Annotated in this window: 48 protein-coding genes (2 of these 48 only partly in view); 11 read left to right on the plus strand and 37 right to left on the minus strand. The window is 40.1% G+C overall.

The window, feature by feature from the left end:
- The 4 genes from ABFX33_RS01035 to ABFX33_RS01050 all read right to left on the minus strand — a co-directional run.
- Positions 1–866 carry the 5' portion of a RagB/SusD family nutrient uptake outer membrane protein gene (locus ABFX33_RS01035; protein WP_346083701.1) on the minus strand. 598 nt of this gene lie to the left of the window's left edge, so only the first 866 of its 1,464 coding nucleotides appear in the window; it begins with the start codon at positions 864–866; its stop codon lies off the left edge, out of view.
- A gap of 12 nt (positions 867–878) precedes the next feature.
- Complete coding sequence (locus ABFX33_RS01040; RefSeq protein WP_346083703.1) at positions 879–4,460, minus strand: SusC/RagA family TonB-linked outer membrane protein; 3,582 nt, start codon at positions 4,458–4,460, stop codon at positions 879–881.
- 181 nt (positions 4,461–4,641) lie between these two features.
- A complete protein-coding gene (locus tag ABFX33_RS01045; protein WP_346083705.1) occupies positions 4,642–5,778 on the minus strand; it encodes a FecR family protein in 1,137 nt (378 codons plus the stop codon).
- Between the two features lie 68 nt (positions 5,779–5,846).
- The gene (locus ABFX33_RS01050; protein ID WP_346083706.1) at positions 5,847–6,410 is read right to left on the minus strand and encodes an RNA polymerase sigma factor; all 564 of its coding nucleotides are present in this window, start codon (positions 6,408–6,410) and stop codon (positions 5,847–5,849) included.
- Positions 6,411–6,589: 179 nt separating this feature from the next.
- Here ABFX33_RS01050 and ABFX33_RS01055 point away from each other — a divergent pair, with 179 nt between their 5' ends.
- Entirely contained in the window at positions 6,590–6,940 is a 351-nt protein-coding gene (locus ABFX33_RS01055; protein ID WP_346083708.1) for a DUF3024 domain-containing protein, read from the plus strand.
- Between the two features lie 83 nt (positions 6,941–7,023).
- Here ABFX33_RS01055 and ABFX33_RS01060 read toward each other — a convergent pair whose 3' ends face one another.
- The gene (locus ABFX33_RS01060) at positions 7,024–7,977 is read right to left on the minus strand and encodes a LytTR family transcriptional regulator DNA-binding domain-containing protein (protein WP_346083709.1); all 954 of its coding nucleotides are present in this window, start codon (positions 7,975–7,977) and stop codon (positions 7,024–7,026) included.
- Positions 7,978–8,352: 375 nt separating this feature from the next.
- On the opposite strand from ABFX33_RS01060, the gene ABFX33_RS01065 reads away from it, so the two are divergent.
- The 4 genes from ABFX33_RS01065 to ABFX33_RS01080 all read left to right on the plus strand — a co-directional run bounded on the left by ABFX33_RS01065 (position 8,353) and on the right by ABFX33_RS01080 (position 12,061).
- Complete coding sequence (locus ABFX33_RS01065; protein ID WP_346083710.1) at positions 8,353–9,486, plus strand: hypothetical protein; 1,134 nt, start codon at positions 8,353–8,355, stop codon at positions 9,484–9,486.
- Between the two features lie 2 nt (positions 9,487–9,488).
- Positions 9,489–10,643: a hypothetical protein gene (locus tag ABFX33_RS01070; RefSeq protein WP_346083712.1), complete on the plus strand. Its 1,155-nt coding sequence runs from the start codon at positions 9,489–9,491 to the stop codon at positions 10,641–10,643.
- A 308-nt stretch (positions 10,644–10,951) separates the two neighbouring features.
- Positions 10,952–11,494, plus strand: a complete 543-nt coding sequence (locus tag ABFX33_RS01075; protein ID WP_346083714.1) for a MauE/DoxX family redox-associated membrane protein — start codon at positions 10,952–10,954, stop codon at positions 11,492–11,494.
- Between the two features lie 177 nt (positions 11,495–11,671).
- Complete coding sequence (locus tag ABFX33_RS01080) at positions 11,672–12,061, plus strand: hypothetical protein (RefSeq protein ID WP_346083716.1); 390 nt, start codon at positions 11,672–11,674, stop codon at positions 12,059–12,061.
- Positions 12,062–12,174: 113 nt separating this feature from the next.
- Here ABFX33_RS01080 and ABFX33_RS01085 read toward each other — a convergent pair whose 3' ends face one another.
- From ABFX33_RS01085 to ABFX33_RS01095, 3 genes are read right to left on the minus strand one after another with little or no spacing between them, the layout of a single operon-like run.
- On the minus strand, positions 12,175–13,521 hold the full coding sequence (locus ABFX33_RS01085) for a RagB/SusD family nutrient uptake outer membrane protein (RefSeq protein WP_346083718.1): 1,347 nt from the start codon (positions 13,519–13,521) through the stop codon (positions 12,175–12,177).
- Positions 13,522–13,530: 9 nt separating this feature from the next.
- Positions 13,531–16,713, minus strand: coding sequence for a TonB-dependent receptor plug domain-containing protein (locus ABFX33_RS01090; protein WP_346083720.1), 3,183 nt, complete (start codon positions 16,711–16,713; stop codon positions 13,531–13,533).
- Between the two features lie 8 nt (positions 16,714–16,721).
- Positions 16,722–19,049 carry a TlpA family protein disulfide reductase gene (locus tag ABFX33_RS01095; RefSeq protein WP_346083722.1) on the minus strand — a complete coding sequence of 776 codons (2,328 nt, stop codon included), beginning with the start codon at positions 19,047–19,049 and terminating at the stop codon, positions 16,722–16,724.
- A 967-nt stretch (positions 19,050–20,016) separates the two neighbouring features.
- Between ABFX33_RS01095 and ABFX33_RS01100 the strand changes: the two genes are divergently transcribed.
- From ABFX33_RS01100 to ABFX33_RS01110, 3 genes are all read left to right on the plus strand, one after another.
- Positions 20,017–20,472, plus strand: coding sequence for a helix-turn-helix domain-containing protein (locus ABFX33_RS01100; protein WP_346083724.1), 456 nt, complete (start codon positions 20,017–20,019; stop codon positions 20,470–20,472).
- A 224-nt stretch (positions 20,473–20,696) separates the two neighbouring features.
- Positions 20,697–22,829 (plus strand): hypothetical protein, encoded by a 2,133-nt coding sequence (locus ABFX33_RS01105; protein ID WP_346083725.1) that lies wholly within the window; start codon positions 20,697–20,699, stop codon positions 22,827–22,829.
- A gap of 97 nt (positions 22,830–22,926) precedes the next feature.
- Positions 22,927–23,910 (plus strand): nucleotide kinase domain-containing protein, encoded by a 984-nt coding sequence (locus ABFX33_RS01110; protein WP_346083726.1) that lies wholly within the window; start codon positions 22,927–22,929, stop codon positions 23,908–23,910.
- Between the two features lie 31 nt (positions 23,911–23,941).
- On the opposite strand, the gene ABFX33_RS01115 is transcribed toward ABFX33_RS01110, so the two are convergent.
- The 6 genes from ABFX33_RS01115 to ABFX33_RS01140 form a co-directional block, all read right to left on the minus strand.
- Entirely contained in the window at positions 23,942–24,583 is a 642-nt protein-coding gene (locus ABFX33_RS01115; protein WP_346083727.1) for an Nmad2 family putative nucleotide modification protein, read from the minus strand.
- Positions 24,561–24,986 carry a hypothetical protein gene (locus ABFX33_RS01120; RefSeq protein ID WP_346083729.1) on the minus strand — a complete coding sequence of 142 codons (426 nt, stop codon included), beginning with the start codon at positions 24,984–24,986 and terminating at the stop codon, positions 24,561–24,563. The genes ABFX33_RS01115 and ABFX33_RS01120 overlap by 23 nt, the downstream gene beginning before the upstream one ends.
- 1 nt (position 24,987) lies before the next feature.
- Positions 24,988–25,989 carry a thymidylate synthase gene (locus ABFX33_RS01125; RefSeq protein WP_346083731.1) on the minus strand — a complete coding sequence of 334 codons (1,002 nt, stop codon included), beginning with the start codon at positions 25,987–25,989 and terminating at the stop codon, positions 24,988–24,990.
- A 5-nt stretch (positions 25,990–25,994) separates the two neighbouring features.
- Positions 25,995–26,273: a SinR family protein gene (locus ABFX33_RS01130; protein WP_346083732.1), complete on the minus strand. Its 279-nt coding sequence runs from the start codon at positions 26,271–26,273 to the stop codon at positions 25,995–25,997.
- Positions 26,274–26,876: 603 nt separating this feature from the next.
- Positions 26,877–29,417 carry a winged-helix domain-containing protein gene (locus ABFX33_RS01135; protein ID WP_346083734.1) on the minus strand — a complete coding sequence of 847 codons (2,541 nt, stop codon included), beginning with the start codon at positions 29,415–29,417 and terminating at the stop codon, positions 26,877–26,879.
- An 18-nt stretch (positions 29,418–29,435) separates the two neighbouring features.
- Complete coding sequence (locus tag ABFX33_RS01140; RefSeq protein WP_346083735.1) at positions 29,436–30,602, minus strand: AAA family ATPase; 1,167 nt, start codon at positions 30,600–30,602, stop codon at positions 29,436–29,438.
- A gap of 369 nt (positions 30,603–30,971) precedes the next feature.
- Here ABFX33_RS01140 and ABFX33_RS01145 point away from each other — a divergent pair, with 369 nt between their 5' ends.
- Positions 30,972–31,667 carry a hypothetical protein gene (locus ABFX33_RS01145; RefSeq protein WP_346083736.1) on the plus strand — a complete coding sequence of 232 codons (696 nt, stop codon included), beginning with the start codon at positions 30,972–30,974 and terminating at the stop codon, positions 31,665–31,667.
- Positions 31,668–31,877: 210 nt separating this feature from the next.
- Here the strand turns inward: ABFX33_RS01145 and ABFX33_RS01150 are convergent, their stop codons facing one another.
- The 15 genes from ABFX33_RS01150 to ABFX33_RS01220 all read right to left on the minus strand — a co-directional run bounded on the left by ABFX33_RS01150 (position 31,878) and on the right by ABFX33_RS01220 (position 45,881).
- Positions 31,878–32,099 (minus strand): DUF7336 domain-containing protein, encoded by a 222-nt coding sequence (locus tag ABFX33_RS01150; protein ID WP_346083738.1) that lies wholly within the window; start codon positions 32,097–32,099, stop codon positions 31,878–31,880.
- A gap of 294 nt (positions 32,100–32,393) precedes the next feature.
- A complete protein-coding gene (locus ABFX33_RS01155; RefSeq protein WP_346083739.1) occupies positions 32,394–32,996 on the minus strand; it encodes a DUF6088 family protein in 603 nt (200 codons plus the stop codon).
- 95 nt (positions 32,997–33,091) lie between these two features.
- Positions 33,092–35,266, minus strand: coding sequence for a DNA/RNA helicase domain-containing protein (locus ABFX33_RS01160; protein WP_346083740.1), 2,175 nt, complete (start codon positions 35,264–35,266; stop codon positions 33,092–33,094).
- Complete coding sequence (locus ABFX33_RS01165; RefSeq protein ID WP_120259781.1) at positions 35,266–35,595, minus strand: nucleotide pyrophosphohydrolase; 330 nt, start codon at positions 35,593–35,595, stop codon at positions 35,266–35,268. Before ABFX33_RS01165 ends, ABFX33_RS01160 begins: the two co-directional genes overlap by 1 nt.
- 524 nt (positions 35,596–36,119) lie before the next feature.
- Positions 36,120–36,476, minus strand: a complete 357-nt coding sequence (locus tag ABFX33_RS01170) for a metal-sulfur cluster assembly factor (RefSeq protein ID WP_346083741.1) — start codon at positions 36,474–36,476, stop codon at positions 36,120–36,122.
- Positions 36,477–36,486: 10 nt separating this feature from the next.
- Positions 36,487–37,749 (minus strand): hypothetical protein, encoded by a 1,263-nt coding sequence (locus ABFX33_RS01175; protein ID WP_346083742.1) that lies wholly within the window; start codon positions 37,747–37,749, stop codon positions 36,487–36,489.
- 1 nt (position 37,750) lies between these two features.
- Entirely contained in the window at positions 37,751–38,578 is an 828-nt protein-coding gene (locus tag ABFX33_RS01180; protein ID WP_346083743.1) for a DUF2249 domain-containing protein, read from the minus strand.
- 14 nt (positions 38,579–38,592) lie between these two features.
- Positions 38,593–39,519, minus strand: coding sequence for an iron-sulfur cluster repair di-iron protein (gene ric, locus ABFX33_RS01185; RefSeq protein ID WP_346083745.1), 927 nt, complete (start codon positions 39,517–39,519; stop codon positions 38,593–38,595).
- Between the two features lie 29 nt (positions 39,520–39,548).
- Positions 39,549–40,316: an ABC transporter permease subunit gene (locus ABFX33_RS01190; RefSeq protein WP_346083747.1), complete on the minus strand. Its 768-nt coding sequence runs from the start codon at positions 40,314–40,316 to the stop codon at positions 39,549–39,551.
- A gap of 7 nt (positions 40,317–40,323) precedes the next feature.
- Positions 40,324–41,037: an ABC transporter ATP-binding protein gene (locus tag ABFX33_RS01195; RefSeq protein WP_346083749.1), complete on the minus strand. Its 714-nt coding sequence runs from the start codon at positions 41,035–41,037 to the stop codon at positions 40,324–40,326.
- Complete coding sequence (locus ABFX33_RS01200; RefSeq protein ID WP_346083751.1) at positions 41,034–42,284, minus strand: nitrous oxide reductase family maturation protein NosD; 1,251 nt, start codon at positions 42,282–42,284, stop codon at positions 41,034–41,036. The genes ABFX33_RS01195 and ABFX33_RS01200 overlap by 4 nt, the downstream gene beginning before the upstream one ends.
- Positions 42,285–42,294: 10 nt before the next feature.
- Complete coding sequence (locus ABFX33_RS01205) at positions 42,295–42,744, minus strand: nitrous oxide reductase accessory protein NosL (protein ID WP_346083752.1); 450 nt, start codon at positions 42,742–42,744, stop codon at positions 42,295–42,297.
- Complete coding sequence (locus tag ABFX33_RS01210; protein WP_346083753.1) at positions 42,731–43,345, minus strand: hypothetical protein; 615 nt, start codon at positions 43,343–43,345, stop codon at positions 42,731–42,733. The genes ABFX33_RS01205 and ABFX33_RS01210 overlap by 14 nt, the downstream gene beginning before the upstream one ends.
- 12 nt (positions 43,346–43,357) lie before the next feature.
- Positions 43,358–45,346 (minus strand): Sec-dependent nitrous-oxide reductase, encoded by a 1,989-nt coding sequence (nosZ, locus tag ABFX33_RS01215; RefSeq protein WP_346083754.1) that lies wholly within the window; start codon positions 45,344–45,346, stop codon positions 43,358–43,360.
- 58 nt (positions 45,347–45,404) lie between these two features.
- Entirely contained in the window at positions 45,405–45,881 is a 477-nt protein-coding gene (locus ABFX33_RS01220; RefSeq protein ID WP_346083755.1) for a c-type cytochrome, read from the minus strand.
- 261 nt (positions 45,882–46,142) lie between these two features.
- On the opposite strand from ABFX33_RS01220, the gene ABFX33_RS01225 reads away from it, so the two are divergent.
- The gene (locus ABFX33_RS01225) at positions 46,143–46,754 is read left to right on the plus strand and encodes a Crp/Fnr family transcriptional regulator (RefSeq protein ID WP_346083757.1); all 612 of its coding nucleotides are present in this window, start codon (positions 46,143–46,145) and stop codon (positions 46,752–46,754) included.
- Positions 46,755–46,797: 43 nt separating this feature from the next.
- Positions 46,798–48,030 (plus strand): hypothetical protein, encoded by a 1,233-nt coding sequence (locus tag ABFX33_RS01230; protein WP_346083758.1) that lies wholly within the window; start codon positions 46,798–46,800, stop codon positions 48,028–48,030.
- Positions 48,031–48,696: 666 nt separating this feature from the next.
- Here the strand turns inward: ABFX33_RS01230 and ABFX33_RS01235 are convergent.
- The 8 genes from ABFX33_RS01235 to ABFX33_RS01270 all read right to left on the minus strand — a co-directional run.
- On the minus strand, positions 48,697–49,722 hold the full coding sequence (locus ABFX33_RS01235) for a hypothetical protein (RefSeq protein WP_346083760.1): 1,026 nt from the start codon (positions 49,720–49,722) through the stop codon (positions 48,697–48,699).
- Between the two features lie 164 nt (positions 49,723–49,886).
- Complete coding sequence (locus ABFX33_RS01240) at positions 49,887–50,261, minus strand: hypothetical protein (protein WP_346083761.1); 375 nt, start codon at positions 50,259–50,261, stop codon at positions 49,887–49,889.
- Between the two features lie 107 nt (positions 50,262–50,368).
- Entirely contained in the window at positions 50,369–51,343 is a 975-nt protein-coding gene (locus tag ABFX33_RS01245) for a glycosyltransferase family 2 protein (RefSeq protein ID WP_346083762.1), read from the minus strand.
- Positions 51,344–51,346: 3 nt separating this feature from the next.
- Positions 51,347–52,819 carry an MATE family efflux transporter gene (locus ABFX33_RS01250; protein ID WP_346083764.1) on the minus strand — a complete coding sequence of 491 codons (1,473 nt, stop codon included), beginning with the start codon at positions 52,817–52,819 and terminating at the stop codon, positions 51,347–51,349.
- A gap of 132 nt (positions 52,820–52,951) precedes the next feature.
- On the minus strand, positions 52,952–54,151 hold the full coding sequence (locus ABFX33_RS01255; protein WP_346083766.1) for an OmpA family protein: 1,200 nt from the start codon (positions 54,149–54,151) through the stop codon (positions 52,952–52,954).
- Between the two features lie 47 nt (positions 54,152–54,198).
- Positions 54,199–54,648, minus strand: a complete 450-nt coding sequence (locus ABFX33_RS01260) for an adenylyltransferase/cytidyltransferase family protein (RefSeq protein ID WP_346083767.1) — start codon at positions 54,646–54,648, stop codon at positions 54,199–54,201.
- A gap of 18 nt (positions 54,649–54,666) precedes the next feature.
- Positions 54,667–57,066: a GumC family protein gene (locus ABFX33_RS01265; RefSeq protein ID WP_346083769.1), complete on the minus strand. Its 2,400-nt coding sequence runs from the start codon at positions 57,064–57,066 to the stop codon at positions 54,667–54,669.
- A gap of 5 nt (positions 57,067–57,071) precedes the next feature.
- Positions 57,072–57,671 carry the 3' portion of a polysaccharide biosynthesis/export family protein gene (locus tag ABFX33_RS01270; RefSeq protein WP_346083771.1) on the minus strand. 195 nt of this gene lie beyond the right edge of the window, so 600 of the gene's 795 nt are visible here — the last part of the coding sequence; its start codon lies off the right edge, out of view — the gene reads right to left on this strand; it ends in the stop codon at positions 57,072–57,074.

Consider the following 57,671-nt stretch of genomic DNA (forward strand, 5'->3'; position numbering starts at 1 on the left):
AGCTCGCCCCAATAGAGGTATTTTGCGGCATTCCAGTCGTTTAACTCACTGTACTTGAGCGTTGCAGCCGGATTGCTGTAGGATACGCTTCGGCCTGGTAGTAAGGTATTATAGTCTACTAATTTTACGGTGCCGGACTCCAGTGCCTTGTTTGATTCGGCCAAACTCTTATCATAGTCGCCAGTGAATAGATAATAGCGGCTCATGAAAGCGGAAATGGCTTTTTGGCTCACACGCCAGGTCTTTCTAGGATCGACATCGGCCTCGCTTACTTTTTTTGCCTCTTCGATATCGGCCAGGATAAAATCGTAGGTTTCTTTCAAGCTGGCACGTTTTAAGGATTCCTCGTAATCCACGGTACGCTTTAAAGGCAGTCCTAAGCTATTCATATTGGCCGGAGCGTATGGCGCACAGTAGTTGTTGACAAGGATCCAGTAAGACATCGCCCGGATAAAATGGGCATCTGCTTTTACCCGTCTGCGGCTGGCCTCATCACCGCTTACCAAGTCTATGTTTTTTAAAATGACATTTGCGGTGAAGATCTTTTTATATTCTCCGCTCCACAGCTCGTCTGTAGCAAGGTTTTCAATACCCTCCGGAGAGGATACATAGCGTTGGAGATTATTGACGGTGAAAGCCGTCACATTGTTTTTGTACAGCTCCTTGCTGATCTCGGTATCATCGGTAGCGTAGGTGGCAGCGTAATTCTCCTCTCTGGAAAATGCAGTCGCATTCTCTACCAAGGCCTCTAACTGATCTACGGTTTTGATACTGGCCTGTTTTTTGGGTTCTTCGGATAAGTATTTTTTGCAGCTTGCGGTCATTAGTAGCGCAGCGGCAAGTCCTATATATGTGAACACTCTCATGTCTGTCTGTTATTAAAATTGAAAATTGATACCGAATGTATAACTCTGTGCAGGGCGCATTGTGCCCGGTAACCAATCCGGATTGTAACCTTTGGAATTGGCACGCCAGATCAAGCCAAGGTCACGTGCCTGGACGAATAGGTTGACATTGTTCAAGCGGATGGCTTCTGTCCAGCGGTTGGACAGTTTGTATCCTAAGCTAAGCTCTTTAAACTCGATATAAGATGATTTTTCGACCTGGCTGCTTAAAGCCTCGCTGTAGCGGTCCCAGAGGTATAGATTGGTCTCATCAGGCAGCGCAAATCCTGGAATATTCGGATTTCCGGCGAGCACATCATTGACATACTTGTTGACAAAAGTCTTGTCAGACCCTACAAGTGCAGCGTAGTTGAAGGTTGGATTGCGGTATACTCCACCCATCTTGCCCAATAGGATAAACATGATGTTGAAGTTGCCTACTTGTACCGTATTGGTCCAGCCCAACGTATGTGGCGGTACGTCGGTACCCATATAGTGGAGAAAAGGAAGTCCTAAACCTCTATTGTAAATAGAGACATCATTAAATGTCTGCGGACTGTTATTTGGTCCGGCGACATGCGGTACACCGTCGATCATGCCAATATAATCGAATGCGTAAACCGAACCCACGGGGCGGCCTTCGACGAAAGCCCCAGTGATCAACTGATAGGTGTAGAGCGACGGATTGTACAGCGCATCAATATTGTTGGCATTGTACGCGTAGTTGAAATTCGTGCTGTACTGAATATTTTTGGATACAGCTAAGTTGGTACCCAACGCGAGCTCAAATCCTTTGTTGGTGATCTCGGCATTGTTAAATTTCTGCGATCTGGTTCCAGTTGCTGCCGGCAGGGCAATCTGTCCAATAATACCCGAACCTTTTTTGTGGTATAGATCTACTGAACCAAAAAACTTGCTCTTGAAAAAGGAGAAGTCGATTCCGAAGTTGGTCGAAGCAGTTTTTTCCCAGCGCAGTCTTGGGTTTCCATTGTCAGCAATGGTGGCTGTAATGGTTCCTGTGGAGGGATTTAAGCTCCCACCTACATTGAGCAAGGTCGCTGTCGAAGTCGAATTTTCCATATTGCCGTTTTTACCATAGGTCAGGCGCATCTCCAGGCGGTCTACATAGTCCTGCGCAGCCATAAAGTTTTCTTTGGCGAGATTCCACTTGGCACCTACAGACCACAGCGGTGACCAGCGCAGCTTGGGGTCGTCGGTAATGAAATTGGATGCATCGCTCCGTATGCTGCCCGACAGGGTGTAACGGCTGAGATAGGTATAGGCCGCATTTCCATAAAGGGAGATGAACTTGTTTTTCTGCCATCTGAAGGTTGTATTGCCCCCCGGAATGGTGGTTGGAGAACCTTCAAAATCGGTAAACTGGTCAACCGAGCTGCCATAACCGTAAGGCGGTGTCGTTGCCTGAAGCTTATCACCATAGTAGCCGTATACCGCAGGGTTGATCGTACCCTTGGTCAGGTACTGGGACACTTCCATCCCGCCGATAGCCGAGATATGATGATCAGCACCGAAAACCCTGTCAAAATTCAATTGATTTCTAAAGACAAAACTCTGGATGTCCTCCTGCCCTAGTTCCTCCGCATTGAAGCCATCTTCGTATTGGATCATGCCACGTCTCAGGATGCCGCCTTTAGGGATATACGCCTTACCTACGGTCTTGGTGCCATCGTCGTATTGTGTCTTGCTATTGATCAGACTGCGTACGTAGAAGGTACTCTCATCATAGATACGCTCGCGATCGATCTTGTTGCGCTCATATTGAAACTTGGTATCGAAAGTAAGCCCCGGAATAATCTTTAGATTAAGTCCGGTCTGTACACGGGCATTGATGCGCTCGTCGGTAAAATCGCGACCACGTACTTCACGTAGCAGGTTGTATGACCAATCCGAATAGGTAAATTTTCCGGTAGGGATCAGGCCCAGCTGCTCGCGGTTATAGTCTTTTAGGTTGACGCCGTAACTACCATCTTGGTTCAATAGCAGCTCATAAGGCGATAGTTGCTCTATTTCTGCAATGGTCGCACCGCCGTATTGTTGTTTTTTGTACTGCAGGTTGGCGCCCAGGTTGAACTTTAAGAACGAAGTAATGTTGAAATCGTTGTTGAAATTCAGGTTGAAACGGTCATAACCGTTTTTCTGAAAAGAACCTTTACTGTTTTCATAAAGAACGGAAGTGTAGTTGCGTATACGCTCGTTGCCGGCCTGCAAATTGACATTGTATTGGTTGAGTACGGCTCTTTGTGTCAGCAAGTCCCGGAGCTGGCCCCGATTATCAATTTTGCTCAATCTGTCTAGCTCGGCATTCATGTCGGCTGTAGACATAGTGCCATATTGATTGGCATAGAGCGCTTCTTGCGCTAGCGTCAACGAGTTGGTAATATCTCCAAACGAATTCGCATAGGGGTAAAAAGTCCAGTTGTTTTCATAAGCCTTACGTTCGTAGGCAACCTGATCGGCCGAATTGGCCTGGGTAAGGATGTAGTTGAGATCCGGTCTTCGCGATATTCTGGAAAATGCACTCCCCTGGATCGTGAGTCTGTTGTCGGTTTTTGCTTTTTTGGTGACAATAACAATCACACCATTGGCGGCACGCGCACCCCAGATGGATGCTGCAGCGGCATCTTTAAGTACGGTGACGGATTCGACATCATTGGGGTTGATATCCGAAAAGTTGCTACTGGATATCGGGAAGCCATCGACCACGATCAGCGGTTTACTATCGGCATACAGGGTGCTATTGCCCCGGATCAGAAAGTTTACACTACCGTCTTCATTTTCCTTGGCCTGCATACCGGCTACAGTACCCTGTAAGGCACTGGAAAGGTTGGATGTAGGACGTTTGCCCAATACCGATTGTCCGACCTGGCTGAATGATCCTGTCGCCCGTTCTTTCGAAATCGTCTGATAACCTGTACTGACCGTGACATCGACACCTTCCAGCGTCGATAAACTCGGGGTCAGCTGGATCAGCCCCATGGATTCTTTGACTTTGAGGGTGAGGGGCTCATAACCCACGTAGGATACCAAAATCATCGCATCCCGATCGGATACCCGTAGACTGAACGTGCCGTCTTTGCCTGTTGTGGTCGTCATATCGCTCTGAATCACGCGTATGGAAGCACCCGATAGGTTTTCCAAATGTTCATTAACGACTCGCCCCCGGATGACCAACTGCTGCATAGCGGCAGCAGCCTCCGTCTTTGGTTTTAATGCTATAATATCCGTATCTATACGATAAGTGATATTGGTATTTTTAAAGATCTGGTTTAGGACGTCAACTAGCGGAGCATCTTTTACGGTTAGGTTGAGCCCATTGACTTTTTTGATTAGTTGTGCATCGCCAATAAAATCGTAACCGCTTTGTTTACGAATTTTATTGATAATAAGCTCTAAAGAAGCATTTTTTTCGCTTAGCGTTATTTTTTGAGCAAAGCCACTGGCATATACCTGGCAAAGGCCGAATGTCAGAAGCACAATGATTAGTTTCATCACGATGAGCGTTTTGCGGAGGATATAGACAGGCGTCTCCCTCCATTTTTCAAGGTAAAAATTCATACATTTGAGTAATTTGGGTTAGATGCTATTGTTAGTTTGTTGGAATTAATGATTGGGGCCCAAAAATCTACCGGATGTGTTCGCTGCACATTCGGTTTTTTTACGACCCAATTTTAGTTTTTGTTAGGGTGGCTGTTTCATGATTTCTGCTTTAATAAAGGTTAGTATTTATTTTATCTGGTTAGGATATGACGGCAATCTTTCGTCCCGTACGTTTAAATTTAACATCAGCCGCCGCCTCCAGCGCACGTAGCACAGCAGATAGGTTGCGGGATCGGGATACAGCCCCGATATAGGTCTTTTGAGAAGGCGTCTTTTCATACGTGAATTCGACATCGTACCAGCGCTCTATCTTACTCAGGATGCTGGCCAAGGTTTCGTTATCGAAATTAAAGTAGCCGTTCTTCCAGGCTACAGCATGCTCGGTATTGATATGGGCTAGCTGTATCTGTTTTGTATCCTCCTTAATTGTACTTTGTTGACCGGGTTTGAGTAAGACCGAACTGTTATTGGCAATCCTATTGACTTTGACAGCGCCTTCTAATAGGGTGGTTACGGTGGATTCGGATTCGTAAGCGGATATGTTGAAATGTGTACCCAGTACCTCTATGATTTGCTCCCGGCTGCGTACTTTAAAAGGTTGTTTTTTATTGGGAGCCACTTCAAAGTAAGCTTCACCAAGTAATTCTACCACACGTTCTTTGCTGTCAAATCTGGATGGAAATTTTAAGGAGGAATAGGCATTAAGCCATACCTTGGTTCCGTCTGCAAGGACGATATTGTATGCTCCGGTCCTGGGGGTTTGGAGTGTATGAAATATAGGGGCTTCGGATATCGAGGTGGTACCTAAATTCGGCCGCAAGTCCGGACCATCAGCATAACTGATGTTTGCGCCCACGAGGATGGTATTACTATGCTCGCTTAACTGGATGGTACTTCCGTCACTGCTCAGTAAAACAGCTTTGTTGCCCCCTGGCTGGATATCAGCCTGTTGCAAAACACCCTGGTTTATAGCTGGCCTATCGGATTGTCTACTAAAGAAGTAACTGCCCCCCAGTAATAAGACCAAGGATGCTGCCACTGCACTTATTTTGAGGATCTGATTCTTCCTTCTTATCCGCTTGATAGTATAGTGGATATCGGCGTCTATTTTGGTTTTTACCTCTTCCTGAATACGCGTTATATCCTCCGGATCTGCTGTAAATCGGCTTTCTTTGAGTTGTTGAAGATGCCAGGTTTCTACCCAAGATTTCTCCTCTTCGGAACAGGTGCCTTGGCGGTAACGTTCAAGAATTTCTTTTGCGTTTTTGGTCTCCATGATAACAAAGGTTTAATACGTTTCTTTGCTATATGTAGGTTCAAGTGGAAAAAAGTAGTAGATGGAAATTAAAAAAAAGTAAAAAAAAGCGATGTAAATTTAGAACGCATGATTTTCAAGGCGTTACTGACCTGTTTACGTACCGTGTTTAGGGAAACATTGCTCTGTCTTGCAATTTCTTCATAGCTTTTTTCTTCCTGACGGCTCAGGATAAAAATCTCGCGCATCTTGGGCGGCAGATTCATGATTTCTTTTTCGATCTGTTGTTGCAGTTCTTTTTCGAGGAGGAAGTTGTCGGTCGAGTATACGCCCTGATCTAAAAAATGCTGTAGCGAATCTGCATAGCCCTGCCTGACTTTTTGCTTGTCGATGTAGTCGAATAACTGGAAACGCACGGCGGCATAGATGTAAGAAGAGAAACTCGTATTTATTTCTAGCCCCGTTTTCGACCAAAGGGAAACAAATACATCCTGAAGTATATCCTTGACCACCTCTTCATCGGAGATAATTTTACTCGCATAGATAAATAAAAGTGGGAAATATCGTTCATATAGGAGGCCAAACGCTTGTTCATCTTTTTTTAAAACAAGTGCTATCAATTCTTTATCCGATAAATCTGTGTAGCAATACATTCGTTAGTCAGGACCTGAAATCAAACTTACATTAAAATTGACAAATTACAAATTCTCTGGTTATGATTTATGAAGACCGCGCTAAGTCTACAGACCAGAAAATATTTGCGTATTTTTATCTGCCCAAGGTGGCAAGATTATCTTTCAGGTTCAAAGTGCATTAGACGATTAAATAAAAAATGAGAGAAAATAACGACATTATCTCGATGGCAGAAGTAAGGATCAGAAGCTTTATCGAATCCAGAAGACCAAAGGATGATGAGGTGCGAAAGAAACTGGATTTTGGCTACAGCTGGAACGGGCAGACTGCCCTATTGTTTGAGATACGCCCGCAATGGAATAATCCAGCCAACATACTACATATCGAATTTGCGAAAATAAAGTATATCAAATCAAGCAAACAATGGAAGCTTTATTGGCGACGAGCTTCCGGTAAATGGGAGGCTTACGAGCCAATACCTTCAAGCGACAACCTGCAGGAGCTAATAACTGAGATCAGCCATGATGGTTATGGTTGTTTTTTCGGATAAAAAACATAACAAAAAAGCCGCCTATATCGACGATATGGGCCACTTTTTTACAAGAATTGTAAATAAAAGGCGTTTGAAGCACCTTATTTCATTTCAAACCAGCGCCTAAAGTCAACGGCATCCTGACGACTGACAAATATCTCCTCTTGTTGCTCAAAATTCGGTTTCAGTTCGATCGTCAACACACCATTCTCTAAAGCATGATATCCTTTAATGATACTCCGATTGACGATATAACGCCTGTACATCAAGTAGTATTGATTATGGTCGAGTACTTTCATCAACGTGTCGAGGCTATAGTTGTGTGTATACTCCTTGTTACTCGTTAAGGTCAGGAGCTTTTTGTCGTCGGCTGAGCTTTTGATAAATGCAATGCCGTTAAGTGGGACATAGTTATCTTCATAGCCATATTTTACCCTAAGACAAGGTGCAAGCATGACCGTATCGGAAACATCTTCCATCCGCTCGTCTTCCAATTTCAGCTGCAGCTCTTCATATTCAATGAGCAACTCCTTGAGTTCAGTCTTCTCTATTTCTGCCTCTACATATTGATCTTTCACGAACTTGGCAAACCGGATGACGTATACCAGCAAGAATAGCAGGTTCAATATGAATATAAACAAAAATACAAACCTGAATTCGTTGCGAATATATCGACCTATAGCATCCATTCCCTTTGAGGTTAACGGTAAAAATACCAACAGCACAAAGATCGTTGTGAGCAGGGCAGGCAACAGTAAGCCGTAGATAATCTGCCCGATCAGACGTTGCTTAAAATCTGTCAGCCAGGATAGCTTCTTGTCCATGAATCTATTAAATACATGCTCTGCATATAACACGCACAAAGTAATAAGTGAGGAAAGAAACCAATAGAGATAAAATCTTGGTTCTGAATAGCGCTCATCAAAGACCAGAAATTTGCTGGACGAGCAAAAGAAGTTACCGATCAGAATAGCCAAAAATAATTGAAGTCTGATCGAAAAGTAGTTAACTTGAATTTCCGAATGGAATCTCTCAATTAGTTTCTTTGTTTGCATGAAGTTGTCAAAATGGTTAAGGCAGGTAAAATTAACTAATTTCTTAAATAAAAAATTGACAGATCTTCAAAAGAGTGCTGCAGGATTCCGTAAAAATTTACGGAATCCTGCTTTTTTTTAATCCCTCTACCCAATACCGATAACCGTTCATCCCATAATTTCGTTTTCGTCCGTCAGCGCAAAACACCCCCTAAAAGGCCAATAAGCTATATTTACGCCCCATTTCTGCTACCGTTCATCCGCTTACAAACAGTTTACCTTGCCTTCTAAGTAATACCTTGTTAATTTTATAGTAGGGGTAGTTTTTACGATAATCAAAAATAATAAGGCAGTTAGCGCAAGCCATATGACTATTTAACAATAAATAATATAATTATGAGAAGATTAAGAATAACACATGGACCATCGTTCTACAGCTCCCCGGTGGACCAATGTTTTTATTGCGAACGCCATCTTAGTGGCTATAATAGCTGGACTAACCTCCAACGATGCAACGACCTCTTCCGCCCATCGACCAAACTGTGCGGAAATAAGATCCGGGTCATAGTGTGCCACACCTGTCAAAGAGCAAAGTCTCGCCTTGAGCCTGAAGAATTCATGGAAATACTGCAAGAGAGCTTTGAGAAGCAGCAGGAGTTTAAATATATTGATGTATCACGGATTCAGACTGTGGCCAAAAACGTATCCTATATCCTGAATCATCTGGAGCCGAATCTCAATCAACGAAATCTTACGATCGTCAAGAAAACAGACTCCGAAAAGCCACAATTAAAATATCAGGATATTCCGAAAGAACAGTCCAATGTAGCAGTAACGCAAGTTAATACAACCCTGACCTGCTACTATTGCGACAGAGCCTTGGATACTTCGCGGAAAGATCCAAATTGCCAGATCACACGAGACCATGTACGCCCTATTTCCAAACATCCTGATTCGAGACTGATCGTATTCAGCTGTTACCTCTGCAACAACACTAAGGCGAATGATGAACCCGAAGTTTTCCTGGCCAAATTAACAATTGCACATTATCACGAACAGAACTATAAAAAAATACCTTACCACCAGATCAGCACCATGATTATCAATTTACGATATTTAATCAATAAGTCGTTACAGCCTTTTGCCTCATATCCTGTCCTAGAGACTCTTCAGCTCTACGATCTTCCGATCCTGCGGCAACAGCTTCACGACAAGAGTAGACAGCCCTGGCTCGATCAGCTTGATGATTACGCATTGCTGGAACTGCTCTTAGTATGTCTGAGTGCGCAGACCAAGCGGTCAAGGGATGGCTTAGCCCATGATGCTGCTTTTTTTAATATCTTGCTTTGGCAAGAGCGGTTGGAACTCGCTTTAAAGATCGGTTGGGTCTCGGCCTTCTACCGTATCGACACCATTGATTTTCACTCGCTCACGGATGAGAAGGAGTTTGATCAATTTTATATTTTAAACGATCGGGGCCGTGCTGTTTTACAGCTGGAGATGAACTGCAGTGTACAACAAAATAGGTAATCATGATCAGATCGTTAAACCAATTGGAAGACGCAATCAATGCGTACGGCATACTGCAAGGTAGTTTTCAAGGCAGCGCTATCCCGAGCGACAAGTCTATTATAGTGGCCTGCGATGCCCTGATCCGCGATTCAGAACAACTTTATATCAGTCACTCCAAATCAGGCATGGCCAAGGAATCTTTTAGACGCTACTATACCAAATTCAGGCTGCTTTTTGATAGATTATATACTTATAAAGCCTACCAGTCGGATAGTACCATTGTCAAGCTGCACGAAAGTATCTGGCAGAGCATACAGCATTTTAAAGAGCATATGAATCCCTTGGATGAGCTCCCCATATACGACCAACAGCTTCTCAAGGAGTCCAGCCTCACAAAACTTGCTAAATTATTCGCCCGCTTACGCGCTAAACAATTAGACGAAGAATATCTCTTAGAAATCCAATATGGTATGGACAGTCTGTTTGACGGGCACAAGTCGCCCAGGCTGCTCTTTTATCATTGTGAATGGCTAGACAGCTTTCTCATGGCATTGCAAAGCATCGCCTACGATACCCGTGACAAGTCCTATCCTAAGCGGTTTATGGAATTTCTGATCCGGTACAATTTCAACTACCTCGGTCTCCGCAACCGATGGAAAGAAAATATTGAAAGACAGTTGAACACGCTATCCCGGGCTGACCTGCTGTCCCGCCTCTTGCTCCTGGAAAAGGAAATCACCCATTACCACCCTTTTCCTAATAGCCACTACGATATCGAGCAGCCCCATCTCAAAATGATGATGAATGAATATATTTGCGCTGAACTGGATTATCTGGAAAAAATCACGAACCTAGAGGCGGAAGCCCAAGATACGCTGGATCAGATCCCTAGCCCTTCCAGCGGAATCCATATGACGCTCACAGGAGAAGGAATCACCTGCCTGTTCCATTATTCCAGCAAAGTCGGCCTTTTTAAGAATAAGCATAAAAGTGACGCTGCCGTAGGAGTAGCCCAGCATATTGTCACCAATCGAGGCAACCGCATCAGCGCCAATCAGCTGTCCAAATTCAATAAATTTGAGCATATATTCAGTCTATATCTCGTTGAAGATAAGCTCAAGGAAATGCTCCATTTCATAAAAAAAGATATTGAAGAAGTCGAGCTGCGAAAATAATTGAGATTTAAATACCTCTTTAAAATAGATTAAAACGGTTTTCTAAAAAAACTAGGGGGATTCTACTTTATCCCCCTAGCGAACTTGGTCACCAGATCCAGATACCCTTTGCTCAAACTGAGTTCTAAGCCTCCCTTTCAGTCCGATATCCCCACCAGCATTTGTCCTAAAAATGTATCCCCATCTCCCCTTTTTTAAAATTCACAGTTGTTTAAGGTACTTTAAAGGCTCCTCAACTGACTAAATGCTTCTACATAGGATTGAGAGACATTGTCCTTCCTTTGCTTTCAGACTTACACAGTATGACAATGAAAGCAAAAAAGATTATATACCAGATCATCCTCATCACACTGATGGCTCTTTGGATCCCGATCAGTCTGGACAAGCTTATCAACTTTGAGCTGTTCAGATCCGCAATGATCCAGCAGCCTTTTAGCGACCAGTTGGGTATGTACTTAGCCTATACCTTGCCTCCTCTCGAGCTTGCCGTTGGCCTACTTTTTATAATGCCAAAGACAAGGATATGGGCATTCAGCTTGTCGTCTTTGATGATGCTCGCTTTTGTGGCTTACGTAGGTCTAGCGGTCATGAAAGTATGGGGAAAATTCCCTTGCGGCTGCGGATTGGTATTCCAGCAATTGGGCTGGACGGCCCACCTCTGGCTCAATATGGGCTTTCTAGTCGTCAGCCTCTTAGGCTTATGGCTTGAGCTCTCCTTTTTAAAACATCATTCTCCGATCAATCGAATCATAGAAAATAATGCCAGTGATGATATTACAAGTTTACAGGTGAATTCAGGTTCACCAACTGCCTCAGAATTGAAAACCAGCCATAGGCTACAGAAAGAATAGTGTACCACATCAACAGCGGAACTTGGATTAAAGGCTAATCTGGGTGAAGGGCGCGTCTGCCAAAAGACACTTATGGTATTCCCGCGCTGCTGTCGATGGCTACGTACATAAAACCGACACACCGTGGGGATGAAAAAGACATGAAAATTGAAGTAAAAAAAATTAAAAATTAAAAAGATGAAAAATTTAAATAGTTATGCAATGGCCATCATAGCTTTGGTGATTGCAGCTGGAAGTACAACATTAATGTCATTCAATAAAATTGCAAATAAGCAATCAGACGTCACTCTTTTCTTCGATGGTGACGCTACCCAAGCAAGTCAGGTAAGTGATCCGGGTAATTGGGCCGAAGACAATCCTGGCTCGACTTGTCCGGGCAGCAAAAAGGCTTGTTCGATGGAAGTCAGTCCAGCAGATCTACAAGGTGCATCGGGAAGTAGAACACTAAATCCGACAAAAATTATTTTAGGGGCTTCAAATACTGGTACTATATCAAATCCGACCTATGTACCAACCAAAGCTGGGGGATCAAGCTCTAATAATATTACACCACACAATCAAGATTAAAATAATAGCTCTCAAAACAATTAATATCTGCTAATCCAATCCCCAAAGTATATCTCAATTTTGATTTTATACTTTGGGGATATTTTTATCAATATGGTCTTATCAAAATCCCATTATTGTGGATTTTGTGGTATTCCGGTCCTGTCAACAACATCAGTCGGGATTGGCAATGCATAACGGTTGCTATTTGGAACCAATTCTAATACTCCCTCCGGTATCTGTCTTTTTAAAACAATATTTCGCCCTTCCAAATTTAACCGTTTCACATCCATCCAGCGCAGTCCACGAAACAGCAACTCTTTGCGCCGTTCACATAAGACTCTTTCCAACGCATCTTCTTGACTGAGTCCCCCCAGCTCCTTATATTTCCCTGTCGCGTAACGATGGCGCATCAGATGGTTTAAATCTGAAAGCCCCCTTTCTATCCGACCGTTACGAATATAAGATTCGGCCCGCATCAGTAAGATCTCAGCGGATGTGATTCCAGTAAAGAAATCCGAGGCACCAGCATAGCTACCTTTAAACTGATAGTAACCATCTGATCCTTGAGCAAAAAATAATTTCAGACGCAGATCATCCTTATTGTACGATTTGTATAGAGTGGTATCTACTAAGGCATTATAATAATTCATTGCTGGCAGGGTCGTACTCATCTGACTAAAAAAAGTAGTTTCTATATTATACCGTTCAAAGGGGAATTGTGTATTAGCATCCAGCATATTATAATCTATCAGTTTAGCTGAGATCATCCATGCTGAATCTGCATAAATTTCAGATTTAATATAGTGTCCCATGGACAGATATGTTCGGGCCAATAGTCCATAAGCGGCCGCCTTAGATGGTCGCAAGACATGCTCCGATTGCCGCGGCAGAAGGGGTATCGATCGTTCCAGATCGTGGATAACGGTATTATAACACGCTGCTATCGAGGAACGTTCAGACGGTTTATATGGATCTGCATCCACTCGAAGCACGATACCGGGATAAATATCCTTTTCACTCTCCTCATATCCCTTTGCATAAGTCCATAACAGCGACAGATAAGCATAAGATCTATAAAAATATGCGGCACCCGCTAACTGGCTCCATGTTCCTTTATTTGCATCATTAATTTGAATACTCTTTAAATTATCAAGCACAATATTACTATGATATACGGTGAGGTAACTCGTTGCCCAATCGTTGGGGAAATTATTATCGATGATACGCCAAGTATATGCCTCTTGAGATCGCATCCCTAAGGAATTATAAGATTGAAGGGTTAAAAAATAATTATCTGATGACGCTTCCCCAAGTGGATTTGTACTGATGTTCATCACTTCCATATTGTCCAATATTCGTTGCATCGCCTCGAAATTGTCTGGCGTTGCCAATCCACTATTCGACTTAATGTCCAGATAATCTTTACAGGACATTAAAATAGAAAAAAGCAGGATATAGATTAGTCTTGATCTTAACATGATAAAAAATTAAAATTTTACAGATGTACCAAACGTAAATGTTAGGGGCGGCTTAACTTTGTCCTGATACAATGGGTCTATTTTTTCTTTATTGGATACCCACAACAATCCCAGATTGGAAACATTAGCAAAGCATTCCAATTTTGCTCTATTTTTAATAGCGCTTGCATATGACAAACGAACATATTCTAGGCGAATATGATCAGCCCGAAGTATATTGGATTCAGATAACCGATAAAAACTATCCCGCAATTGATCAGCTGGATAGATCAGCGCTGGTACTACAGTGTGTGATTCATCCCCTTGTTTTTGCCATCGCTTTTCAAAATCCGCATAGGCCTTCCCATTAGAAAACAGCTGGGTGTAGCTGGTCGTATTTTTCATGAAATAATAATCACCATAAAAAGAAGCGTACACCGCCAACGCCCAATTTTTGAAAGAAAACTTATTTATTATGGATCCAAATACCTGCGGTTTGGACGATCCTTTAAAAATAATATTTCCGTTTTCTCCTAGATTGAGAGGCTGTCTTCTAATAGCGGTATAATCAGTACTGGGAACACCATTTAGAAAACCCTGAGGATTTCCCTTTGCATCCAGCCCTGCAGACCTATACCCCGCAATGCCATATAATGGATAATCCGGAACAGGGGTAATCGACGATCCTATGTCCAAAAAGCTGCTCACATTCATTCCATTGGCGGCATAATATGTTCTAGTTTTGCTTTTGTTCCAGGCTAAATTGTAGATCGTTGACCATGAAAATTTCCCCCGGATATTATCAGTCTCAATCACAAGATCAGTTCCCCGGCCATCCATGCTGGCGACATTTTTAGTGATAAAAGACTGATAGCCCCATGTTGTATAATCGTAGCCTGTCAAACCGTACAAGTCTGTACCACGCTTTTGATAATGATCAATTGATCCACGGATGCGGCCATCCAAAAAAGATAGATCTAAGCCAACATTGAACGTTTTGATCTTTTCCCAACGCAGATAAGGATCGTTTAGCTGAGCGATGATCAATCCAGAGTAAGGCGAATAGTTGAATGTCGTCGATTCAGCCACAGGCAATGCCGTCTTTCGAAGATCTACATTGCCACTCACACCATAGGATGCCCTTACCTTTAGCCGATCTGCTTTTGCCTCCTTGATCCACTGATCTGGCACATGCAGGTAGGCTCCCACTGACCAAAAAGGAGACCATTTATCATTTGCTGCCACCCCGAATATATTCGCAGCATCACGCCTTACACTTGCGGTAGCCCCTAGTCTTTTATTATATTCCACATTCCAATTGGAATAAGTAGACACAAATCTATTTATACTGCTATTCAGTACGGGTCTGCCAGGAATTATGCTGGTACTATAGCTAATCCCTATAGGAAAATCAGATACGAAGTCTATTGCGGCATTGTTAAGAGGGTCAGAGGTATATCCGTAAAGTGTGCTCGATTCCCCATCAGTTTTACTTTCCCTTACTTCAGCTCCCACTATACCGGATAGCTCGAACTTGTCCCAAACCTTATTGACATTGATCTGTCCCCGCCAATTGTAGGACCTGATATTTACATTGTTTTTTAATACAATATCCCCCATGGGAACGGGATACTCCATACGGTCTGTAGCTTCGTTATAGCTCGCATAGGAGTTGATCATGACCCTTGTGTAGTAACTATCCAATCCATTCCTTACATTGTCGGATGCCATCTGATTCTGGATCTGATAAGCCAGGACCAAATCGATAAATGGCAATATTTTATAAGACAACTGTGCCTGCCCTAGATATTCATTGCGTATAGACCTATTGTCAACATATCTGTAATCTTCAAAGGGGACATAGTCCCATGACAGAAGTTTACCGGGCAAGTAATTGTCTGTATATATTTTATCATATGTGGTTTCAAGTACTAGACCATTTCCATCGGCGTCTACCAGATCCATATACGGCGCACGTATATTGCGGTACCTGAATGTTTCGAATGCAGGTTTACCAGCATGGCTTTTAGCATTGGTGTACTTAAAACCAATATCCAGATGGAGCTTGGGCAGGAGCATCATCCGGTCATTAAAATCAATATTTATTTTTTTATTTTTCGCACCGTATTGATTTTTATCAAAGGTATAACCTACCGCCAGGTGAAATTTGTTTTTTTCTGTCCCATTTGATAATGAAAGTGCATACTGATCTAGTAGTGGGTACTCCATGAAATAGTCCATATAATCACTTCTGCTATCTATATTTTTAAGAGCTGTCAAACGTTGATCAAGCAGTCCACCGTCTATTTTACCAGTCTTATGCTGTTGGAGCAGGCTAACCACAGGTGTGAGTGCACTAAACGGGCTACGGCGTATATTACGATCATAATACCCATTTTTAAAGAGCATTTTTTCTATTTCTATAAACTCCTCTGCAGGCATTTGATATACATCGTACAGATCAGGTTTTTGTGCGAATTGAATGGACTTGTTCAGGGTCACATTTGTACGGCCGTCTGTGGCCTTAGCATTTTTACTTTTAATGACCAGTACACCATTACCTGCACGTGCTCCCCAGATGGCACTTGCGGCGGCATCTTTAAGAATCGTAATGCTTTCAATATTATTAGGATCTATATTCTGTATGGCGCCCTCATAGATAAAGCCATCCAACACAATCAAGGGATCCCTAACGCCATTGATTGTACTGAGACCACGTATCGAGAAATTCAACTTTTGATTGTCCGAGGCCTGTAACTGGTTATCAAAGAATACCGCATTGGCGACGTGGTTGAGTCTGTCCAAGATATTGCTACCTACATTTTGATTGAGCTGCGACTCATTGAGCACCTGAGCCGATCCGGACAGCTGGTCAGCTCTAAGCGATTGATAGCCTGTCTGGACCTGGACCTCTTCAATTTCTATTGACTTAGCTGTCAGACCAACTGCTATATTCGTATCAAACCCCTTCACAAAAAGCACCCTATCTGTATACCCCATGTGATGAAAATGCAAAGAATCACTGGTGATATTGCCGATTTCAATTTCTCCACCCGGTCCTGCCTTAAACTTCTTTTGTGTAGACTTCGAGGTAATTGTCACCCCTGCGATCCCTTTGCCGGTCGCCTTGTCGTATACCCTCCCTTTTAGTACCTGACCATAGCACAGTACCGTAAGAAGATTTAATATCAATAAAATAATGCTATTTTTCATTGTACTGATCATGCTTTTTTAAATGTAATGGTGGGAATATCCTTTTCGACTTTTATCAACCGGATACCTATTGTGACTAGAAAATCCTGAAGGGATTTTATATCAGTCCAATCAAGATTTTTTGGGATCTCTACTTCAAAAAGGCTTGATTTTACTGTTATCAGGTCATTTACCGGCAGTTTAAGACTTGTATAAATCATGGATCTTAACTCCCTGAAAGTGATATATTCCTTGTTACCTTTTTTATCAATAAAGCGAACAGACGCTTTCAGTTTATCGGGATCTGCCATCTCCATTTGCCAAAAAGGAGTCTTTTCTATTGTCCTTACCGGGCCTACTTTGAAGTTGGATAACAGACAATCACGCAGCCTTTTCAAGATATCATCTTCCGTTAGCGTATCCGACGATTGCACTTCAAAACAAAAAACATCCTTACGCAACTCAACATTATTCAATGCCTTTTGCACTGGTTCGGCTACTGTTGAATCAATATGGATTGCCCAACTTGGCACCTCAAAAAAAAGAGTTCGGAAAGCATTAGCGTATAGGATATTAAGCTTTAGATTTACCATTCGGTAGACGTAGGTACCATCTTTCTTATAAAATTGACCAAAATTAGGGCTTAGACCATCTATATATCCTGTAAACAGCTCCTCTACTACTGGATAGGTCGACAACCGTAGATCGACCTGCTCCCGGATGGAAGTGTTCGTCTGAAAATCCAACCTATCATTTTTTAGATGAGCATGAAGCGGAGAGTTGTTAAGCACCCGATCAATTGCATCCGTCGTAAGGCCTTCGGCATAGGTACTGCCTATGTATTTGCCATCATAGATCCACACCATATGAGGGATAGAGGCATGAGCAAAATATTTGTCCAGATACTTGTCCGGATATATATATTCCATTGTTGAGAGATCAACATTAGACATCGCCTTGAGTTTGGCAAAAGCTTTTACGATCCGTTCGGGAGAGTCTTTTGTGCTTTCGCTATTCACTTTCAAAAAGGCTACCTTATCGCTGTATGAGGACTCCAACTGTCTTATATGCAACATACTTTGCATACAACTGCCACACCATGTCGCCCAGAAATCCAATATGATCAGCTTTTTATTACGGTAATCGCTCAGTTTTACGGTTTTCTTTCCTGTGGGATTGTTGACGACGGCAAGCGGTATATCCCACAGTGACTGTGGAATGGTATCACCGACATGTAGCGCCTTCATCGAAATTAGCCCATCGGCCCCGCTGTCCTTGCGGGGCGTCTGAGCCGATAAACTAAACATAGAAACTATCAGAGCTAATACCATAAGAGCTCTGATGCTCTTCAATGCCTTAAAAGAAAAATTAGATGATTGAAAAACTAGAACTAAAAACAGGCATGTCAACGAAATGCGAAAACACCTTTTATAACTACTTAGATAAATAACACATTTTAAAACCTTCTGAACGCCTATTTTCTTTTGAACAACTAAATACTCATTCTCATACACTCGAGTATCACAGATCGCTTGTAAACCTCCTGATTTCAAACTATATCCATCTGCTCCAATTACCAAATCGGTATTCTGCATTTTTGCTGGTATTTCCATTGCAGGTCCAAGCTTATACCTGCGGTTCACCAGAAAGCCACCGAAAGCCTGTCCCTGTTTGGTAACTATTTGGTAACTCTTTAGTAGCTCTTTAGTACCTTTCCAGTACCTTTTTGGTACACTCTCAGCACACTGCCGGTAGCTTAACCGTGAATCAATAGTGCCTTTAGTGGCGGGGAATAGACCACCTAAGTACCTACCAACTCCTGAGCAACTTCGTCCGCTCTTCGAGTGCTGTTCGGGTGATACGTTGGTTTTCCTCGGGTCGCTCCCGAACAAAGCCAAAGGAAAAGTAATGCAAAACCAATGGCTAGGCAGAATAAAGTAAGGTGTTGGGAGGGTATTGGTCAGAAGAAAGTCCAAAGGTGGTACGGCTTCTTTTTTCGGCAACCGACCAGCACCCTTACAGCTCAATCTGTTAGCGTGCCCGGCCAGTGCCTGGCAGATGTAGGTAAAATATATACGTAATCGAATCAGTATCGCTACACCTTCGCTCCTTCGGGTGGTCTTCGGCAACGCTTCGGGCCTTCTTCGGGACTCGTTCGAGACATGTTCGGCTACGCTTCGACTCGGCTTCGGCTCCGCTTCGAGTGGGCTTCGACTCGCACCCGAAGGGCAGTCGAACAGCAGCCGAAGCAACCCCGAAGAAGTGGCGACGTAGGCTCGAAGCAGGTTCGAAGAAATGTCGAACAGCCGCCGCAGGCCAGTCGAATAAAGCTTTGGTTTTGTAAGCTTTTGCGACAACTTTTTACTTGTTAGCTTGCTTCCAATAATTAAGTATGTATATAGCAGCAGAAAAGCACTTTGATAGCACGTTTTTCCTTTGTAAATATGCTTACGCAACAGTTGCGTAAATAGTACTATATCTGTGCTTAAGGAGTGCTTTGTCCGTACTGGAGATATGCTGGTAAAATATAGCCTAAAAAGCACTACTAATTTAAAGGCCAGAGGCCATAATTTTTTGGATTTAATTTGGTTTGAGTAGGAGGAACCTTTTCCAGTAGGCAGTTCACTCCCACCCTTATAAAAACTGTTCATTTTTAAAGGTGTTGAGGGCTGTGACCTGCTGACTCGGTTCTTTTTATTGATACTTACAAACGTATCCTCTTGCTCCTAAGCCTAGCTTAGGTCACAAATAAAAAAATTGTTGTAAATGCGGGAAGCGCAAGACGTTAAAATGACAGTTTCGAGTATTTCATAATTGGTTCGATACGTCTTCAGCAGCAAAAAAGTCATTGTATGACTTTGGTCGCCGAGCTACTCGGGGGCAGTGATGATGTTCTTTGATTGTTGCTTTTTGTTCATAACTCGTTTGTTTATAAAAACGAGTCTTTTGGCAGATGTTAGAAACAGCAATGGCGTGACATCCAACCTACCGCTGTGAGGCCCTGAGAAGCCGTGGAACGAGTAAGCGGACGCCACGCCATTGCCGACGGGCGTTTGATTCCACTTATCGCCTTGTTCCATTTGAAATTTCTCAGGTTTCACAGCCAAGACTCATAAGTGCATCCACCTGTATGAGATGGTGCAAATGTATTGTTTTAATCTACTAAAGACAAATTATTACGCCTAAAACACTATCAGATGTATTGAAAATCGTGGTTTAATCCGCAAATAATCGTATCTTTACTTCAAAAGTAAAAAACCAATTACTTATAAAAAAATGGTAAAGAACCGGTAAAATACCGAACACATTTAAATTTGTCAGAATATGAGTATTGCATTCCAAGAAGAAAAAATACACGAAGGAAAAAACGTAAAAAGAATTCGTGAAATAATGGGATTAAAACAAGATGCCTTGGGTCAAAAGTGTGTGAGTAAACTTGATCAAAGACGTATTTCTGAATACGAAAATATGTGGACTATTCCAGAACCAACTTTGCAGGAATTGGCAGATGCTTTAGGGGTAACTGTCGAATTTATTCGGGCGTTTAATGAAGAGAAAGCAATTTTCAATATTCAAAACAATAACACATTTGATGTTCGTGAGAGTTCCTTCGGGCTCAGTAACCAGCCAAACATCACTTACAATAATATTGATAAAGTAGAAGCACTTTTGGGAAAACTCGTTCAGGACGATGCCATTAAAACTCAAGCAATTTTGGATTTGACTAAAGTCGTTGCTGATTTGGCGGAAGAAGTGAAGAGGTTGAAGGGTGGAAGTTGAGGCGCTATTAGAAAAAGCTATAATGAACCCACCTCCAGAGGAAATAATATTGGGTAAACAGATCAAAAATAGAATGATTCCAATCAAATTCCCTTATTTTGTAATTTAAAATAAGTTAATCAAATATGAACCATAAAAATGCCCAAACATTCAAATTAAAGATAAGTATATTTTTTTATCTTCGTTGTAAAAATAAAAGTATCGTACCATTGACCCAAATATAAATGTATTTAGAAAAAGACAAGAATAATTTTTTTTCAGCAACTGATTCTCTAAAAAAATATAGAAGAGCCGATTTATTAGATGAAAGAGGAAACACGTTAATACAAGAATTATACATAGACCTATTACCTAATAATCAAGTATTTAAAAGTTGCCTAACCGATAATACTACATTTTTAATTGGAAGAAAAGGTACAGGAAAATCAACGATTATTTTACGGTTAGAAAACGAATATCGAAAGAAAAAAGAGTATATTTCATGTTATCTAGATACAAAAACTATATTTGAAAGTGCCAAAAGTGATTTCACTTCATTTGATTATTTAGCAAACAAATTACCTCAAAAATCCCTAGATAAATATTTAATCGAAAGAGCATTCATTCAGTCAATTCTATCCCAAATAATAAAAGAACTAAATAAACAATTTCAGTCAACAATTGACAAAATAAAAGGTTTGTTAGGTTTTGACAAAACAAATGAAGTTCAAAAAAAACTTGAGGCCTTACTATTAAGTGTTGAGAATAATGAACACTTAAAATCAATTGAACTACCGATAGTCACAGAAGTTAATAGAAGACTAAAGTCTGCTTCAGAAACAATTGTTGAAAGTCGGCAAAATAACACAATCGAGCTTGATGTGAATAAACGCAATTTGGGAGGGAAAATAAGCGCAATTGACGACGACAAGTCAAGTAATACAAATCAGGACGAATGGGAAAATGAGTTCTCTCAAATATTTCTAAAAGTTTTTCAGATAAAATCAGTTATAAATAGCGTAAAGGATATATTAGCAATAATTAATATTAAACATCTTATCATATTTTTAGATGATTTCTCAGAAATTGACGAATCATCTCTAAAAAGATTTGTTGACGTTGTATTAGCTCCACTAAATAATTGGTCTGAAGAATTTGTGAAATTTAAAATAGCTGCTTATCCTAGTAGAATCCATTTTGGCGATATTGATAAGGGCAAAGTTGACATCATCGATCTAGACTTTTACAACTTATATTCTGAATTTGATAGAAGTACAATGGAAGATAGAGCGATAGACTTTACGAAAAGATTAATAGAAAGTAGAATTCAACATTTCTCAAATCAACCAATTGAGCATTTTTTTGACACAAAAAATGAGTCGATCGAGGAATATTATAAACTTATATTTCAAATATCAATGAATGTTCCAAGAATAATTGGATACATACTATTTTATTGTTATCAGAGTAATATTCTATACAATAACCCGATAAATAAAAGAGCTTTAGAAGCAGCCTCCCAAAGATATTATGAAAAAGTAATTTACTCATTTTTTGATACTACCACTTATAGTCTTATATCTTATGATGAGAAAATTAGTTCCTTACAACAAGCTGAACTTCTAAAAATTTTTACCGAGAGTCTAAAAGATATTAGAAAACGGATAGTAACTGGAGATCTGTCGGGGGAAGCCTATAAATCTACTACGACAAATCCTTATACGTCACATTTTTATTTTCCTCCAATTTTTGAAAAATTCGTAAAAACCTTAGAGCTCAATTTTTTTATATCTAAGTATAACGAAATGAGCGATAGAGATGGAAGCAAAGTTTCTGTATATTCGATAAATTATGGACTTGCAGAAATAAATAATTTAAGGTGGGGTAAACCAGATGGTTCAGCATATAGAAAATATTTCATAGCAAGGCCATTTGATTTTACTAAAAAAGTAGAAGATTTTTTAAAGGAATCAAAAAAAATCGTCTGTATAAATCCTAATTGTACAAAATCTTATCCGTACGAACAGCTTCAATTTCTTGAATTTAACAAAATGAGATGTATAGAATGTCAGAGTCCAGTTAAAATATCATCAGTTTCTGAAAGTATAAGTGAGGATCTAAATAAGATTGATAAATCAAAACTACTTCCCAAAATTGAGTTTTCATTATTGTATGAATTACATAAAAATGAAGAACCAATGTATGCAAGAGAAATTGCAGAGGAATTAGATGCATCATCTAATTTAATTGCTGCGAGAGGTCGACGGCTTGACGACAAATATGGCTATGTAAAACGTGTACATAATGGACAAATTTATGCCTATTCTATAACAGAAAAGGCTAAAAAGGAATATTTTGATAAAAATTTAATACGATAATCAAAGAAATACATTTAAGATTATTTAAGTAAAGAGAAGACAATAATTTTTTTGTTTTTTACATAAGAAATTATCACCAAAATAGACAGTAATAAATATGGATATCCTAATAAAAAGAAAGGAACCGAAACCTTCTATTGTATTAGATACTTATTGGAAATTTGCTGAAGAAAGACAGAATATATTTTTTAATCGTATATATCAAAAATATCCATTAACGAATGATCCAATACTAGACAAGCACAAATTCACAAATGCCTATAGGGCATCAGACCGTGTAAGTCAATATTTAATAAACAATGTGATTTATTCGAAGTATTCATTTTCAAATTTGGATACTCTCTTTAGAATTCTACTTTTCAAAATTTTCAATAAAATATCGACATGGGAACTGATTGAAGGTAAATTAGGAATTATAAATTTTGAAAACTTTAGCTTTAAAAGAATAAATCAGCTGCTTACAGAAGCTAAACAAAGTAAACAAACCATTTACTCTGGTGCGTATATAATGACCTCTGGCCAAAGTATGTTTGGATATAAAAGCAAACATAGCAATCATTTAAAATTATTAGAGAGGTATGTCACTCCCTCCTTGCTGCATAGAATAGAGAATTCTAGATCATTGCAAGAGATATACAACATTCTTCTAAATATGCCAACTTTCGGCCCTTTCTTGGCTTATCAATATACCATAGATATCAATTATAGTAATATCATTGACTTTAGTGAGATGGACTTTGTAGTTCCTGGTCCAGGTGCCAGAGACGGTATCAAAAAATGTTTTGTTAATTTAGGCGATTATACAGAAGACGATGTAATTCGATGGGTTACGGAAAAACAAGAATCTGAATTTGAAAGACTGAACATTGAATTCAAAACTCTATGGGGCAGATCTTTGCAACTAATCGATTGTCAAAATTTGTTCTGCGAAACTGATAAATATGCACGTGTTGCCCATCCAGATATTCAAGGCATTTCAGACAGAAAAAGAATCAAACAGATATATAAGCCATTAAATAATCAAATTTCTTATTTCTATCCTCCAAAATGGGATATCAATAATTATATCAAAGGGGAATAATATCAATATCCCCTTTGAATTTTTCATAAAATTAACCTCCTTTAAATCTTGTAAAGTCAGATTTAAACTTACAAGGGAATCCAATCATACCTTTTTTCCTTGATTGTAACTCTATATGCTTAATCAATTCATCCGCTATTTCAGGATCTCTAATGTACCTATATCCTTGACCTTTTTTTAGAACATCTCCTTTAATTTCATGTGGAATTGCGATCGCATCTTGTCCAAAATAATAATAATTTAGAGAAATCAATACATTTGTGCTTTTTGTATCCTTCTTTAAATTGACCTCATTTATCAGACCTCCTGTAAGTGAATGATGAGAATCAGATTGATGCCAAATTCCATCTTTTAGTTCATAAATGTTGTCTCCATACATCTGAATTTTGCTTCCCAGCATATTGGGCTTTTTATGTTTAAAACGTTGATCTGAAAAATAATCATTGAAAGAAATTATTTCATCAACTTTCATTGCATAAATTAACTTGTCTCTACCAACATTTTGAACTGATCCTGTGCCAAATATCCAATCTCCAACCTTAGCTGCTTTGCGAATATCGGGTTTGCATGTTGCCAAAGTGCAGACATTTCCATAAGGATTTGGAGCAAAACCATAGTCTCTAGCAACTACATAACTAAAATACCTCATACTAACATTCACTCCTTTCTCCATCGCCATTGACAGTTGTATTCTTTCCTTCGGGCGTATACCATCCGGAATCATCCCCTTGAATAATCTTATCAATTTTATCAAGGTCAAAAGGAATAACTCCAGAACCCATTTTTTTCAATGATTCTGGGATATCCTCTTCTCCCCCATCTCCTACATATATTCCAACGGGTCCCTTACCACAAAGTACAGATGTCTCGATTTCGAAATCTACGTCTTCATCGCAATTCCCATCAATTAATATGAGAACTAAATCGCAATCTTTGACTACATTTTCGATATCTTCTCCATTTTCTTTGTTATAAGAACTGAGTATAACTTCGTAACCTCTATCTTCGAAATCTTTAACTATTTTTTGTAACTCAGCGTCACTAATTGAATTTTTTGATAAATAAATCTTTTTCATATTAATTTTCGTTTATAATTTTATTTAATACCGAATTATAGAACTTGGCCTGCCCTTTATATTCCTGGTAGTAAGAAAGGATAGCATTTCCCCAGTCTGAAGCAAAATCGCTTTCTAAGTCTAAAATGACATCTAAATCTCCATTTCGAAGTTGTACCTCATAATTCGCAAGTTTTTTTATATTATTATCGTAATCTTGTAACGAGTTAAAGGACAAACTATACCTGTGACTAGCATCTTCAAAATCAACTACATTTGCAATTTTTTCAACTTTTGACTTATGTCTTTCATAATAATGAAAGTTATTAGCCATATGATAATAGACACCAACATCTACTCCCAAAATTCCTGCAAATATTTCTTGCAAAAAGGTATAATTGAAAATATTGACTCCAGAGGCTCCCCACATAAAATCATTTGAACGCATATGTACAAATACATCTAATTTCCCATCATTGATTATGAATTGTATATTTCGTGTACAAGGGCGATCTTTTGTTTCCTTAATCTCTCCTGAAGAATCGAAACAATCTTTCGCTGGATCACCAATTGTAATAATGGCTTGTCTACTGTTAGGGTCTTTTTGTAAAAGATCAATTATAAACTTAAATTGATCTATACCGCCACTATAATTAGAGGAATAATCTTGTCCAATATTATAATCGCTATTTCCCCCATTCCAATATCTAAATCTTGGGCCGTATGCTCCCCTCAATGTTATACCATCATCTGAGAATTCAGATAATCTTTCCAAATAATGGGCCGGCATCGCCAAATCATTATGCCCCATACCTAGCCATAATGATTCTACATATGGCAAAACAGGATTCCATTTTCGTTCGGTAATTGTCACAATCCTAGCTCTAGGGTTAGTAATCTTACAGATAACAGGATAAGGAAGCTCATAGCAAATTTGCCCCCTTATTTCACGCTCACGCCCATCCTCAATGAGCGTTTTTGCCATTCCGACCAAAAACGAATTAATTCCTTGAAATTCCATCATATCCATTAAATAAAACTAACATGTTGCCTAATCCACTCCCATGCTTTCTCAGGTAACCATCCTTGATAGTTTCGCCTTACTTCGATAACTAATGCTAAGTCATTTCTGTCAATATGTCCACCTATTCTATCATATAACTCATTAGCACTTTCTGATGTATAGATAAGCCAAGTTGAATCCAAGTAATGCCAATATGCCGGAGATTTTTTCAACTCTCCATATAATCCTTCATAATCCTGTCCAGACTTGTTTAAATCATAACTCACAACGTAAACTTTACTCATAACAGCCTCCTTCTTTTGATGCTACCTCAAACATTTTTACATATATGTTGAGGTAGGTATTATAAATTGTCCACATCTTTCTTTTCAAATTTTCACACTTACTATATCTGAAAAGATTTCCTCGAAAATCTTTAATACTTAATCCTTTATTTTTAAACATTTTCTCCCATTTTTTAATTTTATTTGAGCCATCAATATCAATAACTAATTTCTACTGCAACTCAGCAAAACCCAAAATGAATTTTGATATCGATAGTTCAATAATAACTGCATACGTGATTATTTCTAAAGGACAAAGGGCACAGTCCGACCTTATGATACGTTTGGAGTGAGATGTCTATTTACGGTTTACCGTAAAAATTCTTTGTATATGTGAAATAAAAACCTTTATTTCGCGTTAAAATTATACAATAAAAAACACTTCAATTATACCTCTCTGGTATGAATGATAAAATTTCGGAGGGCTAAGTGCGGGAACACTTAGCTCTTACTTTAATATCATCTTCCTCTTTTTCTTTCTATCTACATAACTATCAATTTTTAATCAAAAATACTATTTTTATTAGCTGATTTTCATCAAAACATACGCCTTTCTTTCCACACTTATTTATAATCTATTTTCATCTGTTCAACCTTCTCAAGAATCTCCTCGACAGGCACTTTTAATTCATCTCCCATCCTAATAACCTCATTAGGCATTTCATCTTCCATAAGAGTCATCAAAGCATAATAAATAGGTTTAAAAGCCTCTTTCAACTGAATGTTTTTATCAAACTGTCGTAACAAGAAATGATACTGATGTTTGGCCATAAGCAGAACTAATAACTCATTAAAAATTTCTAAAGAATCTTCTCTACTAGTATCAATACTTTCAAAAACTTCAATAACATTAGGATTAGAATAATCTTTTCCCCAAACGGAGACAAAAGCTTTCAAAATATTATATGGATAGAATCCTTTTAAAGAGATTAAACTATTGGCCTTCTTTATAACATTCTGAGCCAACTTATAATCTCGAAGAATATTATTGTAGTAAACCAACAATATTGTCGCGCTTACCATTGCGTTAGGACTATATTCTTTCTTCGTACTAAACAAGTCAAGCGATTTCTCTAAGTTTGGAATAATCTCTTCAATTGCAACCGAACTATCCTTTGTCAATTTATTAACCAATGCTAATGCAGAGTACACATAATAATCACCATCTTTTTCTAGTCCTTCGATCCATTTATTTACCTTCTCACTATTTTTGACTTTGAGTGCGTAGAAACCCGCTACAGTTTTTCTGGATATTATATGATTATTATAAGCAGAAAGAAGCAGTTTTTCCATCTCAATCAAATTTCCCTTCGATTCATAAACATCGATAAGCTTTTCCCAAGTGGATTTCCTGCCAAGAGAAATGGCCTTTTCATAATGACCCTGAGCTAAATCATACATATTTTGAAGAAAATATCCGTCCCCTATCACCTCTTGGGCCAATGCGGCATCGAGATCCTCACTTTTTTCTACAACTTTAAATAAATACTGATAATTGCTTAGTTCTAAACAAATAAATTTAAAAAGCACTATACTATCATTATCAACTTGATCAACCTTATATAAAGTCTCTTTTGATAGAATATTATTACCCAATTTAAAATAACAATGAGCTAATAGCAAATTAGTATTTGTATCCCGTTCTTTTACGCCCAATAATGCTTCTACTGTTTTATTAATATTTCCTTCATTGTAATATTTAATTGCAACAGCCATTCTTCTATTATGCATATTAGGCAGATACTGACGTTGCTCTTCTCTGAGAACATTTGAGGTTTCATGCACAATTCCATCCACTTTCTCAATATCAAACTTATCTGAACTGGCTAAAGCCTCAGCGATCAGCAATGCAGAATTTGACATGTATTTACCCGAACGTAAAGCATTAATATGATTTTTAATAAAAGCATCAAAACTATCGTCATCATCATACCATATTTCCAAAAATTTTGTAAGCCAAGCTACACGCTTCCTATCTCTTCGATCTCCATTACGCATTAGATACCAGATATTGAAAAAGCGTTCTCTGAGTTGATACAAATAGTTTTTAGTGGTAGTCCCCTTTTTTTCCACTACATTATTTTTTTCCAACTGACTAAGTTGGGCGGAGATCAATTTTGTAGACATCGATTTGCCATCTTCCCTAATTTCGCTGGCAATCTCTTTGGCGCTCACCGCATCCCATTTCTTAGCAATCACATCAACAATACGTCTCTGTTGTACAGGTAAATCTTCTATCCGATGTTTGTACAACGGTGTCGCCTTATCAAGGACCTTTTCTAAATCTTCAAGAGCCTTGCCATTCGGATCGTCTAATAACACTTGATAAAGCATCATAATGGTGCGTATAACTCCGCCAGTAAGTACCGCCAGGGTATCTATTTTAGCTTTATGCTTAACTAGATCTATACGTCTAGGTTCTGAGCAATCTTCCTGTAGCTTGGAGATTAGTTCATAGGTTTCGTCTTTTGTTAATCCCTCGAGATAGACAATATGAAAGAACTCAAAAAATGGCTGACTGTAATCGTGAAGATCATTGATAACAACGGCAGATGCTCCTATAATTCGGATATCGTTGCATTCAATTAGGATCTCTCGAAGTCTCCTTTTTTCCTTTTCACGAAGATTGTCCAAGAATAACTCGCCAAAATTGTCGAAAAATATAATTAGCTTTTTTCCATGTTCTCGCAACTTTTCTATTAAAAAATTGAAACAAAGACGCTCATAATCTTCCAGATCAACAAATCTATCTGTATAGTCATAATAAGCCCCATTCGTCTCAAAGTGTTCATCCAAGTACTTCAATAGCTTTTCCCAAAGACTTGCTAAATTATTTATATCATAGGTTTCTTCATTAAAAAATACGGGAATCAACCAATTACTGAGGGTCTCTGTACGTTCTATTTCATATTTCAACCTCAACAATAATGTAGTTTTCCCCATTCCTCTTTGTCCCTGAATCAAATAGTGTTTTTCAGGATATTGCATAGAACTCCTACTTATATCTTTGAAAATTTTTTCAAAGGTTCGGGTACGCACTACGAAATTCGCAATAAGATCATCTTCGCGAAGACTTGCTGGGTTATATAATGTTATCTCTGCCATTTTTCTCAATCTATTTAATCATCTACACATGTGGCGTCTACACCATAATTGAAGGATTGGAGATGTATACCTATATACAGAATCCTCTATACTGTAAAAAAGATATCCATCGCCTTCGAGCATATTCTTTATTCGCTGTATATCCTTGATATTATGTTTGACAGAAAAATCTATCATTACATCCTCTTCAACTTGATCATACAGCGCAACATGTTTAAGTATATCAATCACAAATTGGTATTCCTCCGCCTTGAATATACTATTCAATCTAGCAAAGTAAGGTTCAAACTGTGCCCTGTTCCTCACATGAACAACCTGTTCAAAGGCTCTATCAACAGCTTTCGCATCCAATTCTTGTCCTTCTACTTCATATACTTCAATCAACTCTTGCGCAATCAATTGTAGGTGGAAAGGAATATGCCATTTCATTTTATCCAAAACATATTTCAAAACATCTTTATCGATAGCTAGGTCTTCTCCTTCCAGAAGTTTCTGCAAAAAATCCCCTGCCTCAACCTCAGTCAATGCACCTAATTCTACCGTTCTTAGATCATTAACTGCTGTTAGTTGTGTTACTTGTTCTACCATGGGATACAAAGAAAGAGACCCTGTGTAGATAAACTGAATTTTTCCTGTTACATCTGGATGGTGCCTCAACGCTCTATTTTTCTGAATAAATCTTTCAGCAATTTCTTTATTTGCGCTATTCAGGATATTTTGAATAGTTTGTGGAAATTCGTCGATTTGAATAACTAAATGCCCAAGATCATTTTTGACATGGCTAAAAAGTTCAATCAATAAATCATAGTAATCCGTTTCACCACGCTCTCGAAGTTCAACATTATAAACTTTTTTTACTTTGTCCATAATACCATATAAAACATCTCGAAATCCAGCAGATAACTTCGATAAGTTATTAATGGCCTTGCTATTTAAGAGGGTTTCAAAAACCACCTTAAAAAATTCATTGTCAGATTCGACAGATTCTGTAATAACATATACAAAATAATAGTTAGGTTGAGGAAACTCCTCCATGTATTTTAGTATAGAAGTCTTACCTACTCTTCTTGGTGCAGACAAGTAAATACTTGCATCAGAATTTAGCACTCTATAGAGCTTTTTAATTTCCCTATCTCTTGGATAAAAAGCATCGCCCCTGGCTGGATTACCTAAACTATTTTTCATGCGGCTCTCATTTGACAATAAATCTACTGTCAAATATAATGACAAAATTTTTATTGCCAAAATGTTTGGCAATAAAAATTTTGTCAACTCATAAATATTTAAAAATATCTGATTATTTACAATGTTAGATTCAAGCAAGAGCTAATTATATACATTAACCATAATCTCTTTCATCAATTATCTCAATAAAAAGAAACAAGCCACTCACGATACGCAGATTTTTCTTTATATTGTAAGTACCTAGGATCCGGAGATTATTCTGGTTTATAGGTTTAAAAGTCATCAAAATAAAGCTATTGTTTTTAATGAATACTCCAGCTGAAAGTCTTTTTGGCTTTTTCGCTACAAGATCTAAAATCCTAGACGTATATGAATAAAGCATATAATTATGAAAATGTCCAAATTGGTAATTTCCTAATTTCAATTGGCTACTATCTCAGTGAATATAATTTAAGTTTACCAACCTCAATTAATCTCTTACAACAAACTCCGTTAGACTATAAAATCGGCGATATGTTTGGAATGCTCTCAGGGAGTTTTTTTATTATCGAATTCAAAAGGGAAAAGCAAAACCTGAAAAGTGAATTGGAGAAAAAACAAAGAGTCAAACTCATAAATTATTTATCTGTAAATAATCCACCCGAAAAAATAATCTCAAGAAAATCCCACTTTATCTGCTATCCCAGATTTATGGATAAAAATATTGATTACACCTTACAACCCTATATTACGATCGATACTCCACAACAATATCCTGAATTCGATATCAATGGAATCTCCGCATTTTTAAAAGCCTTGTTAGATACAAATCACATAGGAGCCACATTTAACGAAATCAAGGATTATATTAAGCTATTACAAAACTGTGCTGGCGATGATTCTTCAGATGCTTCGGGCTTAACATCTGGTATATTTTTGAATTTTGATAAAAACGAGGGTATAAGATATATAGTTTACGACAATCTCAATTTTCTCACTCAACAAATACATCTAAAACATGAGATGAATAGAGGTATAGGCGAGAGCCAAGACAATACATTAAGTCGAGGTCGGAAAATGAGATAAGTAGTTTATTAGGACTTAAGAATACCGCAACGCTACCCTTGGTCTTTTCATCAACATTCCAAGGACGTATAATTCTTTTCTTAATCTTTCTACTAGCTCTAAAAATGAGATCAGGATAACACTGATTATTAAAAGCTTTATTTTTTGTATAGCTTGCTTTCATGCAACGCAATAAAATAATTACGTTTTCGGCCTTTTACAAATAGCACATTATACGATGGTGAAACCCGCTTTCCAGCTATCAGTATCGACCTCATAGGGCGAAATCTCAAAACCCTCTATCTGATCGCTGAAACCTCTTAATTTTGAAGTTCTCGCTAAAGCCGCCTCGGCAAGTTCTCTGGAACTATATACCCCGATCAGCATAACGTCCTCGCCCCCATCCAATGTCTCGTCAACATAAGTGTACCATAATAAATAAACATGTTTCATACAGTCACATATTTTAGGTTTTATAATTTGAAAATTCCTTTTACCGATTAAAACTATATTACTTAATGGCGTAAATTACTGCGCTATTTCGTCTCCCGACTATTCATGCTATCTTGAATTCTTTTGCCACTTTTTATAGAAGATCTTCCCATGCCGGACTTTCTCCTACAATCATATTTTCACGCATGATTTTATAATCCGCTTCCCACTCTTTTATCACCTCCACAGGCGGAAGGATACGCAACTTTCCTTTTTTATGATTTTTGTTCTGTTTTAAGATTTAACCACATAATTTTAGGATTGATAAAGCTTAGTTATTTCTTTTTGAATCCAAACTGGAGCGTATTTCAATTGGGAATCAAGAACTTGTTGATCGTTTTTTTTGACTGAATATTTGATTGTGCTTAAGAATTCTTCAGAAAGTCCCTCTTGACCTTGTTCTTTAAAAGCTGAAACAACCAACTGTAATAATTTGTCTTTTATCGCAAAGCTTTTGGGTACAGTACGTTTAAATTTGATTGTACGCTTACCTATTTTAATATCCCGTTGTGAACCATCTGTTAGATAAACGGCTTTTAGTGGCACCTGCGTAGTCAGCCCTAATATATATAAAGCTAGTACACCTGTCGGCGCAATACGAGCTTTGTCTCGCTTTGCAATTTCTTTAGCAATTTCTTCAATACTAGGATATATTGTACCCAATAAAGGGTCCTTTTTAGGTTTAATATAAATACCATGAGCCAATCTTTCAATAAGTCCATCATTCTCCAGGCGAAAAAGTGTCAACCGGATATTCTCTGGTGTTCCATAATTTCTAAAGTCGTCTGCGAAAAAAAATTCGCCACGAGAAGACTTAAAAATCTTTGTTTCTATCTTATTTCTAGATGTTTCTGGCATTAAAAATCATTTAAACTGTAACAAATTTAGTAAATATTTGTTACAACAAAACAATCTATCGTATTAAAATAACAGTTCTAAATTCCCTTCTTTACCTACAATACCATTTTAAATACACCGATCACCTGAAGATCTACAGTCTCTTCATCTTTCAATACAATTGGACTGTAAGAGTCATCCGTTGATTTAGGCAAAAGAATAATTTCCTGATGCTGCCAGCCTTCATCGGTAATGGTCTTTTTACTGGAATACTCTTTAATGGTATAATTGGCTCCAAAATCGCGATCTTCAAAACTACTGGATTCAACCAGACAGATCAGACCGTTTCGAGAGCCGCCCTGATAGCGTTCGAATAAACAGATCGAACCATTGGGAATAACCTTATTCATGGACTCCCCTACCACCGTACAAGCAAAATAGCGTTGGGGATCGTACCCTCCATTTAGCTGTATATACTTAACACTTCCATGTTGCTGCAACTCCGAAAAACTACCTGCTGCAACAGCTAAGTCATAGAATGGAATGCTGTTATCCGAAGGATCATCGCTGATCACCAACTCATCCTTTTGCTCTACGTCTTGCGCTTGTTGCAATCTGATGAATTGGGAAAGGTATACTCTCAGGTTATCATTACAGACATAGACATAGGTTCCCTGAATGCCGCGGAACAGGATTGTACGGTAAATATTAAGGATATAATTTTTAAGAATAGTTGGATCAGTAATAGAAATCTTACCGTTTTTGTCCTTGTATTTATCTTTATAAACGACGAAGCTCTTGGTATTAAAGTCATAGTCCAGTTCCGGCCCGATGATCAGTCCCGTATAATTCAGATCATAACCCTGTGTCGTGTGGATACACCCAACCTCATTGATGGCATTTGCTGAGTTTACCCAATCAACTTCCACACTATTCCATTGTAACTGGCTCTCACCAATTATTATATCTTTTAGTGTCCGGTCATTCTTTGAGATCCATTCCCAAGCGAAGCCAGCAACCATACGACAGAGCCCATCCTGAGCATCCTTACGTTTGATGGTTTCCACCATTAGGTCCAGATCATCAAAAAGTTTAAAATCGTAATGGATACTTTCAAATGGCTTGGGTGTGACCGTCGTATTGTCTGTAAATACCCCATAAATAAGATCCATATAGGGTGCCCCACCTCTGACACGAAACTGTGAACGCAAGCGTTCAATTCTAGTGCTACTTTTTAGCTGTAGATCAATAAAGCGCTGTGCATCGACATCAGATGGCTTGATAGACTGAAATTCATCATAGAATATAATTGATCTGTCAGACTGCAGTTCGATCCAATCTAGTTCGGAACAGGTAAGTTCATCGAATCCCAACTGTTGGGAGACTTTTCTAAATGTACCATAATAGGCAGCAAGATTTTTCCATCGACGTAATCTGTGTCCCTCGTCGACGATAAGGAGATCATATTTTCTTTTTGCGACTTCGGCAGGTCCTATGACCATCTTTGAGGATAATCCTTTTATATTTTTAAAGACATTGCTGATTGTCTTGCGAAATGACCGCATTGGTATAACTAAGCCCATCTCAAGGTCACCATATTTTTGCCGGACTGATTCAACAAGCTGGAACACTTCTTCGTCAGACTCGTCAAAATCGGCCTGATTAAAGTCTTTAAGATCAGTTTTCAGCAATTTAAAGAGAAAAATAGCCAATATGGACTTGCCAGTACCAGCCCCGCCATGAATCAGACTGATCTTGGCCTGATCATCCAATAAGCAATTGAGAATCAATTTCAAGCCATTGGTCTGTTCGCGTGAAAGACTCTTGTATGGAGAATATTTAAACAGATCAGAATTATCGATATGCTCCAAGGAATGGCGAGCGATACCGAGAGACCGCAACTCGGACCATATATCGCGGAACAGTTCCCAGTAGACTTCCTTTTGCTGGTAGAACTTGTGATCAGAGATGCCCAGGTTGCCATTCAGCAAGTTGAACTGACCGTCGGCAGCGATATAACGGATCAGGTTTGACTCTACATCCAAAGTCGCAGACTTATTGAATAGATCACTCAATATCAGGGATACGGATTTAAGATCCTGTTTTTTTTCGGTTTTAAGATGTGCTTTCATCCGGGTAACCACATCAGTAGTCTCACCGACGTAGGCTTCCTTTTTATTGTGTAAAAAATAAACGATGGGCCATGACAGGTAATCACGATGTTGTTGGAACAACGTATACTCTAATTGTGAATCAAACTGATATGGAATAACCTGAAACTGTTTCGGCATTATAATTCGTTGTATTTTTTTGCGGTTCCCTTGGCTTTTTCGACTGGGTATTTTTCGTTGTTGAGTTTCATCTTGTCCTCCACGATCTGCTTGACGTCAAGTCCGTGCTTATCGGCAAGCAAAAGGGCATACATCAGTACATCGGCAAGCTCATTTTTCAACTTGTCGGGATTGGCATCTTCATTGCCCTTCCACAGGAAAAGCTCGAGAAGCTCTGAAGCTTCAATGCTCAATGCCACTGCAAGATCCTTGGAATTGTGAAACTGCTCCCAATCTCTTGCATCTCTGAATGCTCTGATCTTTGCTATTAACTGCTGGATATCGGACATGGTAAAATCTTTTAACTAAAAACTGGCCTTTGTCCAAATATCCGAAATATTGTTTAGGAATGAAAGGGCGTTGAAGAAATCCAGTGCTTTTGAAGTCTGGTTCGGAATCGGCATGATCGAAGGTACTTGTAATTGATAGACGATAGAACCGCCCTTCAAAAAAAGCGTTCATTAAATTTGGCTGTTCAAGTAACATGAACAGTTAAATTTAATGAACAAAAAAACTAAATAACTATAGTGCAAAATTTGCACATTGCTTTTTTCGTTTGGTGACGGATACGGTTTTATAAAACAGGGGCAATAGCTGAAAGGAAATGTAAGTACCTTTTTTGCGACAGCTGCGATTGGGCTTTTCCCCTCTCGGAGTTGTATTTATCTTCGATTGCGCCAAACTGAGTGGTATGTCGGAAATTCCGAGCAATACTTATTTCCCTAATCTTTCTACTAATTCTTGTACTAAACACGGAAAAACCACATCTCACAACGTGGCCATAAATAAACATATGATTCACTAGTGGTCTACCTCATTCTCCCTCCAATAGCCTCTTTCCCTCTTCGCTGATCCGATCAAGAGTCCAAATAGGATCCCAAACGAGATCGATAGCTATTGCGCGCTGTGGGAATTGCTGGTGCAATGTTTTTTCAACGCCATGAACGATAGAGTCACCCATCGGGCAATAGGGTGAAGATAATGTCATGGTGACAACAATACAACTGGGATCGGTTAAATCAAGATCATAAATTAAGCCCATATCCACGATGTTGATCCCCAATTCGGGATCCATCACAAGCATCAATGTCTGAATAGCTTTTAACTGATCGACAGCTTCCGGTTTTGTTAGATCAATTTTCATGGTATCTTTCGTTACGTATATAGACATAGGCCGTACTCTATTTACTTTTTCTTTGATGAAAAACTACGTTTCCGACATTGACAAAATAAACAGTAGCAAGTGCTACCCAAATCCAGACTGCACAGTATAATGCCCACCTAAATTGGCCAGCCACAGCAACCGCCATGACGACGAGTGCCACTAGATAAAGGTAATATTGTATAGAAAGTAATCGCTGGCTATAAAGTTCTTTGGGCAAAGGTATTTTTTTGATGCCATTGAGATCTTTATAACACCAATTCCAAATCATAAAAGGCAGGGTCTTATAGGTCATCCCTAAAATAATACCCGTTATCCATCCCAAAAACACCCATACGGCATATAAATTCACCCAATTACCAGACTCCTGCCGGACAACCATAGGTAAGGTGAGAAACGCGAACAATAAACTCAAAAAAGAAATGAAACAATGTTTCATCGGAATATCCAGTACCTTACGCGCACGGTGCACAAAACAATCCACGACAAAAACAGCCCAGCAAACAACTCCCAAAAACACTATTGCTCCAAAGACAAGGGATCTTAATCCCACAGGATGGCTATATCCGTCCAATAAAAAAAGTACCAATCCAAGGTTTATCAAAATGACCGAAACATAAAGCCACGTTGTTTTGGCGGATCGCCCCAAAAGAAACATAGGCAGCATCTTTGCTCCCGCTCCCAGGATCAGCTGCAAAAACCAACCAGCAATACCTACGTGGGCATGTAGTTTTAGGATATCGAGGTGACTTTTTGTTAGAAAACCATGGGCTAAATTAATGGCAAGCAAAAGGCCTAAAGTTGTGGTAAAACAAAGCCAAAAGGCCGAGAGCGTAAAATAAAGGCGTAGTTCAAATAGATGCTCCACATCTTTAGTCGTCATCCACAGCATGTAGAAGTACAGGTAGGAGCTGAGCGTAATCAATAGCCCCCCCAGACACATGAGTAAACCGATCTTGAAATACCAGAAACTATAAATCAACAAACAGGTTCCCGATGTCAATAGGATATAACTGGAAAATGCCAATTTGGAAGAGCTAAGCTGGCGTTCAAAAATAACCGGTACCAGCTGATACGCCGCTCCATAAATGACCATCGTGCCCCAACCTAATGCTAGGCTATGGACGATAGCCAGCACTTTAGGTTGAAAATGGTGCCCAAAGAGCTGCCCCCCGCTAAAAATCAAGAGGAGGCTGAATAGTAGAAAAAAAATGCCTGCAGTGATAAAAAACGGCAATACAGCATACGCTTCTGGGCTCTTATGAATAGCAATATGTGCCATTTTATTTGACGGGATAAATTAACAGATGGACATCTCCAGGATGTTGTTCATGGATGAAAATACGATAAGAAAGATGATCCAATTCTTCTAGTAAATGGAGCGGAACCTTCCGATGTTTTACATAGACAACCTCATCGGCTTTCAGTTGGGCAAGGGCCTCAAGAATTGATTCCATGGGCTGCGGCATAGGCAATGCCCTGACATCCAATGTAACAAGCTGAGGCGCGGAAAGTCGCGCTAATTTCTGCCCAAAAAGTCGTTCCGGCACAAATGAAATGTGATCGTCCTCAGCAGACTGAATGGACAGCACTGTATCATTTTTATAAAAGTAACATCTGAATTCGCCCTCCGCCCATTCGTGGCTATAGCTTGGCACTCCACGTTCTTCCATACGCCTAATCAATGGAATGGGTACAAATGAATTGCTGATGCAAAGAATCCCTCCTGCGGCGAGTGAGCGATACAACTGAAAAATATCTTTTAACGGATCTTGCCCCAATTCCAATAGGGGTCTCACATCTAATACAACCGTCACTGCTGCATCATCCATCCAACTTGGCCGCTCTGCTGCAGCTAATGGATCATTGACTTTCTCAGCTCCATCTGACATCCAAATAAAGCCGAGCGGTACCAGCGCAGCACGAAAATCTGCAACCGAACATCCGCCAATTTTTGCTGCTTCGCCTATGGAGACCCGAGGGGCCAGTATCCGACGCAACACCGGGATCCGGATCTTGCGCAAGGGTTTGGCAATAGCTGCAATGGCTTCAATGCTTAGGTCATTATAGCTGATCAGTTCTGAAATCTTGGTATGCTGGTTTATCCGCATGGCTTTTCTAGTTTTTAATTCATTTGAACACCGTAGCTGGCGAGCAACTTTGGAAATAAAATATTATTCTCCAGGTGGATATGCTGCAAAAGATCGGATTCGAAAGATTCGATCTGTGAAAATAATGACGTGTAGGAATTGCAGGCATTGGCTGGCAATGTGTAATTTTGGGTAATTTTGCGCAGCTGCTGAAGCTCCTTTCCTGAATCTTCGTGTTCTGAAATCAAAAATTGAATGAGCTGATCCACCTGTTTGCTGGTCAATTCTTGTTCATTCTTGGTTGCCGGAAAGAGCTGCTTCTCCTCTTTATCCAAATGAAGATAGAGGTCATCAAGAAAAGCGTCAAGTTCCTTGGCTAGGCTGACCAGCTCGGGATGCTGCTGTGCATGCACATCGGCCACTTTATGTGCGAGTTCCTGAATAATCGGTCCTTTTTCCCGGACATACCGATGATGGATATTCTTAATATAATCACTTAAAAAATCAATATCCCAATCTTTAAAATTTAGCGGCGGGCCAGCTATAGGAAGCTCTTCGGATTGGTTTAACCGTCTGCGCAATTCAATTTCATCGAGACCAACACTATGAGCGGCCTCCTTAAGCGTCTGCTTACCACCGCAACAAAAATCTACCCCCAGCTGTTTTAAAACTTCGGCCTTGCGGATATCCTTGGCAGCAATATTGCCAACAGTTTCCAGTGTTTCGCTTTCCAGCGGTTTGCCAAGGCGAACCTGCCAGTATTCGGGCCCCGACTCAAGATAATTCCAAATGAGATCCTTTCCACGTTCACCCAGCAACTGATAATAGAGCGGCTTGGGATCATGATCGTTTTTGATAATAAATGACTCGCCCGAATCCAGGGCATCGAAGTGATCAAATATGGTCGGGTGTTTAAGTCGAGGTTCTATATTGAAAACCTCCAATAAAGGTGATTTAATCATGATAATAGTATTAAATGGTAAATAAATTATTATAAATCCTTTTTCTTAAAATAGCGAATAGATAGCCCTAGAGGAATGATGCACCAAAGTAACATAACCAACAGGGTGATCGCAATGCCGAATGTATTACCGAAAAAATCCCGAAATATCGCCCCTGTATAGCCCATCATTGCGGAGAGATCTACCTGTAATAAAATAAGGATGCGACAGATATCGATGGGATTGAGCATGGACAGTGCAACCATTCCATGTTCGATGGGATAATCCGCAAACTGAAATAGGATGAAAAGCACCAGTGCGTCAAAAAGCAGCGTGAAATAAAGCCAAAGCAAAATTGCCAATCCTATCCCCTTCGACTTATCCCTAATCAATACAGATGTCCACATCGCGATCGAAACGAAAATCAAGGAAAGTAACAGTCCGCAACCGACCAAAGTAATACCCGAAGAGCTAAATGCATAGATAAAAGTTGGTATGCCAACGCCGATAAAAAAAGCTAAACTAAGTGCACCTGCCAGGCCCACATACAGGCTGCCCCAAATGCTTTTCCGTTGCAAAGGCTGGCTGACAAGGCAATTGACAAACTCGGAACTCTGGTAGATATAGATGCCTGAAAAAACGATACTCATCAGCGGAACTACAAACAACACAATATTCAGTAGACTGAGTAATCCCTTTTCATAATTGTCCTCCATGCTGTAGACCGTCATGGAAAGTACAAAGAGTAATATGGTGTAGCATAAAATGGTCTTGTTGCGCAAGAGATCCACAAAAACGTAGCATATAATTTTATTCATCTTTTCTCTAATTAGACAGGTCGCGGTTTTGTATCAAATAAGCGATTGCTTTGGATAGCTTTTCAGTACCTGTATCTTCTTTTAATTGCTGCAAGCTCTTATGAAACTTCAGCTCTCCTTCCTGCAGAAAGACAATCTGCGATACAAATTCATCGAGATCACTAAGTACATGGGAACTGATGATGATCAGTTTACCGCGTCCGATTTCTTTCTTGATTTTATCCTTGAGAATTTCCGTAGAAAGGGGATCCAGTCCCGCCGTGGGTTCATCCAGGATGAGTACTTTGGGGTCAAACATAAATGCGATACAGGCGCTTACTTTTTGTCTTGTACCACCGGAAAGAGTCGCCATACGTTTTTCCAATAGCTTGTCCACACCGAAAGCCTGGTAAAGATCCGAATCCATCTGGGGCAGTTTGCGGATATCCTTTATCATATCCAAAACCTGTGCGATGGACATATTCTCGGGATATTGGCCTATTTGTGGCATATAGCCGATATGGTTCCTATAAGCCCATTGCTGTACAATATCCTGTCCTTCAAATATGATCCGTCCTGCACTCGGCATGACCATACCTAGGATAGACTTCATCAACGTGGTTTTACCACTGCCATTGGGGCCTATTAAGGCAACACATTCGCCACCGTTCAACGTCAGATCGATACCTTTTAATGCGTTGAATTTGCCAAAGCTTTTCGTTAACTGTTGGATATTAATCATACTTTTATTGATTTCATCCGAGGCTTATCATCTTTAAGCCCCTCGGGTGTCAGACTTGGTAATAGCTTTTCAGTCCGGTCAAACAACATGGTCATAAAACTTCGAAAAAGTAACATCGCCGAAGGATAGCGCTCAACCATCATCGAGAATAGGCTTACGGGACGAAAAGGGATATCCCCAAATCCGTCTTTATCCAGATCGTATCCCTCGTATTTGTCCCAATAGTTATGCACAAAGCTGTTGAGTGTAAGGGTGCCATTGGTGGCAACATCAAAGGTATTCTGAAGAAAATTATTGTCTTTAAGCACATTGTCCATACAGCTCGACTGAATCTTGAGCCCCCATCCGTTGCTCTTAAAATTGTTATGTTCGATATGGATGCGATTCGATCCTTCCATAAAAATACCCGTGGTATTGCGGCTAAACTGATTGTTGATGATTTGACTATCGGAAATATCTTTGAGTAACAATCCATAGGCAGCATCGCCCCAATTCTCTTCGAAATTATTGTTTTCCATATGGACATGCTTGGTATACATAACAGCTACACCTGCACCATTGCTGCGAAAAGTGTTTGAGATGTAACTGTTCTCATGGGAAAACATAAAATGGAGACCATAGCGCAGATTTTTTTCAGAAAGATTGCCCTGTACTCGAGTATGGGTCACAAACTCAAGATAAATACCGTCCCTGTGTCCTGACACTTCATTATTTTCAACACTTAAACTATCTGATTTCCAAGCATGAATACCATTACCGATCAGCTGCTCCGCTGTACCAAAAGCTTTGAGGATATTGCCTCTTATTTCAACGTTTGTCGCATTCTGCGCATAGATCCCGAAAAAATTGTCCACGAGCTCATTGTCAAAAATTTTGATATGCGCTGTATTGTAAATTTTAATACCGGCAATATCATTCATGGAAGAATGTCCCGAATGCTGTATTGAAAAGCCTTGAACAGTAACCCCCGGTGATTTGATCGAGAGTGGTTCATATTTTTTCTCACCGTCCAGCACAGGTTTTCCCAGGCCTTTCAGGAAAATTGCCTTATCAATAACAATATTCCCCTCCTTATACACACCCGCCGCTACTAAAACGGTATCACCTGATTTCGCTTGTGCTAAGCCAGCCTTTATTGTCCCGACAGACCGCCCCTTTCCTACCTGGATGGTTGTCGCCGATAAAGGCACGTTTACGAGCCAAAGACAAGCCATTGCACAGTACAACGCTAAAGCTAGATTCTTCATTGTTATTCATTTATTTCCATAGATCATTCCAGGTCATCACCGTGCCACAGATCTCTGCTTTGACCTTATCCAGTTCCACGCGTTTTTCAAATACAGCAACATTGCCTCGCATTGGGCTTTTCAAGGCTTCACTTTTGAGATAATATGCACCTTCAGCCGGTATGAGCTTATGGCTAACATAATCCGGCAGGTAATAAATGGCAATCTCTTCTTTTTTGACCGAGTTCCCTTTGACAAAGGCGATCATACATTGTACGTCATCAAAATTAAATACCCGCCCCTTTTTTGTCTGCAGCTGCGTCCCAAAACGCGCGTCCGTTATTGTCATCTTACAGTGGGCACATTGCTCGCTACCGTATTTAATAGGCTTGGGTTTATTGTTGCCCTGACAGGCCTGCAAACCACACAGAACCAGCAATATACTACTACAGATCAACGCGAATAATTTATAGTTTCTCATATGATTTTAGTTTTAGGGTTTTATTATTTTGCCACTCCCGCACTGTACAAAAGGCCAAGATAATTCCACAGAGTATAAAGATCCATCCTCCGATATCAGGTATAGAATAGGCGCCAAAATTTAAAAGCTGTTTGTATCCGATCAGCGGTGGCTGGTAAGACATTCCGGGAACTTTTATCGGTGCAGATGGATCGAGCTGATGCCCATAGTTGTATTCCCAGATATAAAAGTCAACCAGGGCTGCGACTCCAAAAAGCAGAAAACAAAAGAATAAGCCATAGAGCAGTTTTCTATTCTGCACGAAACCGGTAAGCAAAAAAGCAAGCGCAAAAAATAAGATGATATAAGGCAAGACCGTAAATTCTATGAAATCTTCCGCATGCAGCGTTTTCATCCCGATATAGTGGTTCAGTCCATTGATAATATCAACTTGTCCGGCCAACTTGTTGCTATAGATCTGTAGTTCTAACCCTTCTGGGTATTGTGCTGCGTCGAGCTCAATACGCCAGATGGGTAGGAAGATGACCGCTACCAGGGTCAGGCCACTCAGGATCAAAAGAATCCGATGTACTGCTGACAGGTGACTTGTAGTTTTCATCATTTTTAGGTTATATTAATTGGTCTTCTCTTGCGCTTGATTCGTTCCCAGACTATAAATCAATGGAACATTGTTTCCTTTTTTTGAGATACGGATATACCCCTGCATCTCTTGATGCAACGCGCTACAAAAATCCGTACAGTAAAACGGGAATACACCTACTCTATCTGGAACCCATTTCAATGTCTGAGTCTCTCCCGGCATAATGAGCAATTCACCATTCTTTGCGCCTTTGACAGCAAAGCCATGCGGCATATCCCAGTCCTGCTCAATATTGGTCACATGGAAATAGACTTCATCGCCTAGTTGTACACCCTCGATATTGTCCGGGGTGAAGTGTGAACGGATGGATGTCAGGTATACATGTACCTGGTTACCTTTACGTTCAACGCGCGCATCTTTGTCTCCTTTGGCAACAAATGGGCTGGTATTTTCTTCAATTTTAAAAATCTTCACACTTTTGTCTTTTACCTTCTCCGCTTTAATAGCTTGCGCATAATGTGGTTCACCAATGGTCGGAAAGTCTAACAACAATTGCATTTTATCCCCCGAGATATCAAACAATTGGGCACTCTGAGCCAACTCAGGTCCTGTAGGGAGAAAGCGGTCTTTCGTAATCTTATTATAGGCGATGACATATTTGCCTTCTGGATTTTTGGTATCTCCACCAGGTATCATTAAATGGCCTGTTGAGTAAAATGTTGGTGTACGGTCAAGCACCTTTAAATCCTTAATACTCCATTTCACCAATTCTGAAGACACAAAGAATGACGTGATTGCATTTCCTCTGCCATCAAATTCTGTATGCAGTGGGCCCAAGCCAGGTTTTTGGACTTCGCCGTACAGCGCAGATTCGTATTTGATAATTGGGATACCACCGAATTTTCCTTCGAATTGTTTTTCCTGGATTGCTTTCTGCATCTTAGCGAACGAGAAGACAGGTATAACGGCGGCCAATTTACCCGACCCTACAATATATTCACCTGTGGGATCGACGTCGACACCATGCGGAGATTTCGGGCAAGGAATATAGTAGCATAGTCCCTCTAGTTCCTCCGCCTTCAGTACAATAGTTTCAGTATTAAATGTTGTTTGTGCAGTATGTGACTTCTCGTTGTAGGTGTTATGGGCATACTTCAAGCCTGTTACCTTTTTCCCTTTTCCAGCTTTTAAATATTCCTCGGCTTTTTTCCAGTTTACGGCCAATATAAAATCTTTGTCGTTTTTAGAGGCGTTCACCTCCAACAATGTATTTGCTTGTTCGGTGTTGTAGGTAGAGAAGAAGAACCAACCATGGGAAGTTCCCTTTCCGGCTCGGCTCAGGTCATAGTTTACACCTGGAGTCTCAATCTGAAAAGCCAATTCCATGCTCCCATTATCCTTATTGACACTGACAAAACTCAACGTTCCTCGAAAATTCTTTTTAAAGGTATTGATTGGAACATCACCGGACTCACCATCTGGAGGTACTGAAAATCGCGTTCCGGCGACAACATATTCGGTATTTTCGGTAATATAAGGCGAGGAGTGATTTCCACCGCTGTTGGGGAGTTCGAGTACCTCTGCAGTACGAAAAGTCGTCAGATCTATCCGCGCAATACGAGGTGTATTGTTAGCATTGACAAATACCCAACGGCCGTCGTAGTTTCCATCGGTTTTGGAAAGCTGCACGTGGTGTAAATCATCCCAGGGTACATTGCCATGGGACGTTTCGAGCATCGGCTTAGTCTCTTCACTAAAGCCCCAGCCCTTTTCGGGATCTAGTGAAAAAACGGGGATTACACGCAGTAATCTGCCGGATGGAAGTCCGTAAACGGAGAGCTGCCCACTAAATCCTCCGGATACGAAATTGTAGAATTCATCATATTTCCCTGGTGCAACATACACTTTTTCAGCGGCATCACCACTCACGGCTGCTCCGGCTCCTTTGGGTTTACATGCATCGAAAGTGGATAGTAATGTGCCTGCTATCAGGCTCGTCAATATGTATTTTGTTAAAGTCATTCTATTCTTATTTTAAGGTTAATACCTATGCAGCTTTGTTTATTCTTATTCAGCTTTATTATTTTACACCATCATTTTGTCGCATAAACTCCAATACCTTTCGGGCTTCCTCGTCCGTTAGATTTTGGTTAGGCATTCGGACCATGCATAGTTCAAGTTGTGCCTGTAATTCCGGATCCTTATCAATCATCGGATCAGGATTAGTAATAAAATTCATAATCCACTGTGGTCTTCTCCGTTGTGTCACCCCTTTCCACCCTGGTCCTACCAATTTTTCGTCGGTAAGCTTGTGACAGGAAGCACATTTCAGGTCAACAATCAATTTTCCGGCTGCGGCCATTGGTGCATCCAAATGGTCAGCGATTTCCACTTTGTCAAATTTTCCCTCACCGCGGTGAGGATCATATCCACTGGCGTCATTTGCCGAAGCCCCAGATTCATTAACACTGTTGGCAACTGTCTTTTTCTCGCCATTGTTTGAGGAACAGGAATAGATAAATAATCCCATCAAACAGCATACAATTAGCTTTCTCATCTTATTTTGGTTTTGTGTTCAAACTTGATTGTGTTTTACTTAATCCAAAGGTACTATTGAACATTGTAGCCATTTTATGAGATAAATCATAAAATAAAACAGGAGGATACAAATCATCAACAACAAACCATAAAACACTACATATAAACATATTACACACATATTGATCTTCATCACTAATTCTCGTGACCGACATCAACGTCTATTTTGTAGCGCTGATATAACTTTGCTTTGTGTACTTAAATTATCTTGTATCGAACTATGATTCCACCCGAAATACTTCTCGAAAACGGAGCGAGCAGCATACATGCCGATGCCGGTGAAATACTTTTTCATGAGGAGAGCATGGCCATTTTTTATTATCAGTTGTTGAGCGGACGTGTTTGTCTTTCTAATTTCTTGTCCGACGGTCGAGAAGTCTTGCACAATGTTATCTGTGCTAATGAGGGGTTTGGAGAAGTAGCTATATTGGACGGTGGAGTTCATACTGTAACGGCGATTGCCGACAGCTCATGTACATTATTGAAGATCAGTTCGAAAAGATTCATGGAGATTATGTACGAATATGGCAGTCTGCATCGTTTGATTGCCCAGAAGATTGCGCGGGAACTACACTTTAAGATCTTCCTTATAAAATTGATTTACAATCGTTCTCCAGAAGAGATCCTCTCCAATCTGATCCGCAAATTAATTGAGAGTAAGAGGCTTGTTTGTCAGGAATGCAACCGACTCATGCTCACGCGACAACAATTAGGTAATATGACTGGTCTAAGAGTAGAAACGATCATTCGGACGATGAAACAAATGGAAAAGGAAGACAAATTGAATATCATCCGTGGAAAAGTCTTCGTCCCTGCCGACGGCATAGATTGATCGCTGAAACATGCTATTTCGTATATCTGAAAGAAATCAACATATGAAGAAAATCAGCAACTATTTAAATATTACAAATTGGATCGTCATTACCCTATTCAACTTACTTATCGTAAGTATTTTCGGGTTAATCATGCGCTTAAAATTTTTATTTCCCATCCCCTGGCTTGAACAAAGAAACCTCATGCACGCGCATTCGCACTTCGCATTTTCTGCCTGGGTTTCCCAAGCTCTTATGATCTTTCTGATTATGGCCGTTTTGGGGATAAAGGCCAACCAGATTTTGTGCAGGAAATATCAGTATATCCTGTGGACTAATTGGTTAATTGCTATAGGTATGCTTTTTTCCTTTTCAATTGCTGGTTATAATCTAAGTTCGATTATATTGTCTTTCTTATCCACACTTGTCTCCTATTGGTTCTGCTTTCAATTATCGAAGGATCTTAAATCATCGAAGCTTCCCCCAGCTATTTCTATCTTAATTAAGGCAGCACTATTTTTCAATATATTTAGTTCACTAGGAACCTACTTTCTGGCTTATCTTAAAGCAAGTCACCAACTTGATCCACTACAACAACTTACATCAGTCTATTTTTATCTTCATTTTCAATATAATGGCTGGTTTTTCTTTGGATGTATTGCGCTGCTAGCCTGCTGGCTTTATAGACATACAGGAAAAACACCAATGAGCCCACGTTTTTCGCTCGTCTGTGCCCTGACTGTTATACCTACCTTTTTCTTATCAATTCTCTGGTGGAAGAATTTACCCCTGTGGCTCTATATTATTACAGTCATTACAGTAATTTTACACTTCGTTCTTTGGGGAACGTTAGCACGAAGAATTGTCCTACTGATCCGAAGCAATCTTTCACTCCGTTTAATCCAGGATACATCTAAAATTTGGTTATGCGTCCTATTCGCTATTTTCCTTAAATTGATATTACAGGCATTATCCGTCATACCCGCCCTGAGCCAAAAAGCTTATGGGTTTAGACCAATTGTTATTGCTTATCTCCACCTAGTCCTGTTGGCGGTAATAACACTCTTTTTATTTGGATATGCTTTTCAGGTTCACATCTTAAAAATCGAAAAAGGCAATCACTATGGCGTTTATGGTTTACTTTTTGGAATCTTTGTAAATGAATTTGTATTAATGTTGCAGGGACTCGGAGGATTTACTCATCATTCCATTGCAGGGACACATACTGTGCTGACAATCGCGGCAGCTATTATTGTAGCAAGCCTTTACAAGATAATACAAACCCAATTACGCTAAGATCGATTAACCGAAAGCTGATTTTAAACCAGATTCAAAAATATATAATTCACTTTTTCTGTCATTATTTTAATCTAGCAAACCATCTACTAGGGAGGATTACTTATACAAGAAATAAATTTTAGCTTCCGCTAATGATTCAAAACTTTTTGAAAGGTATTCCTTCAAAGAGAAGTGTTGAAAACCAACAGCCGCTATCGAAATCCAGTATGCATTTGTAAGTAGCAAAAAAACTTACGGTAGCCCACATATTACTTGAGAATTGCACAAAAAGAATATCAAAGTTTCCAGAGTGCAGGTAGTTAAACCGATTAGAAAGGCAGGATTACGAAGTATTTTCAAGAGAAAATTTAAGGTGATCACAGATTCCACCGATAAATTTTCGGTATCAGGGAATATATTGTACCGTGATTTTAAACCGGGAACACTTGGCAGCATGGGAAGCGGAAATCACTTACATCAAAACGCAGCAGGGATGGTTATATTTAACCACTGTAATCGATCTAGAGATAAGAACGTAATCGGATGGGCTTTAAGTGAGACCGTGAAAGCAATAGATATAAATTCAGCAAAAAACCACAACGTTCTTCCTGAGATATGAAGATATAACCAAAGTGTCGCCTCGCCGGACTGTGTCCGACGGGCGACAGTAGGGAGAAAGTAAGATTATTTAAGCGAATTGATCATCTTAACTAAATTTTCTTTATCCATTGTTTTTAAATCTCCTTGAGCAAATGTGTACACGGCATTATTTGTTACCTGTACATCTTTGATGGAATAAACCACTTTCTGACCACTTGCAGATGCAAAGACAATGTGGACTTTTAACCCAACGGGTACAAACCCATAATGTTCAGTAAAAAACTTACCTTTGGTATCATAGATATCAAGTTGTGCCAAGGCATTAGGTTCGTCTTCATACAGCAAATACACGGCTGAATTACGCTGATCGTACCCCTCTGGAACTTGCACCTGAATCTTGGTTTTGGGACCATCGACCATAACAAAACGATCGACATTTGTCCAACCAAAATAGGCACTCAAGATGTCATAATAAGCGCTATATTGGCCGGTATCACCTGCAATAACGCCCAAGCCTTCCTCAAATCTCGGCTCATCTCCTTGGGCTGGATTAACCTTTGGATCAAAAATATCAAGCCAATTGAGATTACCTTCCGCACCGATTAAACCTTTCCACAACCGCATCTCTTGATCAATACCACCCGTATGACGCGCTGGAATTTGTACATGAAACGAACAGCCGGGCCGAAGATCTTTTTCACCCTGTTTGACAGTCAGATAATATTGTCCTCCAGTGACCAAAGGAAGTAACTGTCCCTGGTCATTCACTCCCATTAAAGGCTTATTAGCCAAAAGCATACCACCGCGATCATATAATTCGACAAAAGTCAAACTAACCTGCCCCTTGACAGGCCTGCCATTGGCATCATTCAGACAGTCAGACGGAATCTGAACTCGTGCCCCCATACTGGAGGTAAAATCCACTCCGGATTCAGCTGGAAAATTGACACCTTGGGCCTTACTATCTATAAAATCGGATCGCAAGGCTTCAAAACTGGCCGCAGAAGCTTTGGTAATATCCGAATCAACTGGATCGGATTTACAGGACACTTGACATGTCAATCCAACTAGGATCAAACAATTAAAGATTAAAAACTTATTCTTTCTCATCGTGCATTAATTAATAATTATATATTCCACTTAATTTATGTTTACAAAAATCTAGCTTAAAAAGATCCATTTGCCCCGCTGTCCTTGCGGGGCTCCTGGATCCGCCAACTAAACATAAGAAACCTTGATTCAAGTACGCTGAACCTTAATGTATTAAAATTGAATTACTTCATTCGCCTAATTTTAATTTTGAACTTCCTCTCGGCATAGGCAATCAATGCTTCAAGTTCATTAATCCGATTATTCAATAGGCTCTGGTATCTTACCAGATCTTTGTTTTTGTCAACCAGCAATTGCAATTGGTCCGCCCCCTTGTTTCTCGATTCGACAGTTATTAGTGGGGCTTCAGCTGAAGCCCCACTAACTGTTATACCAGAACTTTCAGGTGCAGCCACTAGTATCGCGCGCTTGAGCCAATTGACCATTGTCCTTTTATCCTTAATATTACATTGGATCATTGCCTCTTCAATAAAGAGGTTACCCAACAAAACTTGTCTTGCGGCTTCCAGCCTTTCTAACTCTGTATTTTTATCAATCATAACCGTTACAATTAATTATTTTATACTTCATTGTTTCTGATATTAGCACGCTTGGGTAGAAGAATACAGACAGTATGACCGCTGTTGTCACTGACATCCAGATAATGCTATCTAATCCATCCCTTTGCCCATAGCGCCAAGCTAATGGGAGCCCATAATTTGTGGTTTGCGCACCAGGCTAGTACTTTGTAATGGGCTGGCAATTGAGTCTTCCAAATGAAATCATTGGCTTCGGGGAATATACCACGCCATGTTTTATATGCAGCCACAGTTGTTCCATTGACCAACAGATTTTTCTTTGGTCTTAGTTTTAATAATTGTATTTCCTCCGAAAGTGCCAAATCACTCTTACTGGCAACGAACGCTGCAATACCTTTGACATTTTCAATCCAGCCTTGGTCAGCTTGATCACTTCCTACCCGACTGCTACTAATTGAATCAGCGCGATACTTGACATAATGATAGTAGGCTGCATGGAGGTAAGATACACGCTTTGCGTAGTAAAAGAGCTGCACCGACACACGTAAGTCCTCACACATATTCATACCGTCCGGAAATTGGATTTGATGATCGGTAAATACAGATCTGCGGACAAGTTTATTACATAATCCCCCCATTAGATCGCCTTTGATCAGACCTTTTATACAGTCATGTGACTTTGCTGAATATTCCTGTCGGATATAATCCTCCCTATCGTGATAGGTATTGTAAAAGTCACACCAGACAATATCAGCCTCATCCTGAATCAACTTACTGTACATTTCTTCAAATAGATGCGTATCAATCCAGTCATCTGAATCCAACCAGCCTATACATTCGCCAGAGGCATGCGCTAGGCCTGAATTGCGGGCTGTAGCCGCACCTTTATTTTCCGCATGATTAATAATTTTCACGGTCCTGCCTCTATGGAAATAGATCGCAATGGTATTTTCCAGAATAATAAGACTATCATCTGTACTGCAGTCGTTCACAAAAATAAATTCCGTTTCGGATAAGGTCTGTCCAAATAAACAGTGTACGCAGTTTGCGATGTAATTAGCGGCATTAAAAAATGGTATGATAACTGAAACTTTCACTTGCATAACTTATTTTTTTCTTGAGGTTAATTTTTTCATATAGCTTTTGACCACCAGCTTCTCTGTTTGATCCAGTCCGAAAAGATAAAGGAAAAACACAACAGAGAGCATTCCTGTCAAACCAACGCACGCTACTCGTAAGAATCCTTCAGGTAAATTGCAGTGAACTCCAAAAGAGCAAACCGCACAGATTGGTAATACTACCAATATCCGTAACACGATCTTTTTGAAGTACTGGATACGGTCCATCGCAATAGCATGGCCCACGATCCATATCCGGATGCCCTGAGCAATCAACGCGATCAACAAATGAACAACAAACACCGATTCAGCAGGATAGCCGAATTTCAATATAAAATAGGATATCGGCACGATCAGCAACAGGATGGACCCCTCCCAGAGCTGGAACCTCTTGATATTCCCCGTAGCGTGAATGGCAACGATCAATGGATTACTTAATGTGGAGAATAATCCCACCAACAGCGTCAGCCGTATAAAATTGATACTACCATCTGGAACTTGTCCCAACCAGAGGCCAAGAACAAAAGGAGTTTCATAAAACAGAGGCAGGGAAATGACTAACAGCAAAAAGAAGGAAAGCTTCGAACTGGTAAAGATCAATTTGTGCATATGGGTAAGCTCTCCTGTTGCGTAGTTCTTGGTAATCTGCGGATTGAGAGAGGTCTGAAAACCTGAAGAAAAGCCATTAACGGCATTTTGTACCTGGACAGCGACTGCCCTTGCCGCATTGGTTGCCGGACCGAAAAATAAGTTCAAAAGGACATTCAGACCTTGGGTATAACCTACCACAGCCAAATTGCCATTCATCGCCCAACCAGCAAAAGAGGCAATCTCCCGAAACAGTACACGATCCCAGATAAGTTTTTTGATATGAGTCTCTTCGAATTCCCGAAAACTAACGTAACGATACAATAAAAAGATAATGGCCGATGACACAAAGATCAATATGCCGTATAGTTGTAACTTGTCAAAAGAAAATAATGTCAGTGCATAAACAATCACAAGTTTAAAGACAACATCTATCATAGAAATCGAAGCAAAAATGCCCATACGTTCCCGGGCGATAATGACCCCCACATATGGGACATTCATAATGCTGAAAATTGCCGAAAAGATGGCCAGATGATAGACCCACAATGCTGCCGGGAGCCGATGGGCTGGTATCACCAGTTTTTCGCACACCACCCAAAGACCAATTGTCTCACCCAGCAGGAGGATAATCCCAGCGATGATCAAATGAATAGATACACTGATATTGAACACCTTCAGCAGACGGAGCCAATTCTCTTTCCCGATTTCAAAAGTCAGAAAACGCTGGGTCACTCCTGCCAAGGAATAATTAAGAAAGGAAAACATTGCAACGACACCACCCGCAACATTGAATATCCCAAAATCTTCCACCCCCAAAACCTGAAGGACTACACGCGAGGTGTACAGCGTCACCCCTAAAGTAAATAACATCCTGATATACAGAAAAAATGTGTTTTTAGCGATCCTTTTATTGTTGTCCGAAACCATGTAATATCTTATACTGTTGCTTTAAACTGATCATGAATCCCCCACATTAGGCTGCGGGGGATTTTATTCTTCAAATTATTCCGCGATCGTAATAACCGCTCTGCTCAGACGTGGGTCATCATAGAACATGTTATCCACTCCGCCTTTGTAATCTACTTTCAGTTGATTCGGATTGACATCAAACTCTCTGGTCAATACATTGTAAATCGCTTGGGCACGCTCACGGCTCAGACGCTCGTTGGTCTGTGGACTTCCGGTTCCTTTATCTGCATAACCAGTAACTTTGTAGACAACTTCCGGGCTTCCGGCTTTGATAACTTTAGCAAAAAAGCCTAAATTGGTACGCGCTTCGTTGCTCACTGTACTCTTGTTGATCGGGAAAGTCATTAAGATAGGTGCTGCTAATACACGATCGTGTACTTTTACATCAGTAATGACCTCATTTTTAGACTCAGCCAGCTGTCTGCGCAATGCATCATTATCCGCAGCTAATTTGTTAACCTGGTCACGTAATCTATCTAACACTTGCTGATCATAGCGAATGACGGTCTCTGTGCTTTTGTCCCAATCGCGTTTTGGAAATTTATAAACTAAACCGATCTGTGCCGCCAGTGAACCTTCGTTTTTACGGCCCCCAAGCTCCCCATCAAAACGGTCATTCACTAAACTCCCACGAACATCCAATGTCAATTGCAAAGCGTTTGTCAACCGGAATGTATTGTAAATACCCAAGTTGGCACTGACCTCTTTGGCTTTGGGCTCATCATTCGTCACCATCCATCCCAAACCTGCATAGGGACTGATTTCGTAAAACCTATCCGGACGGTAACCACCAAAAATATTGGTCAGATTGAAAAGCACATCTCCATTCAAATGGAAATAGTTAAACTCTTTATTATACAGCCAATAACCATCCCAAGGCTTCCCGTCATAACGTTCCCCAGTAGAATGTGCACCATTCTGTGTAACACCTACAATTTTAAACCCACTTGCTCCAACGCGCGCACCTATACCCGGGGTAAACCATTTACCGAAATAAGCCGAAAAATTTGGTGAGAGGGTTTCTGAAAACTTCATCTGCTTATTGTGGTCGCCAAAATAATGTTGTACTCCGGCTCCTGCGCCAATAAACCAGTTGTCCCAGAAATGATTGGTCGTCACGCGGTATTTATCCTGATCGACCGTCTTGATGGTATCCATACGGACCGTTTCAGTCTGTCCATAGACCTGGACAGACCCTGCTGTAAGCAGCAGTGCTGTAATTAGTGGTTTCATAAATATTTATAAATTAAAGTGATAAAATAGTATTTGTCAATCTTGAGTTACTGCTTATCAAGCTCCTTTTGAGCAATGATCTTTCTTAATCCCGAACTGGAAAAACGATGATCACGACTGTTGTAATAAAGCGCGATCCCTTTTTGCTCGCAGTATTTACGACCGGTAAAATCCGTTGTCTCGTATTCCTCACCGATAATCCGGACATCTAATTTAAAAGAGCGCAAAATGTCCTCAAGATCTTGTTCGGTGGAGTAAGGAACGATTTCATCGACGTACTTACAGCCCCGCAATTGGATATAGCGTTCCACAACCGTCTGTGTGGGCATATTCTTTTGCTTCCGATCGACAGTAGGATCTATCTGTAGTCCGCAAATCAGATAGTCACATCGACGCTTGGCTTCGGCTAGCATCATAATATGCCCGGCATGGAGCAAATCGAAAGTAGAAAAGGTGATCCCAACACGAAGCTCCCTTTCGTTATCATGTCTGTTCATTCTATATGATTTGTCAGATTAATGTTTAGTGTTAAAGCGGTTGGTCATACTTTTAATGAATCGTCTAAGCGAGAATTTATTGGAGTCCACGTAACCATAGCCGTAACCATAACTATAACCGTAGCCATAACCTGCTGCACCTAACTTCAATCCATTGAGGACAACAGCTAGATTTGAGAGCTGCTTATTGCGGTATATGTTCTCCAGCTCAGGCAGTTGACGACGGTCTGTCTTGCCTGCCCGCACAATAAACAGGGTAAGATCTGAAATGCGGTCAACGATCTTCGCGTCGGCCACTATGCCAACCGGAACCCCGTCCACAACGATATAATCATACTGTTCACGTAGTGTCAAGATCATCTCATCCAACCGCGATGAAAGGAGCAATTCAACAGGATTTGGCGCCACAGTCCCGATCGGGATAATGTCTACATTATTTGCACTATTGCTTTTATGAATAATAGATGATAAGGGTAAGCTTGCATCAGCTAAATAATGACTCACCCCTTTTCCCATCGTCGCTCCTACCTTTGAGCTTAGTGTCCCCTTTCGGAGATCCAGATCGACAACAACAACTTGTTTATCCAAATAACTCAATGTTGTCGCCAGATTTAATGCACTAAATGTTTTACCTGCACCGGTACTGAATGACGTAAATGTCAGTACCTTGGGCAGCACGCCCCCTCTTGTCATAAAATTGATATTGGTACGCAAAATACGGAACGCCTCGGTGAGCGGATCACGCCCTGTATTGCTGACAACAACATCAGCTTCTCCCTGCTGACTTCGTTTGGCCAGTGGAATTTCGCCCAGAAATGGCACAGTCAATACTTGCTCAATATCTTTGCGGTCGCGTACAGCCATATTCAATGCCTGAAGTAATAAGAGTACAACAGTAGGTAAGGTGAAACCTAGCAACATCCCTAACAAAAATTTCTTGGGCTTACTAGGGGATATGGGCTGCTGTGATCCTGCCGCGGGATCTATAACCCTGATATTATCCTCTGTCATCGCTTGATTCAGCGCATTTTCCTCGCGTTTATTAAGCAGGAATACATAAAGCTCTTCCTTCACTTTCTGTTGCCGTTCGACGGAGAGCAAAATACGTTGCTTTTCAGGCATCTGGACAGCTTTCCCCTGTGCTTGATTTTCAATTTTTTGAATATTATTTCTTTTAATTTTCAAACTTGTCAACGCATTCTCTGCGGCACCATGGATATTATTCCGTATTTCATTCAATACACGGTCAATATCTTTAATAACGGGATTCTCCAGACCACTGCCGTCTGCAAGACGTTGGCGGCGTAACAGTATCGTATTGTACTCACTAATCTGATTTTCAACTCCTTGGTCCACCAAACCCGTATTATAGGGAATTAACTCATTTTGTTTCTTTTCATCGGTCAAGTATTGGCGCATCATTTCGGCAAGCTTGATGTCCGTCTCGATCTTATTACGCTCAGTCTGAAGTTCTCGGCTGTCGTTCACGAACATCTGTCCTGCTGTCGGAATATCCATCCCTTCATTAGCGGTCTTTATCTGCTCTATATCCGATTCAACTGAACCGAGCTCCCGTTGTATAATATTTAATCTCGCACGAATAAAATTAGCTGTGTTAACGGCGATCTGGTTTTTATCTTTTAATGACAACTCATTGTAGACGGTAATCAAAGTCGTTATCAAATCTGCTGCCCGCTTCGGTGAACGGTCATCTATTGATACCTGTAGCAACGACGCGTCGTCTTCCATCTGTGTAATTTTGAGATTTCCACTAAAGTAATTGACCATAGCTTCACGGGAGGACTTGCGCACATTGATCTCTTTTCCAATAAACTCAGAAGTGTAGTAGCGGCTTTTGGAAATGCGGACACGTCCAAAAGGAGTATTTACTTCTCTGTCAAATGCAATACGCAATTCATCTTTCTTTCCATCTTCCCAGCCTTTCACAAGAACATATTGGTCATCAACAGGTATTGCCTTAAAAGCACAATTATAGTCGGGAGCTTTCGCTGTTAACTCTACCCGGATAGGTGAATTTTTATATAACTCAACTTCGCGAATCCCCTGTTTAACGACATAGCTCATATCGCCATCTATTCGGCTGATCGTTTGGCGCATTAGCTCTTTCGACTTTAACTGCAGGATCTCACTCGCCACACTGATGGAATTGTACATATTACTGGGTCTAGTGATACGCGCGGTAGCCAAAGTATTCATCGGCGTCTTGATCATAACAGTCTCCGACTGACTGTACATAAATGGGGTTTTACTATACTGATAGAGAAAAAAACCGCCAAAGACAAGGACAGAAAGCACGTACCAACGCCAGTGGAATAAAAGATATTTGAACAGGTCTACAATATTGACACTTTTATCTCTTCGTGTAACTACGCCACTTTCTTTTTCAATTGTGTTCATTTCAATTACTTGACTAATAGATTTACAAAAGTTAATACGAGAGACAATAGACCGACACCAACAGATACATAGCGAAAATTTGCCTCTTCATTTGGTGACATCCTTCGTCCCTTGGGTTTTACATAGACGATATCGTTCTGTTGAAGATAATAGCCCGCAGATTCAAAAACTTCCTGCGACTCCAGATTCGCGGCGATCAATCTGCGGTGGCCATCCTCTTCACGAATAATGGTAACATCTGTAGGTGAACCATTTACAGTCAGGCCACCAGCTTTTGCAATTGCATCAAAAAGCGTAATGCGGCCATCAGGTACATCAACTACACCGACCCTGGTCACCTCTCCAATGACATTGATTTTCAAATTTTCAAGTTCAACTGTCGCAGATGGCTGCTGGAGGAGGCGTTGTTCAACAAGTTTTTCTTCAATAAGTGCCTTTACATCGGCGAGCGAATGGCCGCCAACCAAAACATTCCCAAGTACAGGAAAACTGATTTGCCCCTGCTGATCGACCAAGTATCCGCGCGCTAACTCTTGGGAACCAGAGCTTGATACCTGCCCTCTTTCATCCACTTTAGATGAGCCGCCCACATTGTTAAAAGGAGC

Source organism: Sphingobacterium ginsenosidimutans (assembly GCF_039536865.1).
Taxonomy (GTDB): Bacteria; Bacteroidota; Bacteroidia; order Sphingobacteriales; family Sphingobacteriaceae; genus Sphingobacterium; species Sphingobacterium detergens.

Excerpts from the sequence above, each read along its gene's own strand:
- ABFX33_RS01245 (WP_346083762.1), bottom strand. The coding sequence starts at position 51,343 with ATGCAAGTGAAAGTTTCAGTTATCATACCATTTTTTAATGCCGCTAAT.
- nosZ (WP_346083754.1), bottom strand. The coding sequence starts at position 45,346 with ATGACTTTAACAAAATACATATTGACGAGCCTGATAGCAGGCACATTA.
- ABFX33_RS01205 (WP_346083752.1), bottom strand. The coding sequence starts at position 42,744 with ATGAGAAACTATAAATTATTCGCGTTGATCTGTAGTAGTATATTGCTG.
- ABFX33_RS01060 (WP_346083709.1), bottom strand. The coding sequence starts at position 7,977 with ATGCAAACAAAGAAACTAATTGAGAGATTCCATTCGGAAATTCAAGTT.
- ABFX33_RS01170 (WP_346083741.1), bottom strand. The coding sequence starts at position 36,476 with ATGTCTATATACGTAACGAAAGATACCATGAAAATTGATCTAACAAAA.
- ABFX33_RS01080 (WP_346083716.1), top strand. The coding sequence starts at position 11,672 with ATGAAAAATTTAAATAGTTATGCAATGGCCATCATAGCTTTGGTGATT.
- ABFX33_RS01110 (WP_346083726.1), top strand. The coding sequence starts at position 22,927 with ATGGATATCCTAATAAAAAGAAAGGAACCGAAACCTTCTATTGTATTA.
- ABFX33_RS01210 (WP_346083753.1), bottom strand. The coding sequence starts at position 43,345 with ATGATGAAAACTACAAGTCACCTGTCAGCAGTACATCGGATTCTTTTG.
- ABFX33_RS01225 (WP_346083757.1), top strand. The coding sequence starts at position 46,143 with ATGATTCCACCCGAAATACTTCTCGAAAACGGAGCGAGCAGCATACAT.
- ABFX33_RS01230 (WP_346083758.1), top strand. The coding sequence starts at position 46,798 with ATGAAGAAAATCAGCAACTATTTAAATATTACAAATTGGATCGTCATT.
- ABFX33_RS01135 (WP_346083734.1), bottom strand. The coding sequence starts at position 29,417 with ATGGCAGAGATAACATTATATAACCCAGCAAGTCTTCGCGAAGATGAT.
- ric (WP_346083745.1), bottom strand. The coding sequence starts at position 39,519 with ATGATTAAATCACCTTTATTGGAGGTTTTCAATATAGAACCTCGACTT.
- ABFX33_RS01190 (WP_346083747.1), bottom strand. The coding sequence starts at position 40,316 with ATGAATAAAATTATATGCTACGTTTTTGTGGATCTCTTGCGCAACAAG.
- ABFX33_RS01045 (WP_346083705.1), bottom strand. The coding sequence starts at position 5,778 with ATGGAGACCAAAAACGCAAAAGAAATTCTTGAACGTTACCGCCAAGGC.
- ABFX33_RS01125 (WP_346083731.1), bottom strand. The coding sequence starts at position 25,989 with ATGATGGAATTTCAAGGAATTAATTCGTTTTTGGTCGGAATGGCAAAA.
- ABFX33_RS01040 (WP_346083703.1), bottom strand. The coding sequence starts at position 4,460 with ATGAATTTTTACCTTGAAAAATGGAGGGAGACGCCTGTCTATATCCTC.
- ABFX33_RS01175 (WP_346083742.1), bottom strand. The coding sequence starts at position 37,749 with ATGGCACATATTGCTATTCATAAGAGCCCAGAAGCGTATGCTGTATTG.
- ABFX33_RS01145 (WP_346083736.1), top strand. The coding sequence starts at position 30,972 with ATGAATAAAGCATATAATTATGAAAATGTCCAAATTGGTAATTTCCTA.
- ABFX33_RS01105 (WP_346083725.1), top strand. The coding sequence starts at position 20,697 with ATGTATTTAGAAAAAGACAAGAATAATTTTTTTTCAGCAACTGATTCT.
- ABFX33_RS01070 (WP_346083712.1), top strand. The coding sequence starts at position 9,489 with ATGATCAGATCGTTAAACCAATTGGAAGACGCAATCAATGCGTACGGC.
- ABFX33_RS01050 (WP_346083706.1), bottom strand. The coding sequence starts at position 6,410 with ATGTATTGCTACACAGATTTATCGGATAAAGAATTGATAGCACTTGTT.
- ABFX33_RS01265 (WP_346083769.1), bottom strand. The coding sequence starts at position 57,066 with ATGAACACAATTGAAAAAGAAAGTGGCGTAGTTACACGAAGAGATAAA.
- ABFX33_RS01090 (WP_346083720.1), bottom strand. The coding sequence starts at position 16,713 with ATGAAAAATAGCATTATTTTATTGATATTAAATCTTCTTACGGTACTG.
- ABFX33_RS01200 (WP_346083751.1), bottom strand. The coding sequence starts at position 42,284 with ATGAAGAATCTAGCTTTAGCGTTGTACTGTGCAATGGCTTGTCTTTGG.
- ABFX33_RS01055 (WP_346083708.1), top strand. The coding sequence starts at position 6,590 with ATGAGAGAAAATAACGACATTATCTCGATGGCAGAAGTAAGGATCAGA.
- ABFX33_RS01065 (WP_346083710.1), top strand. The coding sequence starts at position 8,353 with ATGAGAAGATTAAGAATAACACATGGACCATCGTTCTACAGCTCCCCG.
- ABFX33_RS01165 (WP_120259781.1), bottom strand. The coding sequence starts at position 35,595 with ATGTCCGATATCCAGCAGTTAATAGCAAAGATCAGAGCATTCAGAGAT.
- ABFX33_RS01100 (WP_346083724.1), top strand. The coding sequence starts at position 20,017 with ATGAGTATTGCATTCCAAGAAGAAAAAATACACGAAGGAAAAAACGTA.
- ABFX33_RS01115 (WP_346083727.1), bottom strand. The coding sequence starts at position 24,583 with ATGGAGAAAGGAGTGAATGTTAGTATGAGGTATTTTAGTTATGTAGTT.
- ABFX33_RS01250 (WP_346083764.1), bottom strand. The coding sequence starts at position 52,819 with ATGTTATTTACTTTAGGGGTGACGCTGTACACCTCGCGTGTAGTCCTT.
- ABFX33_RS01155 (WP_346083739.1), bottom strand. The coding sequence starts at position 32,996 with ATGCCAGAAACATCTAGAAATAAGATAGAAACAAAGATTTTTAAGTCT.
- ABFX33_RS01075 (WP_346083714.1), top strand. The coding sequence starts at position 10,952 with ATGAAAGCAAAAAAGATTATATACCAGATCATCCTCATCACACTGATG.
- ABFX33_RS01160 (WP_346083740.1), bottom strand. The coding sequence starts at position 35,266 with ATGCCGAAACAGTTTCAGGTTATTCCATATCAGTTTGATTCACAATTA.
- ABFX33_RS01180 (WP_346083743.1), bottom strand. The coding sequence starts at position 38,578 with ATGCGGATAAACCAGCATACCAAGATTTCAGAACTGATCAGCTATAAT.
- ABFX33_RS01150 (WP_346083738.1), bottom strand. The coding sequence starts at position 32,099 with ATGAAACATGTTTATTTATTATGGTACACTTATGTTGACGAGACATTG.
- ABFX33_RS01085 (WP_346083718.1), bottom strand. The coding sequence starts at position 13,521 with ATGTTAAGATCAAGACTAATCTATATCCTGCTTTTTTCTATTTTAATG.
- ABFX33_RS01240 (WP_346083761.1), bottom strand. The coding sequence starts at position 50,261 with ATGATTGATAAAAATACAGAGTTAGAAAGGCTGGAAGCCGCAAGACAA.
- ABFX33_RS01130 (WP_346083732.1), bottom strand. The coding sequence starts at position 26,273 with ATGAGTAAAGTTTACGTTGTGAGTTATGATTTAAACAAGTCTGGACAG.
- ABFX33_RS01140 (WP_346083735.1), bottom strand. The coding sequence starts at position 30,602 with ATGAAAAATAGTTTAGGTAATCCAGCCAGGGGCGATGCTTTTTATCCA.
- ABFX33_RS01195 (WP_346083749.1), bottom strand. The coding sequence starts at position 41,037 with ATGATTAATATCCAACAGTTAACGAAAAGCTTTGGCAAATTCAACGCA.
- ABFX33_RS01255 (WP_346083766.1), bottom strand. The coding sequence starts at position 54,151 with ATGAAACCACTAATTACAGCACTGCTGCTTACAGCAGGGTCTGTCCAG.
- ABFX33_RS01235 (WP_346083760.1), bottom strand. The coding sequence starts at position 49,722 with ATGAGAAAGAATAAGTTTTTAATCTTTAATTGTTTGATCCTAGTTGGA.
- ABFX33_RS01260 (WP_346083767.1), bottom strand. The coding sequence starts at position 54,648 with ATGAACAGACATGATAACGAAAGGGAGCTTCGTGTTGGGATCACCTTT.
- ABFX33_RS01220 (WP_346083755.1), bottom strand. The coding sequence starts at position 45,881 with ATGAGAAAGCTAATTGTATGCTGTTTGATGGGATTATTTATCTATTCC.
- ABFX33_RS01120 (WP_346083729.1), bottom strand. The coding sequence starts at position 24,986 with ATGAAAAAGATTTATTTATCAAAAAATTCAATTAGTGACGCTGAGTTA.